The organism is Nitrospirota bacterium, assembly GCA_013388455.1.
Classification (GTDB): Bacteria; Nitrospirota; Thermodesulfovibrionia; order Thermodesulfovibrionales; family SM23-35; genus JACAFF01.
Window position 1 is genome coordinate 1 of sequence record JACAFF010000031.1, and the last position, 52,511, is coordinate 52,511.

Sequence of the window (52,511 nt, forward strand, 5' to 3'; positions counted from 1 at the left end):
AACTGCTGGGGATATCTTCTGAGATTATTCCTCCCAGGAAAACCTGGGCTTCCAAAAACAGAAAATAGTGACTAAAATTAGACCTAACTTATTGATATTATTAATTTCTTGTCACTAAACTGCGGAAGTTGGGCTAACCTGTTTCGGCGGAGGCTGAATCTCCCCTGGAGCACAGGAGAATAGAGGGAAAAGAAAAAACAGCAGGACTACTGATAAAGTTACAAATGTATTCATGTTCAGTTTCATAAATATAAAAAAGATTTTGGACCGCCTTCCGGATATTCTATTTCATGATAAAATTAACTTCATGGACATCGTTACAGCGAAAGGATTGACAAAGTATTATAACTCTCTGAGAGCAGTTGATAATATAGACTTTGAAATAGTAAAGGGCGAATGTTTCGGGTTTCTCGGGCCGAACGGAGCCGAAAAGACAACTGTCATGCGCATCATTTACTGTTTTATGCCTCCCACATCCGGAGAAGTAAAGGTTTTCGGAACAGATGTAACAGAAGATCCTGCTAGGATAAAGTCGCGCATCGGGGTCATGCCGCAGGAAGACAATCTCGACCCCGACCTCTCGGTTCTTGAAAACCTTATTGTCTATGCACGGTATTTTAATATCAAGAAAAAGGAATCATCGCCGCTTGCATCGGAACTCCTCGAATTTGCTGACATAAAAGATAAGGCCAATGTGAAGATTGGAAACCTCTCGGGAGGGATGAAGCGCAGGCTTATACTCGCACGGTCATTGATCAATAACCCGGAACTTTTGATACTGGATGAACCAACGACCGGACTTGACCCTCACAGCAGACATTCTGTATGGGATAAGCTGAATTATCTAAAATCAAAAGATACTACACTCATTCTTACAACCCATTACATGGAAGAGGCTGAGATATTGTGCGACAGGGTTGCTATCATGGATTCCGGAAAAATTATCACGGTCGATACCCCGTCAAGCCTGATGAACCGGCACGGAGGAAATCTTGAGGACGTTTATTTGAAACTCACTGGAAAGGCACTGAAGGATTAACAGATGAAAATCAAACGTGCATTCAGGGTGTGGCAAAGGAATTTCACGGTTTATACAAAGCTGTATAAGTCGAGCATAGCCCTTAATTTTGTCGAACCCATATTGTATCTTGCCGCATTAGGGCTCGGACTTGGTGCATTTGTCCAGCAGATAAACGGAGTGCCGTATATAAAATTTATCGCACCCGGTATCATTGCATCTTCTTCGATGTTTGCTGCTATATATGAATGCACTTATGGCACATATGTCAGGATGACTTACCAGAAGACTTTTGATGCGATACTTGCAACACCGGTCAACCTTGATGACCTTATTGCAGGAGAACTCATGTGGGGTGCTACAAAAAGTCTGCTCTATGGAACGATAATAATCATCGTTATCTCTCTGTTTGGACTTGTTGATTCACCATTGATAATACTTTCAATCCCTGTCCTTTTCATAACAGGATTGATCTTTGCGGAGATATCAGTTATATTTACAGCCATCATACCGGGCATAGATTCATATAATTATTTTTATACGCTCTTAATGACGCCGATGTTTCTCTTTTCAGGCATTTTCTTCCCCCTGAATAATCTCCCGCCGGTTGTTTCAAAGATCGCCTTTTTCACTCCCCTGTACCATCTCGTAAATATCTGCCGGGGATTGGCATCAGGGCAATTGGCTGTCTGTACGTGGGATACGGTATGGATCATTGCTGTTGTAGTTCTTCTCGCTCCATATCCTTTCAGGCTCATGCGGAGGAGGATAGTAAAATAAAGATGCACATTGCTATCAAAATATTTAACTATATGGCTGGATGCTGAATAAACACAATGACGACACCTTATAAAATTAATCCACGTAATATCTTCCATCTATGGATATATGAGCGTTATCCATAATACCTTTATGAACAAAAAGAGGTCTGCCATATTAAATATCCTGTCGATTCATTGTGTTTATGATGCATACAGCCATAGCTCCATTGCTCTGCACATCATGTGCGCAGACAGTTGGGGATAAACCACAGTCTGCAGAAGATGTTTTCTTCCCGACGGAGAAAGAGTGAAAGTCGAAGTTTTTGCGGAAAATCTGCGGATAGCCTGGTCGTTGCTTTTTCTTCCTGACGGCAGTGCACTGGTAAGCGAGCGGCCCGGACGGGGCAGGTATTCTCCGAAACTTTCCGGAAGGGACACCGACTAATGTGGGTGGGTTATTTACGGCAAAGCCAAAATCTGCGGAGTTTGTCCGCCAGATCGTGGCAAAGCATTTCTGGCGGTAAACGGAAGTAACAGGCGAACAACCGCATCAACTCGGGCTGGCAATTCCGCTACGCTCCATTGCCAGCCGGTTTATGCGGGGCGTTAGCCACATAGGAATTTATGAGCAATTTGTCAAAAGATGAATTTGGACTTATCAAATCCGCCTTTTAACAACACTGGATGCATGCACGCCACGTTGAAAACGAGCGCCTCTGTTTAACAAACATTTTTCCCATTGTTTTCGCGGGTTCGTTAGCAGTGATAAGAGGCGAAAAAAGGGACAGCGACTATTTATGAGCTAGGCGAATGATCTTGATATAACTGGCGCTGACACTATTTCTTTTCTTTAAGTCGATAACGGAAGAGACAGGTAAGGATTTGGGAGAACTAATAAGCCGTAAAGGCGATCTACGGCAAATAGCTATGGAGCTGCTTTACCGATTAGGTGGTTTGAGAGGGCCTAAGATAGGAGAGATATTCAGGATAGGTTATACATCTGTAAGCCAGGAGAGAATAAGGCTAAGAGAGAGGATTCTGAGTGAAAGAAGAATTCGAGAAGTGATTAATCTAATAGAAAGAAAATTGTGAATATTGAAGAGTTGACCCCTTTACCCCCTTGTTATGCCTTTTTATAAGCTATTTTCATTGACAAATAACTTCAAATTCTCATATGCTTCATGAAGTAATAAAATATAATAAAAAATAATGTTATACGTAATTATGAAACAAAAAATGAAGGAAAATAAAGTATGTCTGATAACCGTTTGATAGAAATATTTGAAGATGAAAATCTTGTTAGTAGAATCAAAAGACGCTTACCATATTTATTTCAGCTTGCCGAATTAGAGAGCTCACGAGCAGGCAAAACTGGCATGGAAGTTGGCTCGGTTCGTGAAAGGATAATTGTTGCCTTGCTTATTTATAATTTTGGTGAGGACAATGTGGAAACAGAGGTCCCAATTACAGAGCCAGAAGTAGATACAAAATTGTTTGGAGAACCAGTATCTATTAAAACAATTACTGGTAAAAGTTTGAGCGGAGTAAAACTTATTTGGACAGTTGACGCGAAGAAAGCAAAAGAATTTCGTGAAAACTACTATCCTTACTGTGATATTCTGCTTGTTCAAATAAATTGGAATGATGTTGGAGGATTTTATTATATTCCGTTAGATGTCCAGAAAAGGCTTTTTGATAGGATAGGCAGAAACAATTATATTAAACTTCCAAAACCCGGGACAAACCCAAGAGGTGTTGAAATTACAAAAGAAGCTTTATTAAATTTGGTTAGAGACAGTAAGTCAAGGAGTATCTCAATAAATTGGCAAAGGACAAAAATAGAGTTCAATTCCTATAAAAGATGGGTTGATCTATGGAGGGAAGAATAAAATGGGATTTAATCCAAGAAAAATAGGGACCAAGACAAGTGCCTTCGGTTCTCCTGGACGGATTAACCACGACTCCACACCTTTTTATGCAAGCAAATTATATGAGGGATTACCAAAGGAGGAAATAGTCAAGTATGTTGAAAATCCAGTTCCTTCTGAATTTCTTGATAAAATTTTTTGCAAAACCAGCGAAAAAATGGAAGAGCTTCCAGATAATAGTGTTCACATAATGGTGACCTCACCACCTTATAATGTTGGAAAGGAGTATGATGAGAACCTTACTTTAAATGAGTACAGGGAATTTTTGAAAAGGGTATGGGGCGAGGTCAAAAGAGTACTCGTCCCCGGTGGGAGGGCATGTATCAATATTGCTAATCTCGGAAGAAAACCGTATATCCCGCTTCATGTCTTTATCGTGGAGGATATGTTAGATTTAGGATTCTTGATGAGGGGTGAGATCATCTGGAATAAAGCCTCCAGTGGTAGCCCTTCAACTGCGTGGGGTAGCTGGCTTTCGGCTAAAAATCCTACACTCAGGGATATTCATGAGTATATTTTGGTTTTCTCGAAAGGCATGTTTAGTAGAGGCAATTTAAGAAGAAAGAGCACCATTTCTAAGCAGGAATTTCTTGAGTTTACTAAAAGTGTATGGACATTTGCTCCGGAACCAGCAACGAAAATTGGACACCCGGCACCTTTCCCCGTTGAATTGCCTTACAGATTGATTCAGCTTTACACCTTTGAAGGAGAGGTTGTTCTAGATCCATTTATAGGGAGTGGACAGGCGGCTATTGCAGCAATAAGGACTCATCGTCATTATGTAGGATATGACATAAATGATGAATATGTAGGCCTAGCGAAGAGGCGGATTAAAGAATTTTCTTTGGATTTTAATGCCCCCAAGTTGTTTGAACTTGAAGTAAAAAGAGGATGATAAAGAAAGTGAAGCGGTGTATAATAAAACGCTCCTCCTAACCGCTATTCTACCGCGATTCATGACCGCAGGTTAGCTTGCCGTTAGAGATTAAAAAATTAATTATGGATTTTGAGAATTGACTGAAACGAGAGCTTAGTCAGGTTTTTGCCAGATTTTTGTATTCTTGATCAAAGCTTGAAGCATAAATTTATTGTTGAGGTGAAATACCGCTGGGATTGGGATGGTAAAATATTCGGACAAAAGAGGGACAGCGACGAATGACACTGATTTAAACTTTACATAACATCGTGTCCTTTTTTCATCAAGATTTTTGATGAGGCAATTCCTTTCCTTGACAAGGGAGGTTATTTTTCATATACTTAGCAATAATTTATACATTAACATAAAAATAGGTTAGAGACTATAAAAGTAAGAAGTTATTAAATAAATGCTAGAAAATACCATTCTCGTCAAAACTACCAAATGGTTAGTTAGCAAAGGGTATGTTCTGAAGAAAATATCTGTGCCAAGAGGGAAAGGCTATAATCGGGATATCAAATCTGTTATTGAAATAGAACTTAAAGATGCAGGATATACAGAGAGGATTTATTTTAGTTCTGACAGTGCTGACATAATTGCTGAGAACAAAGATGAGATATGGAAAGTGGAATGCAAGGGAATAGGTTTTGGCAAAACTCAAACGAATAGAAACAATTTTGATCGTGCACTTGCAAGCGTTGTTACTTACTTCAACGAGGAAGCTAAACAGCAAGTTTTGGCATTAGCAATTCCTAACGTATTACCGTATTTACAGCAGCTTTTGCATTAACAAGCCCTTGAGGAAAACACTTAATTTGCATATATTGTTAATAGATGAACATAATCATACTGTTAATGAATATAAGCCTGAAGATGATATCGAGGGAGTAATGAGGAAAGAGGATAAATTTAGTATATAGGACCTGATCCAAGCATTGAAGAATAATCCAGAACTAAGAGAATATGCCAAATCACTGCGCAAAAAAGAACAAACAGGTCTAACAAATCACTTGTGCGGATGGCTGACAGTCACCGCACAGTTCAAGCGTTAGGGTAGAAATAAAAAAAATCAAATGACTTCTCCTGATATCTTTTTTAAATGTGATGACGGTTGCCTACTTAGAGGCAATCCTCCCAAATTTATGGGACCAGCCCTTGTTGCATATGTTGACATTCTTGGCATGTCGAAGGCTATCGTCAAAAACTGGGGACCAGAGTCAGATTCCGCACTTCACCGACTTCTTCGTATCAAGAATTCTATCCCCCGCGATGACGAAAAGACCCAGATCACGCTTTCTATTTACGATCCGATGACCAACAAAGAATTTGAGAGGTATCTATCAATCACGCGAACTCTGTCAGATTCAATAGTAACAATGTTGGCCTTGCCATCGTCGCCATCAGAGTGTAGCGCGCAAGAATTCAGCACACGAGTTTTCAATGTTTTATTGTGTTTGCGACTTATTTGGCAGCAGTCCCTGCGGGAGGGCTTTACGATTCGGGGAGGCATTGAGCTTGGTGAAATGTTCTGGAATGAAACAGAATTTACTGGTCCCGGTTTTATTTACGCTTATAAGCTTGAGGATAAGTTCGCAAAGACGTCGCGCGTCCTTGTGGGCCCTTTGCTGGCAACAAACATTGTAAAATTCGCTAAAATTAATCCTAATACTGAAAGTCCGATGAACGTATTTTCAATTGGCAAGGACGACAAAATTATTGTAGATCCACACTTTGTTATCGGACCGGAAATGGTAAATATATTAGAAAGCTTACAACAAAATGCAGGTCAAGCAAAAGATAGATATGACGAAGTGATTGAAATACTAAAAACTCCTAAAGAGAAAGTGCGAAGGCCGACCCTAGAAGAAATGACTTTATATATAAAGGATATCACGGCAGAATTAAATAAAGGAGATCCCTAATAATTGTTAGACATAAATAAAAAAAGTAAAACGGACTAAAATAAACTTCAAATCAATTCCTTGGAATATGCATGCACCTGGTGTCAGATTCAAAGCGTTTAAGCAAGACAGAAGACAGCTTCGCCTTGTGGAATTTACAAAGGAGTTTATCGAATCTGATTGGTGCACAAAAGGCCATATTGGGTTCATTCTCTAAGGAGAGATGGAAATAAACTTCAACGGGGAATTCATAATCTTTAAACAAGGTGATGGTTTATTTATTCCGGCAGGTGAAAAAAATAAACATATGGCCAGAGTCCTTACAGAATACGTAAGATTAATTCTGATGGAGGATGTCTAACGAATCAATCAAGGCGATGGGGAATAAGCCTCTACAGTTTTTTGCAAGGGCTGGTTGCCCTGTGCCTTATTTCAGGCGTTAGGCTTAAAAAATGAATAACTACCAATACAAAGTTTTAGACATTCTCCATAATGCGGAAAAATACCACGACGCATATTATAAGGCCGAAACATTTCGTGGTCCGAGTCTCTATTTCCATAGACGAACACTTGAAATGGCTAATTCTGACAATTTCGAACTATATCTGGAATTTATATATGCAACTTTAGCCTCATGGGGAATGCACAGGATGGGAAAGGGTGGCTCTAAAATGCAGAGTTTTGATGTTTTTAAAAGAAGCGTTTTGGGAATAAAAGATAAAATTGAAGAGGCAAAAAAGATTAATTATCAAAACGTGACCAATTCAGATTGGGGACTTTTAGAAAAGATATTTCGTGGTATAAAAGTCATGGCGAGCGGCACAAGTATAGTCGGTAACTCCAAAGTCATGGCTCATATGATTCCTAACATAGTCCCACCAATCGACCGTGAGTACACTTTGAAATATTTGAAAGGCAATACAAACATAAGGAATGGATTAGATTACGAATGGAAACTTATGAAAGAAATTATATCAGAATTTTTTATCCCAGTTGCAAAGGATACTGAGTTTGTCAAAAAAGCTAATACCTGGATAGCAAATCAACCAGAATATCCATGGGATACATCTATCTTCAAAGTTATAGATAACCTTGTTATAGGTGCAAGCAAGAAAGTGAAAAAGCCTAATAAATCACTCCAGCGGATGGCTTACAGCCACCACCCAGCTTAGACGTTGGACGGATAGAAGGAGATTAATCCATGCGTATACTTGACTGGTTACGTGAAATGGTAAGTGGCAATCCAGAAAGATTGCCCGCTAAATCATTTATCCCGCTTCTCACAGACGGCGGAGAGGAGCGAGGCGCAATTTTAGTCCACAGTGACGAAACCCGTGATATTCTTGTGAATGAATTTACGTTTCAACCTACAGCGGATGTTGCACCTCACGGTGGGAATATTTCTTCCTATTTCGCCGATCAACTTGGAGCTACTGCGGGACTTGTTAATACCGCAATACAATCCAGACAGCTACTTCAGGTGGTAGGTTCACCTCAAGTATTGGCAGGTTTAAAGGACGGTTCCTTAACCGTGATGCGCTCGGCAGGGCAAATGACTGGAACAGTAGTAAGCAATGCTACTCAGAAAATCGCGGGTCAACTCCGATTCACACCAGCAAATATAGGTGGTATTATTGTTCCGCTTGCAATTTGGCAAATCCTTAATGCTATTGCAGGGGTTACACATCTCCAGAGAATCAATGCAAAACTTGAAACCCTTCAAATGGGAATAGAGCGTTTGGCAATAAGGCTTCAGGCAAAAACCTATGGAAAACTGATATCGGCGGTTGCGATACTCGAAGAACTTTTGAAGCAATGTGCGATTACAGGGACTTTTTCGCCAGATATGACGGTTAAACTCGCATTAGCAGAGAGAGATATACGATCTGCCTTAGCAGAGCAACAGCTACTTGTGCAAAGGTTTGACGATATCAGCAAGCAGATACTTAAAGAGGCTAGAGGAAAACAGGGAGCATTTCGGTGCAACCAGCTTCTGAAGGAAGAATCATCAGAATTTCTTATGAATGCCAAACTTCTGACAGCAGCTTCAAGGGCCTATTTATTGGCAGCTGAGGTTTGGATTCGACACGACTTAGAACATAACCCTAGGTACGTCTCTATGCGTTTACGTGACTTGGAGCGGAAGATGGACACAATAAACAATACGGTCTCACCCTTGGGGATTCTGGAAGAGTTACAAGAACGTGCCATTGATTGCTTAGAGGAAATGAATTGGTTTAGTAGGAATATATTCAACAGAGGGCTTAAGAATGATATTAAATCCCGGACTTTTCAGCAAAATGGAGACCGAGAAGAAACTCATCAAAATACCGGAGTGCCAAGCGTGGTTATCTGGAAAGACCAGAACAACCAGACAAAGAGTGTTGTTATTGACGTTGCACTAGAGGAATAAGACTCGTCCAACGACCGGTTCCAACGGACGGTGTTCCGCCACCGCTGAACTGGAGCATTATCTGTAAGCACATGGTTCATAGTCGCCCTCAGTATAGTATATGTCATTATTTTTGGTATCGTCTTGTATGAGGCATATGACACTCTCAAATTGTGTTGTAATGTTGAATATACGCTTTACAAAAATTTATTATGTGAAAAAATAATTCAACACAAAATGAGAAAAATTGCTAACAAATTCATCCAGTCTGACCGGGATTAACGTTTTTTGATTTTAATCTCAGGCTCGTTGCCTCAGGCTTGGCAGGCTGACAATAGCAGATGGTCACCTGGGGGTATGGTCGGCACTCGGAGAACTGCATGCCGAAGGGAAAGAGCTGAGGTGCTGGAACCATAAGATCAGGAATCTCCTTGACTGCTTACCCAAGAGAAAAGGACTATCCAAAAACGACAGAGAAGCTCCTTTCTGATTTCGAGTCAACCATTGGATTCATGAACACTTTTCTCTTAACATCCAGAGGCAATAAAGAAACAACGGAAGCACTACCTAGATCCAGGGGAGGCGCTCCATGAACCACTTGATATTAAGTAATCATTACAATAAGCGTCATATTTGTTGATAGAGTAAGTGCCTACACTTTCAGTTTGAGAATGGAATTCGCCTTGAATCGAAATCCCGGAGCTATCCAAGTTAAATTCTCCATTCACTATATCAAAATCGTATGAAAAACCAACATAATAGTCAAAAGGTTCGCAAATGCCAACATTTGTAAAATATATAGGGCCAAGGATAAGGGATAAGGGCTCACCACCTGAAAAGCTCAGAGGGCTCCCACTTGTTGTTAAAGAAGTTCCATCTGTTGACACATAAAATTCAATAATATCGTCGGACCATATACCGGACGAGATAGATGTGTCCCCTGATGTGCCAACTGTAAATGTGCCATAAGTCTCTCCAATTTTATTCTGGAGAATAAGGTAATAAGTCCCAGACGAAAGCTTTTTCGGCACCTGAAAAGTGAGGTAGCTATAGCCAGTATTTGAGTCCATTGCATAGCTTAAAACTTTACATTTTGTTCTTGTGAATGTTGTTATGTTTTCGAGATAAACCTTTGGTTTTTTATTAGTAAAAAAACTGCCCTGAACGGTAACGATATCACCTTCTGTGCCTGAAGCTGGTGAAATTGTATCAATACTCGGATTCATAATTGTAAATGTGCCCATAGACATTGCAGATAATCCTTTTGGTTGAACATATAAATTGTAAGTACCCGGCGGTAATATTTTTGTCCACAGGCTTGTAACATAAGAATCACTGTAGCTTTCAACTTTAGCCTTTGTAGCCACAGTCGTATCATTTGCGAGATAAACTGTGGGCTTGGATATCCCTAACCCTGAACCATAGACTGTAAACCTTGTTCCTATGGTTCCCTGTATATTCTGTTGAGTTATTTGCGGTAAACTCAATCTGCCAAATCCGTAAATATTATCCTGGCCAGAAACTCCCATATCTATTGCAGAGCCTGTTAATGCATTCCAGAGTTGTGATACTGAATAACCTGGATTTGCTGACAATATCAATGCTGCTGCACCTGCTACATGAGGAGAGGATGCACTTGTACCAGGAAAGTTATTCATTCCATAAGAATATGTTGAAACATAATCAGGAGCAGAAATCTCAGGCTTATATCTACCGTCATTTGTAGGGCCTTGTGAGCTATACTCTGCAATTGGCCCTGTCACCCAGTTCACATAATTAATAGCACCAATTGCAAATGCACCAATTGCATCTCCAGGACTTGTAATACTACTTGAAGCAATAGAATAATCTAAAATTTCATGTCCTAAACTGAAAATATCGAGTTTATTATTTGAAGTCGCAGAATATTTTTTAATAGCAAAATAATAATAATCTGTTGAAGGTGCTACATAAGAAAAAGACTCGATAGGTAGTTGAGAACCATTCTGAATATTCTCACTCAATGCAACAATACTCTGTGAACTATCAATAACTTGAAAAAGGTATATGTCATAATCTTGGTCAGAAGCAGGCCAATCATCCCATGTCATATAGATATCTATAGTTTCACCTTGCTCTGCATATATAGGTATCAATTCAACGGTATTTGCTACATTATGCCAGCTATCTGCATCAAGATCATTGAAGAAAGCCTCATAATGTTGTTTTGCATAGTTTCCCATTGAATTAGACCAGAAGATATTATTTCTATAGGCATCATCTACTGTGCAAACGGGATTGCTGTAATAACAACTTCCATCATAGAAATTTGTATTTATCCATGATACTGAATGAGTTACAACTTTAATGCTGTTCGTTTTGCAGTAATTCTTTGCATCAACCAGATCCAATAAATCGCCTATCTTGATGAGATACAATTGTGCTCCAGGCGCTATATCATAAACAATCTCTGCACAGGCAGTTCCATGAGGGTCGGTTTCAGAAACGAATGTTGTTGTTGAACATCCTGAACCTGTGCAATCTAATTGGATAACACTTGACGGCAACTCGCCCGCAGCAACTGCTGAAGATACTCCGGCAAACCCCAAATCAATTATTGCAACTTTTACCCCTGTTCCATTGTATCCAGATGAAATATATGATGAAACGTTTATTAAATTTACTCCTTCACTCTTAATATCCTGGGGAATTGGCTTATCCGGTAATTTAATAAATGTAATGACTTCAATATTTTCAGCTATTTTCGATAACATACCTATAGGAACTTTAGCTTTTACCACATTATCAGAGATTTTTATAATCTCTGCGCCATATGTCTCAAGCCCATTAATATCAACAGATTTTGTATCTATAAAAAGAATAAAAACGATTATATTATCGCTGTCTTCAATTTTAAGCTTTTTTTCTGCAGCAAATTTTTTAGAATAAGAAGCTCCCTTTCTATACTCATTTTCTAATTGCGAAAGAACACTTTCTAACTTATGGTATAAATTAGGATCTTTCTGGACAACTGGAAGATTCTCTGCTTTGACTGGGCTGATAAACAATAAGATAAGTGAAATGATAGAAACAAAAAAGAAAAATTTGCTCACAAGCAGTTTTTTACAAAACATAACCACACCTCCATTTAGGAATATCACTTTAGCGTATAATCTATTATTGTAGAAATAAAATTTTTATTCTACTATTTTTTATTTTATAAATAATATTGATAGTGATTTTTCAACTGAGAATTAATTAAAATTAAAAATGAGTAAAATATAATTTAATGAGTTGACCGAAAATAAATTTTTTAATATCTAAAGGAAACCAGCAAATATGAAAAAATATCTAATCACATTTCCAGTGGTAGAAAAACAGAAATGTAAAAATTGTAAAATAATGTTTGACATAAACAAACTTAAAAATAATGTAGTTGGCATGAATGAAGACGCATATGGCCTTCCGGCAATAATGGTTAGATGTCCAATATGTAAGACACTATTCGAATGGGAGACAAAATGTAATTGAAAGTGCCTATATAAAGGTGAAATGTTTTTATTTAGCCCTGATTATTCATAAGCTATGGTTAATAACCCTTGCTAAGGGGGGACTAAGGATAATGAAATTTTTGAATTAATTTGGTTAGGGAAAGGTTATAAAAAATGGATATCGCGATACTTGGTGCACCAGGATGTGTTGGAAGGCATATTATTCAAAAACTTCTTAAGAACTCAAACTATAAAATTACTGCATCTTACAGAACAGAAGAAGAAATACCTAAAGATTTAGGGCATAAAAACCTCGTATGGAAACAGGTTAATTTATTCGACAGAAAAAGTGCTGAGAATTTTTTATATAAATCTGACATATTGATTTATTTAATACACTCTCTTGGCGTAAAAAATTTTGAACAGCTTGATGTAAAATTAGCTCAGGAAACAGGGCAGGCAGCACTGAATGCTGGAATCAAGAAGATCATCTATCTTGGTGGAATAGTGCCCGAAAATAAAAAAGCTTCTCCACACCTCATAAGCAGGATGAAGACAGGTAAAGCACTTGCATCATTTGGGATACCAGTTGCAGAAGTCCGTGCAAGTATATTACTTGCTAAATGCAGCATTTCTTTCCTGATTGTCTACAAACTCGCAAAACGTCTGCCTGTTATGATAACCCCTCGCTGGTTAAACTCCCTTTGTTCACCGATTGCACTTGAAGATGCAGCATTTTTTATTGAATCATTGATCCCAAAAGAGATTCATGGACATGAAATTTTTGAAATAGGGGCTGAAACTATAAGATACAGAGATCTTATATCAAGATGTGGTGAAGCGATCAGGGCTACTAAAAATATAATTATTCCGGTTCCATTTTTTGCAATAAAGATGTCCGCTTTATGGATAGGCTTAATAACTGGTGTGCCAAATAGTATCGGTATAGCACTTGCAGAAGGGCTCAGAAGTAATACTATACCTTCAAGAAATCGTTTTAGAGAAATTACTGGAAAAGATCCTACTCCAATCAATTCTGTCCTTAAGCAACTTGCTGAGCAAATGTAAAAATAAAGCCTACGGAAAAATTGAAAAAAATATATAAAAATTAGTAATATTAAACTCTACAAAATTAAATTAATTTCATAATCCAGACTTTAAGGTAAATTTTTATGGGAGAACTTGAGAGATTAAGAAAAGAAATTGATGAGATTGACAGTAAAATACTCGATCTCTTGAATAAAAGGGCGAATATTGTTATTGAAATTGCAGAGATAAAAAGGAATGAAAATGCAAAATTCTATTCTCCTGAACGTGAAAATCAGATATTAGAACGTTTAACTAAACTCAACAAAGGACCTTTTCCAAATGATACCCTTAAAGTTATTTACAAAGAGATACTGTCTGCTTCACTTTCTCTTGAGGAGCCATTGAAAGTTGCATGTCTTGGGCCTTTAGCCACATTTACGCATCTTGCTGCTTTGAGACACTTTGGATCATCTGCTCTGTTTGTGCCTGTTGAAAGCATTAAGGGAGTGTTTGATGCAGTGGTTTCTGGTGAAGCAGAATATGGAGTTGTCCCAATCGAGAATTCAAATGAAGGGGTAATTACACATACACTTGATCTTTTCATGGATTATGAATTAAAAGTGTCAGCCGAAATTATGCTTGAGATAGTTCATAACCTAATTTCAAAAAGTGGGGATAGGTTAAAAATAAAGAGAGTTTATTCAAATCCTCATGCAGCAGCACAATGTAGACGATGGCTTGGGACAAATCTTCCGGGTATCCCTATCCTTGAATCTACCAGCACTGCAAAAGCTGCTGAGCTTGTATCCAGAGATGAGGAGGCAGCAGCAATAGCGAGTGAGCTTGCAGCAAAAGTATATGATCTTAAATTTATTGAAAAAAATATTGGAGACAGTAAATACAATATAACCCGTTTTCTTGTTATCTCTAAAGATTTTCCACCCAGGACAGGGAGAGACAAGACGTCTATTGTATTTTCAATAAAAGATAGACCAGGTGCTCTCTATGATATTCTTTACCCTTTTAAGAAAGCAAAAATTAATCTAACTAAAATCGAGTCAAGACCTTCCAAGAGGAAAGCTTGGGAATATATATTTTTTGTTGATATGGAAGGACACATAGAAGATAAGAAATTGCGTAAGGCAATTGAGACCGTAAAAGACAACTGCCTTTATCTGAAGATTTTAGGTTCCTATCCACATGGCGGAGTTTGATGATAAAACCCTCTGAGTTTATTACAGATTTAAAGCCTTATGTTCCTGGGAAGCCCTTAGAAGAACTTGAGCGGGAATTCGGTATTAAGGATTCCATTAAACTGGCATCAAATGAAAATCCCCTCGGGCCTTCGCCTTTAGCATTTAAAGCTGTTTTAAAACATTTACAGAATTCACAGGGAATTACTGCATTCAGCAGATACCCAGATGGCAGTGGATATTATTTAAAGAAAGCCCTTTGTAAAAAGCTATCAGTGAATGAAGATGAAATTATTCTTGGTAACGGCTCAAATGAATTGATTGATATAGTTGCAAGAGCATTTCTGCAGCCAGGTGATGAAGCAGTAATGGCAAATCCTTCTTTTATTGTTTATCCAATGTCTGTTAAGTCTGTAGGCGCGGTCCCGATACAAATACCTTTAAAGAATTATACCCATGACCTTAATGCTATGTTTGAAGCTGTTAATCCACTGACGAAGATGTTTTTTATTGCAAATCCAAATAACCCAACAGGAACTATAAACAGAAAGCATGAACTTGATTATTTAATGGAACGCCTTCCTGAGGATATTCTTGTTGTTATAGATGAAGCTTACTACGAATATGTTACAGACCCTGAATATGCTGATAGCATGAAACATTTCAGAGACGGAAGGGATATACTCATATTAAGAACATTTTCTAAAATTTATGGACTTGCAGGCCTCAGGATAGGATATGGAGTTGCAAGAAGTCATATTATTTCTGAAATGAATAAGATCAGGCCACCATTCAATACAGGAACAATTTCACAACAAGCAGCTTTATGGGCTCTCAAGGACGATACACATATAAAATCTTCTCGTAAAGTAAATGAAAATGGGAAAAGGTATCTTTACAGACAACTCGAAATCCTTAGGGTAAACTACGTTCCAACTGAGGCAAATTTCATATATATTATTCTAAACTGTGATGCTAATGATATTTTTAATAAATTATTAAAAAAAGGGGTAATTGTCAGACCTGTTGGTCCTCAGGAAATACGGGTAACTATAGGTCTGCCGGATGAAAATAAAAGATTTGTAAAAGCACTAAAAGAAGTCATTGGTTAATAGTCCTTATAAAAATTCTCACAATACTGTGACTGGTGCTTACGACTAAAATCTGGAGGGATAAATGGATATCATTGTTTTAAAACCAAGCGCAACTGATGAAGATTTGAAGCGTATTGTAAAAAAGCTCGAACATCGCGGACTAAAAACAAATATTTCGAAAGGTACTGAAAGAACAATTATTGGTGTCATTGGTGATACTTCAAAAATAACAGAGGAAGAAGAAAATGCGATAAGGGTTATGCATGGTGTTGAAGATGTAATGAGAATATTGAAACCTTACAAACTTGCAAGTAGGGATTTCAAGGCTGAAAATACCACAGTTACTATAAAAGGGAATGTCATCGGTGGGAAAAAGATACAAGTAATCGCAGGTCCATGTGCTGTGGAAAACAAGACTATGCTTACCAGTATTGCAGAAAAGGTGAAAGATGCTGGAGCGACCTTCATCAGAGGAGGTGCATATAAGCCAAGAACTTCTCCATATTCATTTCAGGGACTTGGTGAAGAAGGACTTAAATATCTTGCATATGCCAGCAAAAAGACAGGACTCCCTGTTGTGACTGAAGTAATGGATCCGAGGGATATAGATATTATTTTAAAATATGCTGATGTAATTCAGATTGGAGCAAGAAATATGCAGAATTTCAGACTGCTTCTCGAGATAGGCAAATGCAAAAAGCCAGTTTTACTAAAAAGGGGTCTCTCAGCCACGATTAAAGAATGGTTAATGGCAGCTGAATATATCATGTCAAAAGGGAATCAGATGGTAATCTTATGCGAAAGAGGTATAAGGACTTTTGAGAGTGCAACAAGAAACACACTTGATCTCAGTGCAGTCCCAGTTCTTAAACAGTTGACCCATCTTCCTGTTATTGTTGATCCCAGTCATGGTGTTGGGAAGTGGTCTCTCGTTGCCCCTATGGCAAAGGCTGCAATTGCTGTTGGAGCAGACGGACTTATGATAGAGGTTCATATAAATCCAGAAGAAGCAATGTCAGATGGAGAGCAATCTCTCAAGCCATCTGATTTCAAGAAACTAATGGACGAGTTAAAACCAATTGCGAAAGCAGTAAACAGAGAGATATAGATAAAATTAAGATGCAAAATGGAATAAATAGTTGGAGATTTTTAATCCATGCATTTTAACAAAGTAACGATATTGGGCGTAGGACTTATAGGAGCTTCTTTTGCTCAGGCAATGAGAGCTTATAACCTTTGTAGTTATATTGTAGGAAGTGGACGGAGTCTGGAAAATTTACAGAGAGCAAAAAATAAAAAGATCATAGATTTTCTTGAAGTTGATCCTCTTAGGGCTTGCAAGGATTCAGATTTAATAGTTCTGGCTACGCCTGTAGGAGTTTTTATTGATATAACGAAGAGAATTCGGGGTTCTCTTAAGAAAGGTGTGATAGTAACAGATGTCGGTAGTGTAAAAGGGAAGCTTGTGCGGGATCTGGAAACACTTATGCCTGAAGGTGTATTTTTTGTAGGAACACATCCAATTGCAGGAAGTGACCGGTCAGGCATTGACTCCGCTTCACAAGATATATTTAAGGGTGCTAAGTGTATTGTGACACCTACAGAAAATACTAAAAAAGACATCCTTGATAAGGTTATCAAGATATGGGAAACCTTTGGCTCTTATGTAAAAATAATCAATCCAGAAGAGCATGACAGGATATATGCAGCGGTGAGTCATCTTCCACATCTTATTGCATATGAGATTGTGAATTCCGTAGCTGATATTAATAGTTCATATCTAAAATTTTCAGGACAGGGTTTTTTGGATACAACAAGAATTGCTTCCAGTTCTCCTGAACTATGGCGTGACATCTGTATTTTCAACAGAGATAACCTCCTTGAATCTATCGAGAAGTTTCAAAAGAATCTCGATAGAGTTATTCAGTATCTCAGGGTCAAAGATTCCAAATCCCTCGAGATAGATTTTCAAAAGGCCCGAGCGCTGAGGGAAGGTATTGGAAAGAATTGAATTGCATAAGGCAAGGTGGTTAAAAGGAGAATTTGCTCCACCCCCTGATAAATCAATATCCCATAGAGCAATAATCTTTTCTTCATTAGCAAGAGGTAAGAGCATTATCAAAAACATTCTAAGGGCGCATGACCCTGAAAGCACCATGAATGCTGTCAGAGCATTAGGAGTAGAAATAACAGAAATTAACCTTCAAAACCACTCTTCCTTTTTTTTAGCAATTAATGGTAGAGGACTATATGGTCTTAAAGAACCACTTGATGTGATTGACTGTGGAAATTCAGGAACAACAATAAGAATGATTTCAGGAATTCTTTCAGGGAATCCATTTTTTTCCGTACTTTCAGGAGATGAATCTCTGAGGAAAAGGCCTATGGGCAGGATAATTATCCCTTTGAAAAAAATGGGTGCAAATATAACTGCTCGTGATGATAATAGATTTCCACCTATAGCGATTAAAGGAGGAAAGTTGAACCCTATTATATATCATACTCCAGTTGCCAGTGCTCAGATAAAATCAGCTTTACTCCTTGCGGGTCTTTATACAGATGGTGAAACGAAGATTATAGAACCTGCACGCTCAAGAGATCATACAGAGAGGATGCTACCTGCCTTTGGTGCTCAAATAAAGATTGATGGACTAAGTGTATGTATCAAAGGAGGCACTGAATTAAAGAGCTTAGAAATGGAGGTTCCTGGAGATTTTTCTTCTGCTGCTTTTTTCATAGTAGGTGCACTACTCATTAAAGACTCTGATATAACCATTCAGAATGTTGGCATCAATCCTACAAGAACAGGACTTCTGAATGTTTTGAAGGATATGGGAGCAGATATAAAAGTTCAGAATGTGAGAGATTTATGTGGTGAACCGGTTGCTGACATCCAGTGCAAAGGTGGAGTTGAGTTGAAAGCAATAGAAATAAAAGGAGAACAAATCCCATCTTTGATTGACGAGTTCCCGATAATCTGTGTTGCAGCAGCAAAAGCCTCTGGGACAACAACCATTCGTGGTGCAGAAGAACTCAGGGTTAAAGAATCAGACCGTATTAAGAGTATGACAACAGAACTGAGAAAGATGGGGGTTGATATTGAAGAATTTAAGGATGGTTTGAGCATTAATGGGAAAGAAGTTCTTAAAGGAAACTCTCTCGAGAGTTACGGAGACCACAGGATTGCAATGGCTTTGTCAATAGCAGCTCTTGTTGCTGATGGGACAACAACTATAAATGGTGTTTCATCTATAAATATATCATTCCCGGGTTTTTTTGAGCTACTGAGGAGATTGACAAGTTAAAAAATTCAAAATTTAAAAATAAAAATTATTGTTTAATGATTTATGGAGGAAGTTATTTTTAATGCATAAAGTTATCGCAATAGATGGCCCTTCTGGTGCAGGCAAGACTACCATAGCGAAACTTATTGCAGAGAAGCTTAGATTTGAATATCTCGATACTGGTGCTTTGTATAGAGCGGTAGCAGTAGCACTGAGAAATAATGGTATTGTTCAATCAGATTCTGACGATAAAATTAAAGATGTACTTTCCACTATTTCAATAAACTTTAAAGACGGAAAGGTATACGTGAATAATAAAGATATTACAGGAGATATAAGGTCTACAGAAGTTGACCATTATTCTTCTGTATTCTCAGCGAGGAAGATTGTTCGAGAATATTTACTTGATGTACAAAGAAATGCAGCCTTAAAGAATGCTCTTGTAGTTGAGGGGAGAGATACAACAACGGTTGTATTCCCGGATGCAAAAAAAAAGATTTTTCTGGATGCATCTGTAGAGGAGAGGGCTAAAAGGCGTTGCAAACAATATAGAGAAAAAGGCATTGATATTAACATTGAAGAGTCTCTAAAAAGTATAATAGATAGAGACATGAGGGATGCAAACAGGGATATAGCACCTCTTAAGATTGCAGCAGATGCTCTCGTGATAGATTCTTCGGATTTATCGGTAGAGCAGGTTTTAGAAAAAATTTTTGAATATATAAAAATTGACCTTTGATTTCTTTTTTATATAATTTTTTTAAGATAATCTTATATATATTTTTTAGGGTAATTTACAGACTTAAGGTTATTGGTTCTGAAAAAATTCCGATAAAAGGGGGGGTGATTATTGCAGCGAATCACGTGAGTTATCTTGATCCGCCTGTTATTGGGGTAGCTTTAAAAAGACAGGCAGTTTTTATGGCAAGGGAAGGGCTTTTTAAGATTCCATTGCTTGGTTTATTCATAAGAGCTTTCTCTATCCCGATAAAAAGAGAGAAACCACAACCTTCGACTATTAAAGAGGTGATTAAAAGGCTTAAAAATGGAGAAGTTATTGTTATATTTCCTGAGGGAGGGCGGCGCAGCGATGGTAACATAGCAGATATAAAGAGAGGTATAGGCGTTATTACTCAATTAGCGAAAGTCCCTATTGTCCCAACATATTTGAACGGGACAGATAAAGCTCTTCCTGTTGGCGCGAAATTTTTGAGACTGGCAAAGATAACAGTGACATTCGGGCATCCTATAAAGATTGATAAAAAGGATGAAGAAAATGACAGGCAATTTCAGGAGCGAACAGGAATAACCATAACAAAAGCTATAAAGCAGCTAAAGGATAATGTAAAGCCAATATAAATTTAATGAAAATTTATAATACATGATGAAAAAATCAAAGATGAAAATATTTATTGCAAAAACAGCAGGATTCTGTTTTGGTGTTAAAAGAGCGATTGATATAGCTTTCCATATAGCAAGAGAGAAGAGAAAAGGAATATATACGCTCGGGCCGATAATTCATAATCCTCAGGTTGTGGATATGCTCAAAGAGAAAGGCATTTTCCCACTTTGTGACATAAAAGAATTGAAGTCTTGTAAAGATATTAAAGCTTTAATCATAAGAACGCATGGAATCCCACTTTCCCATTCTCAGGAGATATCCTCAATGGGATATGAAATAATAGATGCAACCTGCCCATTTGTAAAAAAGGCTCAATATTATGCTAAACTCCTCAGGGATGAAGGATACCAGGTTGTAATTCTTGGAGAGAAAAATCATCCAGAGGTTCAAAGTCTTTTGAGTTATGCTTATGATAATGCTATTGTAGTTGATGGGAAATCAGCCATCCCAAAGTTAAAAAGAAAAATAGGTATTATTGTACAGACCACACAACCAATTGATGGGTTGAAAAAAATTTTAAATGATGCTATTGAACACACAAAAGAGATAAAAGTATATAATACTATATGTAACTCTACAGCTCTTCGGTTGAAAGAGACTGAAAGAATGGCTGGTAGAGTTAATGTCATGATTGTTGTAGGAGGGAAAAATAGCGCTAATACTACCCAGCTTGCAAAACTCTGTAATTCTCTCTCTGTCCCAACTTACCATGTAGAAACAGCTTCTGAAATAAAGGAAGAATGGTTAAAGGGAGCATCAAAGTTAGGAATAACAGCCGGGGCATCAACCCCGAATTGGATTATACAAGAAGTAGAAAAAAGAATTAGAGATATAGGAGGTTAAAGTTGTAGTGGAATCCAAAAACAAAGAACTTGAAAAACTTTATGCTGAGACCTTTCACAGCATACAAGAAGGAATGATACTTAAAGGGAAAATACTGGCATTGAAGCAGGAGGGAGTAATTATTGACATTGGATATAAATCAGAGGGCATTGTCCCGATTCACGAGTTTTCTGATGAAGAAGTTGCAAAGCTTAAGCCTGGTAATAATATTGAAGTATTCGTGGAAGAATTAAGAGATTCAGATGGGACCATAACTCTTTCGAAGGAGCGCGCTGCGAAAATTAAGGTATGGGAGACACTTGAGGCTGCGCTTCGTGATGGTAGAACTGTGGAAGGAAAGATTACCGGAAAGACAAAAGGGGGGTTTTCCGTAGATATATGTGGTGTTAGTGCATTTCTACCTGGATCTCAGGCAGACATAAAGCCGATTAAAGACGCTGAAAGCCTTATTGGGAAAAAGGCAAACTTTAAGGTTTTGAGGCTTAACAATAAGCTTTCCAACGTTATTGTATCAAGAAGGGTAATTCTCGAAAAGGAACTTGAGCAGAAGAAGGTTGAAACTATAGGAAAGCTAAAAGAAGGGAATCTCATAGAAGGAATTGTTAAGAATATTACTGACTATGGGGTTTTTGTTGACCTCGGAGGTATAGACGGACTGCTTCATATTTCAGATATTTCTTGGGGCAGAATAAATCATCCGGCTGAATTTTTTAATATTGGAGATAAAATCGAAGTGATGGTTTTAAAATATGATTCAGAAAATGAGAAGGTTACTTTAGGCTATAAGCAGAAAAAACCAGATCCCTGGACAGTTGTGGATGAGAAATACTCAATTGGAAAGATTATTAAAGGAAAAGTAGTAAGCATAACTGATTATGGAGCCTTTATTGAAATAGAGGAGGGGCTGGAGGGACTTGTGCATATATCAGAGATGGATTGGGGTTCAAGGCCGAAACATCCATCTAAATATTTATATGTTGGAGAAAAAGTAGAAGCAATTGTATTGAAAGTGGATAAAGAAGAAAGAAGACTTTCTCTGAGTATAAAGCAGGCGAGGCCAAGCCCTTGGGAACTTATATTACAGCGTTATAAAGTTGGCCAGCGGGTTTCTGGTAAGGTCAAGACAATTACCGAGTTTGGTGTATTTGTTGGATTACCTGAGGGAATTGATGCTTTGATTCATATATCAGATCTTTCCTGGACTAAACATATAAAACATCCTTCAGAGATTCTTAAAAAAGGACAAAAAGTTGATGCAATCGTTCTTAGCATAGAACCTGAATCAGAGAGAATGGCACTCGGCTTAAAACAAATTATGCCTGATCCATGGCTTAGTGAAATCCCAGAAAAATTCAAGCTTGGTAATGAATGTGAAGGCAAGGTATTAATGATTACTGATTTTGGCATATTTGTTGAACTTGAGGGTGGAGTGGAAGGTCTCATATATTCCTCTGAGATAGTTAAAACCTCAGGTAAGACAGAAGAATCTTTGAAACCAGGAGATAAAGTAGATGTACGAATCATAAAGGTTGACTGTCAGGAGAGAAAAATTGGTTTGAGCATGAAAAACTTGAAAAGGAACAGGGAATGAAGAAATTTCTGATTGCTTTTCTTGTACTTTTTGTTTTGCTGATTATTATTAGTCTTGCCATCGTTGCAATTCAAAACAATCTTCCAATAGGTGAACGGATAGCTCTAATAAGAATTGAGGGCCCTATTTTTGATTCAAAGGAGGCAATAGAGGAAATAAAAAAATATTCAAAGGACCAAACTATTAAGGCAATAGTTTTACGTATTGACAGTCCTGGTGGAGCAGTAGCACCAGCGCAAGAGATATATGAAGAAGTAAGAAAAGCAGTTGCAAAAAAGAAGGTTGTAGTATCAATGGGATCAGTAGCTGCATCAGGTGGTTATTATATAGCATCTCCTGCTTCACGAATAATTGCAAATCCGGGAACTTTGACAGGTTCTATAGGAGTAATCATGGAAATCCCTAATCTTGAGGGACTCATGAACAAACTCGGGATACGGACAGAGGTAGTTAAAAGTGGACGACATAAGGATATAGCATCGATATTCAGAGGAATAAAAAAAGAGGAAAGGGAAATTCTTCAGAGTGTGCTCGATAATGTTCACGAACAATTTATTTCTGCTGTTGCAGAAGGTAGAAAAATGCTACATGAAGATGTGAAAAAAATCGCTGATGGGAGGATCTTCACAGGGGAACAGGCTCTCAAAATAGGATTAATAGATGAACTTGGTAACATTGAAGATGCTGTTAAGATTGCTGCCACGCTTTCAGGTATTAAAGGGGAGCCAGTTGTTGTTACAAAGGAAGAGAAATTCTCTATTATCAATTTTTTGAGAGGATCGATACCAAAAGAATTTACAGATGTATTTCCGACTTTGAGGATAAAATATTTATTTATACCATAATAAATATTAATGACCAATAACCAAATTGCTTTAATTAAACTTAATATTAAATAGGGTTTTTAATCGTAATATTTAACATAAGGAGGTTTTATGACTAAGTCAGTTCTGATAGAAAAAGTTGCTGAGAAAGTTGGAAGCCTTACCAGAAAACAGACTGAAATTGTTGTAGAGACAGTGTTTGATAGTATAAAAGAAGCACTAATTAAAGGAGAAAAAATAGAAATAAGAGGGTTTGGAAATTTTAAACCAAAGAACAGAAGACCCAGAAGGGCAAGAAATCCAAAAACAGGTGAGAAGGTTGAGGTGCCTGGCAAGAGAGTCCTACATTTTAAGGTAGGTAAGGCTCTTCGTGAAGCAATGAATCAGAAATAACCAGTGTTATATTGATAAGTTAAGTAATTAATTCCTTATGTTAAGCATAAAAATATACAGGAAATAAAAATTTTCTGATTTGACACCGTCCTGAAAGCCTTCGAGATCAGGATTACCCGTGATTTTGCTATTTAAATTGAGTCACCTTTCATGCTTTCCAGCTTGCCAAATTATTTATTTTGAACAGGTATGAATAAATTGCATTTTTAAGTTAATATATTCAAGTTTTTGCAAAGAGAATAATAAAATTATGAATGGTAAAGTCTATTTAGTTGGTGCCGGGCCTGGAGATATTGGGCTTTTGACTATTAAAGGGTTAAAATGTCTTCAAAAGGCAGGAGTGGTGATTTATGACTTTCACCTTAATGCACAGGTGCTCAATTATATAAATCATGATGCCGAGTTTATTTACGCAGGAAAACGTGGTGGACATCATACTTTAACGCAGCAAGAAATTAATAGTATTCTTGTGCATAAGGCTAAGGAAGGAAAAACAATATGCAGGCTGAAAGGTGGTGACCCATTTGTATTCGGACGTGGAGGGGAAGAAGCAGAAGTGCTTTCAAAGGAAGGAATTGAATTCGAAGTAGTTCCGGGAGTGAGTTCTGCAATTGCAGCTCCTGCCTACGCAGGTATTCCATTAACTCACCGGTTATATTCTTCGTCATTTGCTGTTCTGCCCGGATATGAAGATATTACAAAAAAGGAAAGCAGTATAGATTGGCCGAATATCGCTACTGGTATAGGCACACTTGTATTCCTTATGGCAGTCAGAAAAATTGATGATATCTGTAATAAATTGATAGAAAATGGTCGTTCACCCGAAACACCTGTAGCTGTTATCAGATGGGGAACAAGACCAGATCAGACTACTGTAATAAGCACACTTAGAGAAATTTCAAGCGTGATAGAAGCAAATGAGATAAAGCCTCCTGCAGTAATGGTTGTTGGCGAAGTTGTAAAACTTAGAGATTCTCTACAATGGTATGAAAAAAAACAGATGTTCGGTTGGCGAATACTTGTTACCAGGGAGCATTCAGAGGGGTTTGAGTTACTTGAAGAACTTGGCGCAGAGATTATAGAATTCCCGACTATCAAGATAGTGCCTCCAATGAATTATAATGATCTTGATAAATCGATAGATCAAATAGAAACATATCATTGGCTTATATTCACGAGTCGAAATGGAGTTAAATATTTTTTTCAGAGGTTCTTTGAAAAGGAAAGAGACATTAGAGATCTGAAAGGGATTAAGATTTGTGCTATAGGCACAAAGACTGCTGATGAAATAAGAAAATACGGGTTAAGGATTGATTTAATCCCGGAAGAATTTAAAGCTGAAGGACTAATAAAGTCGTTTGTGAAAGAAGCTGAGAACACAAGCGGCTCAGGAGCTTTAAAGGGAAAGAAATTTTTACTACCAAGAGCAGAGCTTGCAAGAGAAGTATTCCCTGATAAGGTAAGAGAACTCGGTGGGGAAATAGAAGTGCCTGTAACATACAGGACAGTAAAACCAGAGTCTCATGGTAAAAGATTGAAGAGGTTTTTAAAAGAAGGAAAAGTTTCTATTGCTACTTTTACAAGTGCTTCAACATTCAATAACTTTCTGGAAATTATGGGTAAGGATGCAGATGAACTCCTTAAGGGAATTACGATTGCTGCTATAGGACCTGTTACAGCAAAAGCAATAGAAAAGGCAGGCCTTAATGTTCATATCATGCCTGAAAAATCAACTATTGAAGCAATGGTTCAGGAAATAATAAAATGGGTTGCTAAACATCAGAAAAGAGCAAATATACAATGTGAGTAAAAAAACTGAATGAATCTTCCTGACGTTGATACTTTTATCTTTTTTTATGTCAACCACAATCTACAAAATAGCTTATTTGATATCATTATGCCAGTTATTACTAAAAGGGCATATCTTTTTTTTCTTCCATTTGTTCTGTGGTTTTTCGGGAAATATAAAAAGACAGCCTTCATAACATTTTTTATTGCAATAACTTCTCTTTTAATTGCTGATTGGGCTGCGCAAATATTTAAAGATTATTTTGAACGTGTGAGACCATGTAATGCTTTTGAAAACGTAAGAACACTGGTTGGATGCGGGAAGTCATTTTCAATGCCTTCGAATCATGCAACCAATGCATTTGCATTTGCAATGCCTTTCATCCTTCTTTTCAGAGATAAATTACGATATGCTTTTCTTATAATTGCTATATTGGTAGGTTTTTCAAGAGTTTATGTAGGTGCCCATTATATGTCAGATGTGATTGCCGGAACATTTTTAGGGACAATAACATCATTCAGTCTCTTAAAGTTATATCAGTGGTCAGCTGAAAAGTTTCAGAAAAAACCATACTCTACTGTATTGATTCTATTTCTTACTGCTTTAAGCTTATTTCGTATCTACTATATTCTCAACGGGCCTCTTGATTTAAGTCCTGATGAAGCACATTACTGGGAATGGTCTCGCAGACTTGATTTAAGTTATTACTCAAAAGGACCCATGATAGCATACCTGATCTATCTGGGGACTTTTTTATTTGGAGATACTGTATTCGGTATCAGAATCATGGCAGTTATTTTTTCAGCACTCAGCAGTATAATTCTTTATAAACTCGGGAAAAAACTTTTTGATGCAGAAGTGGGACTTTCTTCAGCCATTATGCTTCAGATAATACCGCTCTTTTCAACTTTTGGAATAATATTTACGATAGACTCACCTTTTATTTTTTTCTGGGTGCTATCAATGTATCTTTTTTGCAAAGCAATTGATTATCCCTCTCTACCCCACCCCTTACAAAACGAAGAACAGAGGTGGGCTGGCGTTTTTTGGCGAGCACTTGGGCTTTCAATCGGACTCGGTCTTTTAACTAAATATACTATGGCTTTCTTTTATCCATGTGCATTTCTTTTTCTCCTGATTAAAAAAGATAAAAGAAAATTATTGCTAACTAAAGGCCCTTATCTGTCTTTCATAATCAGTCTTATTGTCTTCAGCCCTGTGCTTTTGTGGAATCATGAAAATAACTGGATAACTTTTAAGCATACAGCAGGACAGGCTCATGTGGAAGAAGGTTTCAGGCTGTCGCTGATGAGTTTCATTGAATTTTTAGGTTCCCAGATAGGAGTGATAACACCACTTTTATTTATTCTTATGGCAATATCTATCTGGAAATTGAAAAAGAAAGATGCCGGGAAATTTTTATTCTGGTTTTCTGTTCCAGTAATTTTCTTTTTTCTTTTAAAGAGTCTTCAAGCGAAAGTGCAGGCAAACTGGGCATTACCAGGTTACATAACAGGAGTTATTGCATTTTCTGCATTCTATTTAAGAAGTTTAGTCACTGTAGAGTCAACTTTAAAGATGTGCTTTAAAGATGGCAAAACAATTCTCACAGCATCAGCAATTATATTAACTTTAATCATAACATCGTTAGCACATTATCCATCCATCCTGAATCTTCCTGATAATTTAGACCCAGCAGCAAGGCTTCGTGGGTGGAAAGAGCTTGGTGAAGAAATTACAAAAATATACGAAGAAATGCGAACAAACCGACAGGTATTCATATTTTCTGATAGCTATCAGGTATCAAGTGAACTGGCATTTTATGTTAAAGGTCATCCTATTACGTATTGTGCAAATCTTGGTCGCAGGATGAACCAGTATGACCTGTGGCCAGGGTTTAATCAGCTTATTCATTATGATGCAATCTTTGTGAGGATAGGAGACAGAAATATGCCCGTTAAATTAGCATCAGCATTTCATAAGGTTGAGAAAAGGGTTTTTAAAGCTTATACTAAGAGACAACCTGATCAAAAGAAATACACAATATTCCTGTGTTATGATTTTAAGGGTATGAAAGAAGAAAAGCCGGAGACTTATTAATGACACTCTCAATAATAATACCGCTTTATAATGAAGAAGAAAATATAAGTTTGCTTCATCAGAAGTTGAAAGAGACACTTAATACTCTCAATATGGAGTATGAAATATTATTTATTGATGATGGAAGTAATGACAGAACCCTTTCAATCCTCGAGGAGATTCAAAAAAAAGACAGTCAGGTTCTTGTATTAAGCATGAGACGAAACTTTGGCCAGACTGCTGCTTTTGCTGCAGGATTCGATTTTGCGCGTGGGGATATTATTGTTACAATGGATGGGGATTTGCAGAATGATCCTGCAGATATACCCAAGTTGCTTGAACTTATAAAGGATCATGACCTCGTTAGTGGTTGGCGGAAGAAGCGTAAAGACCCGTTTTTTACCAGGAGGATACCTTCAATAATAGCTAACTGGCTTATCAGTAAAGTAACCGGTGTTAAACTTCATGATTACGGTTGCTCTCTGAAGGCTTACAGAAGGGATGTAATAAAAAACCTGAAACTTTACGGAGAGATGCATAGGTTCATCCCGGCTGTTGCAAGCTGGTACGGGGTAAGGGTTGCAGAAGTTGAGACAATTCATCACCCGAGGCTCAGGGGAAAATCGAAATATGGAATTTCAAGAACAATAAAAGTGGTTTTAGACCTTATAACAGTAAAATTTCTACAGAGCTTTTCTACAAAGCCGATTCAGTTCTTCGGGCCCCTCGGAGTTATCAGCGGTAGCATAGGCTTTCTTGTGTCCCTTTATCTTACCATTGATAAGTTTATTTATGGACGGGATATTGGAGGCAGACCTCTTCTCCTTTTCGGAGCCCTTATGATTATAGTAGGAATCCAGCTTATTGGTATGGGGCTCTTGGGAGAGATGCTTGTGAGAGTTTATCATGAAAGCCAGAAAAAACCAATATACGTAATAAAGAAAATCATTGGCCCTGAAAGCAAATAAAATACTTTTTTTTATATTCAAATTTACAGTAAGCTCAATACTCCTTTATGTTGTTTTATCGAAGACAGGACCAGAAAAGGTTTTTAGCATCTTGAAGGATGTCAATATATTTGCATTCATATTTGCAATTATTCTCTATATAGTTGCACAATTTTTATCTGCTGTAAGGTGGAAACTTCTTCTACCAAAGATATTTAAATTAAAGAAGCTTTTTTCATTATATATGATAGGCGCTTTTTTTAATACACTTCTACCCGGAATTATCGGAGGTGATGCAGTAAAGGCTTTTTATCTGTATCAGGCAACTGGAAAGAGTAACCTTACTTTATCTTCTATTTTTATGGATAGATATATCGGATTCGCAGTGCTGATAGCTATGGGTGCGTTCGCATATCCGTTTGGTTATAGATATATTCAGAATTCGCAAATAACTTTTATCCTTCCTGTTATTGTGGTAATCTTTATTATTGGTAGTTACATAATCTTCGGTCTGCGTTTAGGTGAAAAAATAAGTGTATTATCTGGTTTTTATGATTACTTCCATTCTTACCTGAACCAAAAAAAGGTTATATTGAAAGCTGCAATATTGTCAATATTAATACAGTTCGCAGGAATACTCGCTGTTTATTCCCTCACGATCGGCATCGGGCTTCATATCCCATTTGTTATTTATATGGTATTTCTTCCACTTATAATTCTTTTTACTACACTACCCATCTCTATTTCAGGCATTGGAATAAGAGAAGGTGCCTTTGTGCTTTTTTTTGGGCTTTTAGGAATCAAACCAGAGATTGCAACCGCTATTTCACTCTCCTGGTTTATAACCATTACTGCAGGAAGTCTGATAGGTATTGTTGAATATATAAGATATAAAAGGGAAAAAATAGATATTGTTGCAGAATGATAATTTAGATTAAGGAGGTTTGATATGTTTCTCTATCTTGTTCAACACGCAGAGGCAAAAAAAGAAGAGATAGACCCGACACGGCCTCTTTCTGAAAAAGGCATTCAGGATATCCACAAGGTAGCTTCTTATCTGTCAAATCTGAATTTTGCATTGCATAAGATATTCCACAGCAAAAAATTAAGGGCGAGACAAACTGCTGAAATCCTTGCAAAAAATCTCAAACCATCGAAAGGAATATCAGAGGTAGATGGATTATCTCCACTTGATGACCCTTATATTTGGGGAAACCGGCTGAAAGATATTCCTGAGGATGTAATGCTTGTTGGTCATCTCCCACACCTCGGAAGACTGACTTCATTCTTACTCAGTGGTGATGTGAATAAAAATGTAGTTTCCTTCAGAATGGCAGGAGTTGTATGCTTGAAAAGAGATGATAATGGCGAGTGGTTATTGCAATGGATGCTAACACCAGAGACAGTGATAGATACAGGAATTAAACAGGTGTGTGATGGATTATAGGTGAGAGAATGAAACTTAAATTTCTTGGTGGGGCGAAGACTGTTACAGGTTCATGCTTCTATATGGAATGCAACAAACTGAAGATTCTTGTAGAATGTGGATTGTATCAGGGAGAAGGGGCTGATGAGATAAATAGAGCCGCTTTTGATTTCCGCCCGGAGGAGATTAATTATATTTTTATTACTCATGCTCATCTTGACCATTCAGGGATGCTTCCAAAGATCGTAAGAGAAGGCTTCAAGAGTAAGATCTTTACAACGTCTGCCACCAGAGACATTCTTGAATTAATGCTCTATGATTCAGCTAACATTCAGGAAAGTGACGCAGAATGGCTTACCAGAAAAGCACAAAGAGCAGGAAGACCTCCTTCTCAACCTTTATATACATCAGATAATGTAAGGGAAGTTGTTCCGCTTATTGAAGTAAAACAGTATGATCATATATATAATTTGGGAAACGGCATAAAATATAGATTCCTGGATGCAGGGCATATCCTTGGCTCAAGTACGCTCGAACTTTGGGCACAGGATGGCCAAGAGGCGAAGAAGATAGTATTTTCAGGAGATATAGGGAAAAAGGGGAATCCCATAGTAAAAGATCCATTTGCACCTGCAGAGGCTGATTATATAGTGATGGAATCCACATATGGAAATAGATTACATAAACCTTTGAAAGAAAGCATTGATGAGCTTGTTGATGCAATTAAAATTACATTCAAGAGAGGCGGCAATGTTTTTATCCCATCGTTTGCAGTGGGAAGAACCCAGGACTTACTTTATATTTTCAATAATCTTGTGCGTGAAAAGCGACTCTATAATATAAATGTCTATCTCGACAGTCCCCTTGCAGAAGAGGTTACGAAGATATATATCGCTCACCCTGAATGTTATGACGAAGAAGCAATAAGACTCTTCTCCCAGAAAAGTATAGATAGTTCTCTAAGATTGCATTTTGTTAAAAATACCCAGGAATCTATGTCTCTGAACAAAATAAAATCAGGTATCATTGTCATTGCTGGAAGCGGGATGTGCGATGGAGGAAGAATTAAGCATCATCTTAAACATAATCTCTGGAGACCTGAATGCAGTATTATCTTTGTTGGATTTCAGGGCAAAGGAACACTCGGAAGGAAAATTGTTGATGGTGAAAAGTCTGTTAATATACTCGGTGAAGAGATAGCTGTAAATGCTTCGATATACACGATAAACGGTTTTTCAGCTCATGCAGACCGAGCAGAACTTATTGAATGGCTCTCCTACTTTAAAAACACTCCAGAGGTATTTATAGTCCATGGGGAAGAAGAAGTGGCTATGTCTTTCAGGGATTTGGTAAAAGAAAAGTTTGGTTTCACAACCCATGTGCCTGACAAGGGTGAGACATTCGAAATTTAATTAACCTGAAAAATTCATGTCTGAATAATTGCGTTATGGTTTTTGACATTTGATTTAATGTTTTCAATCTCTTTATGGCTGTATCCAGAGAACAGATAAGAAAAGACAGTATTATTCGTAAGTAAAGGATCCAGTTTTTCAGTGATAACACATTTCCTGACAAGCTCATCCCAGCATTGAGTTCCGGGTATTGGTGAAAATTCGGTGAGATTTATTCTGACATCAAGGCTTTTTATAAAATCAATTCCAGCCTTTACCTCATCGATATCCTGACCTGGTAGTCCATACATAAGATAAACGCCGATGTGTTCTTTTGTGAATCCATTTTTTTTCAGGTGAGAAATCGCATTTCTTAATTCCATTGAATTTACTTTTCCCCCTGTGTTTTTTTGTCTTTCGGTATTCACAGTCTCAAGACTTAGACGAAGCGTAACGAATCCAGCCTTTTTCATAAGATACGCAAGCTCATCATCAATTGCCCTTGCATGAAGACCATTCGGGCAATGAAACCGAATATTTAGTTTTCTTGATATTATCTCTTTTAAAAGTGGTTTTATATGAGAGTTGCTATTTACAAGCAGTGCATCATCATAAAAAGCAAAGTCACGAATACCTTTTGAAGCAAAATTCAGAATTTCAATAAGAACTTTATCCACAGGAAGCTGAATAAATTCATTGGATAAAAGGCTTGAAGCACAATAAGTACACCGGAAAGGGCATCCCATGCTTGTAAGAACTGGAGCAAAAGCATATTTAAATTTATCTGTAATGGCTTGTCGTTCAAGAACCTTTGAGTTCTTTAAGACTAAGCCGAATTTATTGAATGCAGTGGAAATAGCTTCGCTGATAGAACCCCTGTAAACAAAGTCTGCACCTGATTTTTCTTCTGCATGTTTATGCCATAGAGTTGCATAGATGCCACCAAGGATTATAGGTATGTTTCTGTAAAAATCTCTCAGGATCTCTACGACCTTCTGCACACCTGGATACCAGTATGACATTATAGATGTGACAAGTACAATATCTGGAAAAACACAATTAGATAGTCTTTTTTTGAATTCATCGATGCTAATTCCATATCTGCCATATTTACGGGGAATTGATTTAAGGCATTCAGGTTTTTCTACTATCTCTTTTCGATATTTACCTGTGCCGAATTTCTTCTGGTAATAAGTGTCCATGCAATCTATGGACTCTATTGATAGAACGTATCTACACAGATATTTTGTTACCTCATACATTCCGAGTGGTAATGACCATAAGTTTATTGCTGCAAAGTCATATATCCACGGATTGATAAAGAGAAGCTTTAGCCTCATAAATGACATTTTAAAAATTAAAAATAAGTCATTTCAATAAGAACCTATCTCAAAATAGGGTTCGCTTATAAGCTATCATTATTTATAGTCTACATAAGTTATTTATAATCTCCATACGTTATAATTAGTACATAATGCCAAAGTTTGTAGTTCATGAACATCATGCAACCCATCTGCATTTTGATTTCAGGCTTGAGATGGATGGAGTTTTGAAATCGTGGGCTGTTCCTAAAGGTCCTTCGATGAATCCAAAGGACAAAAGGCTTGCAATAATGGTGGAAGACCATGTGCTCGAATATGTCTCTTATGAAGGTATTATTCCGGATGGTCAGTATGGTTCAGGAGTTGTAGTAATCTGGGACAGCGGTGAGTATACTTTACTTAAAGGTGGTATCAGGGAGGGAAGATTAGAAATTCATCTTAAGGGCAGGAAGCTAAAGGGCGCATTCACATTAATAAAAATGTCAGGGAAGCAGAAAGAATGGCTCATTATAAAGATGAAAGATCAATTTGCGCAGTCTGATTTTGTAATGAAAACAGTGCTGAATCCAGAATTAAAGAAAAAATTAAATATGTATCCTGATGGGAGAGGATGATTACTCCTGTATCCTTTGAATAGATATTATTCTGTTAAGGCTTAATTGCAAGGAGAGCATAAACCGAAGAAAAGCCTGCAACTCCTTAAAAAATGGTACCCCCTGCAGGAATTGAACCTGCGACACCAGGTTTAGGAAACCTGTGCTCTATCCTACTGAGCTAAGGGGGCACAAGAGTTTGCAGTTAATTATAACATCCATTATCATTATAGTTAAATAGGAGTTAAATAGGGACACATCCCACATTTTATTTTTGTTCTTTTTTTCTTGGTCTTCTTGGCAACTTTAAGCTAAATCTCCTATCAAGTTTCTTTTCCAGCTCTCTTATAAATGTTTCACTACCAAGAGGTCTGCCTGTTCTTGTGGAGTACCTTAATTTATTCTTTTCTTCTTCTGGAATACCTACTCTGATAAATTCTATATAGTCTTTTTTCTGTCCTTTTTCAAAAAGGTCTTCACCTAATACTTTATCTCTTGCAACCCTTTACTTGAGCCCTTGCACTTGAATATGGAAAATCTTCCTCCTTTTTTACTATCCTTGCTTGTATGGGTTTTTGTTCAATCTACCTTACCACTGCCCACAAATACTTTTCTTTATTTACTATGCAGGAATGGTATCTGTTTTCCCATAACCGAACTGTTCTTCTGTATTTCCTGTTTATATACTGTGTGTAACACTCTGTATCATCTTATATAATGATTCTTGTTCTTTCGGTCTTGTTAGCAAGTGAACATGATTTCTGATGAGACAATATGCAAGGATTGGCGATTTCCATTTATCTGTATATTTTTTAAGTAATGATAAATATTGCTCCCTGTCTTTTTTATCAAAAAAGACCTTCTCTTTTTATTGTTCTCTCTGGATAACATGATGTGAAAAACCTGTTGCAACTGCTATTGCGAATAACTACTCTATTGCCAAGAAATATGGGATGTGTCCCTAATAAGACCCTAATAGCTCAAAGGCTTTGTTTACAGCATCAACTGCATTTTCAGCGTGAATGACACCATTTATATCCCATGTCTTTATGCCTACTACTGGTTTGCCCATTTGAAGTGCAAATGCAATCTCTGAAAGTGTTCCGTATTCACCACCTACAGCAATAAGGGCATCTGCTGAACGAGCTATAATAACATTTCTTCCTATGCCTAATCCGGTTGCTATAGGAATATCTATATAAGGATTCACTTCTTTTGTATCATTCTGAGGAAGGATGCCCACTGTTATCCCACCCTGAGATTTTGCACCTTTTGAAGCAGACTCCATGACACCGATTAGTCCACCGCATATTAAGATTGCTCCTCTCAAAGCAATCAATTTTCCAACTTCTTCTGCTTCTTTAAGAAGACTTTTCCCAACTTTTCTTCCCCCTATAACAGCAATAATTTTTTTCATAAAATAATCCTTCCTTACTTACGCTTTATTCAACCTGGTCGAGAGTGATGTTAACCTGCATTTCTTACCTTGATAGGTATCTTTGGTCTCGAGATTTCTTACGATAGCGTTTAAAATCTCCTGTTTGCTTTTATACCATTGCGGAGCTATAAGAATATTATCAGACGCTGTGGAAAAAAGCCTCTCTAATACTATATGGGGGGAAAGTCTTTCTATAAAATCAATGAGAAAATCTAGGTACTCTTCATATTCAAATAAATGGAAAGGGCTATCTCTGTATATGAACTCAAGCGGTGTATCCTTAATCACTTGAAGATGGTGTATCTTTAAGAAATCTATCGGTAGCTGGGAAATCTCATCTGCCATTAAAAGCATTTCTTCTCTGGTCTCAGTGGGTAAACCGACGATGAGGTGAGCACCGATGAATATATTCCTGCCTTTTGTAAGTTCTATAGCCTTTAAGAAAGTTCTGTAATCATGTCCACGATTTATAAATTTAAGAGATTTGTCATACATTGATTGCATGCCGTATTCAATAAGTATAAAGTAATCTTTCGATAGTGATTCAAGAAGTGATATCTTTTCCTCATCTATACAGTCTGGCCTTGTGCCTATCGTGAGCCCGATTACAGAATCTCTGGATAGGGCTTCTCTGTATAGATGCTCTAATTTTTTCACCGGCGCATATGTGTTCGTAAAAGGTTGGAAGTAAACAAGAAATAGTGACGCATTATATCGTTTCCGCATATATGAAATGCCATCTTCTATTTGTTTGCTGATTGATATTGTTGGTCTGCAATAATCAGGCTTAAAACTGTTATTATTGCAATAAATACAACCAGAATTACTTAATCTACCATCTCTGTTGGGACAATTAAATCCTGCATCTACGATCACTTTATAAACGTTTGCGTTGAAACGTTTTTTCATATATGAGCCAAAAGAATTATATCGCATTGACATAGTTAATTATTGATTTTTAATTGTGAATCTGTCAAATTAGCTATATTTTGAAATATTATTTCAATTTTCTATAAATTTCATCCCAGTTTTTAACAGTTTCTGCACCTTCGATTTCTCTGAAACTGAATGATTTAGGTTTGAATTTTTCTGCTGATTCTATGACTTGTTCACTACCGATAACCGCCCAGATCTTCAGCCCCTTTTCTCTTATCTCGTTAAACACTGAGCCCTGATTCCATTGAATTACAGGTAAATCTGGGAACCCATTGTCTTTAAGCCAGGTCTTGGATAGATTTATATTCATAAGCCCTGTTTGAAGAAATATAATGTGAAACTTTTTTGATAATAGGCTGATAGCCTTCTGACTTCCATCTCGCGGTTTTTTTGAAAAAAGTCCTTCGAATAAACCGTGCTCTAAATCGATGAATATAATACGCGCTCCTTTTTTCACAGAAAGAAGTGACCCTCTGTTTTCTTCTTTACCCGATTTTACAGTTATTCGATATAGCCCTGTTTTTAAAGGAATAAATTGCTTGTATGCATATCCGTCTCCGCCTGAAAGGCTTTTCCCGATGGAGTTACCATTTACAATGAACTCAACAATCTCTCCGCCGCGTCTGAGAATCTTCCCTTTTGTCTCAGCGCTGATCATTGTTACTTCGCCTTTGAGAGCGATTGTGTCATGAACGGTTATTTCTGAAAAAGTCGTTCCAGGAAAGATGAACAATAAAAAGACAAAACTAATCGATGCTAATATCAGCATTCCTCTCACTCAGAGACAGTATAACCCTTCAACCTCTCGGCATACTCTTTCAAACGTTTGTCTACAAAATAGTTTACTGTTCCCTCCGGGTATGTGTCGTCAGCAAGCCTCTCACCTGCATGAACTCCTGTGAGGATCTCTATGCCTTCGTCAATACTTTTTACTGCATATATATGAAAGGCCCTTTTATTAATTGCCTGTATGACATCCTCACGAAGCATCAGATGTCGAATATTGAAGTGTGGAATCATGACACCTTGTTTGCCTGTGAGTCCTTTTTCCTTACAAACATCAAAGAACCCTTCAATTTTGTGGTTTACTCCCCCAATAGGTTGAACCTCCCCCTTTTGGTTTACAGAACCAGTGACAGCGATATACTGTTTAATGGGTAGTCCTGAGAGACTTGAAAGGATTGCATAAAGTTCAGTTGAAGAGGCACTATCTCCTTCTACTCCTGAATATGACTGTTCAAAACAGATACTTGCTGAAAGAGATAATGGTTTGTCTTGCGCATATTTCCATCCGAGATAGCCTGAGAGGATGAGCACACCTTTGTCATGGATTCGACCACTGAGCTGGGATTCCCTTTCTATATTGATTACTCCACGCTTTCCTAAAAATGTTTTTGCTGTTATGCGGTTAGGACGGCCAAAACTGAATATCCCAAAGTCATAAACAGAAAGTCCGTTCACCTGACCGACTACTTCACCATCAACATCTACCATTATAGTCCCTTCCAAAATCATCTTACGAATATGCTCGGCTATAAGGTCAAGTCTGTGAATTTTTTCTCTAATCGCCTTTTCAACATGCTCTCCTTTGATTATCTGGCTTTGAGAAACTCTTGCCCAGTGATCTGATTCAATAATCAAATCCTTGATCGGACCGAATCTTGCAGATAATTTTTCCTGATCACCTGCTGTCCTTACTGCATGTTCTATTATCTTTGCAACACCACAACGGTCAAATGGCAACAGTTTCTCATCTTTGCAGCATGAACTTATAAAACACGCATATGCCTTTATATTGTAAGCTGTTTTTTCCATCTGGGAATCGAAATCAGCCTTCACCTTGAACATCTCCCAGAAATCTTCATCATACATTGTCAGGAGTTGATATATCGAATCATCCCCCATAACAATAATTTTGAACTCTACAGGCATTGGTTGAGTTCTCATTCCCTGCGGTGTTATGAAACCCATTTGTTCCCATGGGTCTTCAACACGTATCTCCTTTGTCTTTATAACCCTCTTCAGTCCCTCCCAGACACCTGCATTCATAAGAACATCCCGTATATTTAATAATAAATAGCCTCCGTTTGCGAGATGGACAGCACCTGACTTAATCATGGTATGGTCGCTCATATATGTCCCCATAATTGCTTTTCTTTCTATCCTCCCAAACATATTAAACCAGTTTGGATTAGGCTCAAAAATGATTGGAGGCCCTACTGTCGAACTATTGTCAACAAATACATTAACCTTATAGGCTATAAAAGGATCACCATGTCCAATCGGAAAGCTGGACGGCTGAAAATCAGGAGAAACCTGTTGGAATAAGTCTAATCTTGAAAGAGTGTATTTTTTTACTTCTTCAAGAAAATGCAATATTTCAGGGTATTCTCTGTATTTTGCAATAATCTCTTCAAAAGGATTTGCAATTGCAAACTCACCAGCTTTCTGGTCTAACTCCCTCATTTTTTCACTTATTTCCTTTTCAATTTCACGCAACCTTGTATAAGTCTCTTCGACCTTTCTCATCATTTCCAGACGTTTTGCCTCTATCGCATCTTTTTCGTCTTTTTGCAGAGACAGAAAATCTTCTCGTGATAATGGCTTTCCATCTACCAATGGAATTACAATAGCACCACTTGGAGAAAGTTGAACCATAAGGTTTTTTGTTTTTGCTATATTTTCCAGTTCATCCATAGCATTCTGGTACAGGCGCTGATGCTCTTCCATAATGTCCTGTTTTCTCTTGTTATGCTGTTCGCTTCCAAAAGTCTTGGGTATCTCTTCCTTTAACCTCTTGAGCAATCTTTCCATATGGTTTTGGAAATCTTTCCCACCGCCCTGCAACAATTTCAGGATTTTTGGCTGGTCAGGATCAGAAAAATTATATACATAACACCAGTCGTAAGAATGATACTTGGTTCCCTTTTCTTTCTTTTCAATAAGAAATCTTTTAAGCATCTCCTTTACAGTTGTTGCCTTCCCTGTGCCAGTAAGGCCTGTTAAAAAAAGATTATATCCAGCCCTTTCAAGAGAAAGCCCAAATTTAATAGCATCTATTGCTCTATCCTGTCCAATAAAATCCCTTAGTGGCTGAATATCTTCTGTACAGGCAAACTGCAACATATTTTCCGGACATATCCAGCGAAGTTTTTCTGCAGGGACAGAGTATTTTTCAGTATTAATAAATTCCCCCATGTTTAGCTCCTTTTTTATTTAATCAAAGATTGAACTTATTATATCATGTCACTGTTTTCTAAAATAATTCTTTGAAGGCAAGTTTATTCAATATCCGCAGCAAAATAAACTACCCATTGATATCCACCTTTGCCAAAGGGAAGTAGAATGGAAAAAATATCCCTTCATATGATATACATAAAATTAAAACCAGAAAGGAAAAGATTGAAAGAAAAAAGAAAAAATATTACTCAAAGGGATAGTTATAAAATACTCACTTCGTTATTTGACACTACCACAGATTTTTTATATTTACTCGATGAACGGGGGACTATTTTAAAAGTCAATAGAGCTGTATTAAACCGAACGGGATATACAGAAGAAGAGATACTCGGTTTGAGCATCGAAAAAATTTTTAGCCCTGCATCACAGGAAATTTTTGCACAAAAATTTCCTGTGCTTCTAAAAAATAAAGTTAATAGTGAAGAAGTAGATATAGTTTGTAAAAATGGTGAGATTGTTAATGTTCTTTGCACAGGGTCAATTGTCTGTGATGATTATGGTGATATTATATACATCATTGTTTATCAGAAAGATATAACTAACCTGAAGCGCTCTGAGGAAAAACTTCGACAGATGGATAAGATAAAGCTGCTCGGACAGCTTGCTGCTGGTGTTGCCCATGAGGTCCGAAATCCATTGAACTCAATACTGGCAATTACAGAAGCCTTATTCCAGGATATCGGGGATAATCCAGAATATAAAATTTTCCTTGAGCATATAAAAAAACAGGTCGATCGTTTATCAAAATTAATGAATGATTTATTAGATCTTGCAAGACCGATATACCCATCAAATTTTCATAAAGAGTCTCTGTATACAATTTGCAAGGCTGCAATAAATTTATTTAAAGAGGAGGGTGTTTCACAGAAACATAAAATAAATTTATTTCTGTCTCCTGAAAAGACCTTTCCAGAGGTAATGGCAGACAGTTCTCGATTACAGCAGGCTTTTCTCAATCTGTTGAAGAATTCTTGTCAGAATAGTCCTGAAGATGAAGAAATCGAATTTATTTTGTCATTACATGATAGAAAATTTGTTAAAATATTTATTGTTGATCATGGGATCGGAATTCCAATTGAAAATCTTCAAAATGTATTCGATCCATTTTTTACAACTCAGAAGGGCTCTTATGGTCTGGGGCTCAGTCTAACTAAACATATCATTGAATCTCATGGAGGTGAAATTTTGATATATAATAACAATCCACCTCCGGGGTGTACTGTTGAAATTATGTTACCTATTGCTAATGAGGAGATAAAATGAATCCGAAGATTCTTATTATTGATGACGAAGAAAGCACGAGGTTCGGATTATCAAGGTATCTTTCAAAGGTTGGCTATATAGTTCAGGATGCTGATACCCTATCAAAATCAAAGGAAGCAGTTTCATCTCAACGGTTTGATGCTATTATTTTAGATCTTAATCTACCGGACGGCAATGGCCTTGACTGGATACCAGAATTAAGGGAAATCCATCCAGATGTAGCACTTGTCATTATAACAGGATATGGTGATATCCCTGTTGCAGTTGAAGCGATGAGACGTGGTGCTGATAATTTTCTTACCAAGCCAGTAAATATGGCAGACCTTGATGTTTTTCTCAGAAAAAGTCTTGAGATAGGTAATCTAAGACGAAAACACCTAACCACTCAGCGTTTGATGAGAAAAGATCAGCCGTATTTTGGAGAAAGTTCAGTCATGAAAAAAGTTATGAATATGATATCCCTCGCATCTGAAAATGAGTCTCCAGTTGTGTTGCTTGGTGAGACAGGCTCCGGGAAAGGGTTTTTAGCAAAATGGTTACACGATCATAGTCCACGATATTCTGGCCCTTTTGTTGAATTAAATTGCTCAAACCTCAGAGGAGACTTACTTGCGAGTGAACTTTTCGGTCACGCTAAGGGATCGTTTACTTCTGCTGTTCATGACAAACAGGGATTGATCGAGGTAGCAGACGGTGGAACACTTTTTCTCGATGAGATTAGTGATATGGATTTAGGAGTTCAGGCACAATTTCTTAAAGTTGTTGAGGAAAAACAATACCGTCGTCTTGGTGAAGTTAAAATGAGGACGAGCGATTTCAGGCTTATATGTGCTACAAATCATGATCTTGTTGAAGAGATAAAAAATGGCAGATTTAGGAAAGACTTATATTTTCGGATTAATGTCCTGCCAATAACAATACCTCCTCTAAGGGAAAGGCCAGAAGATATTCCGGGATTTGTCCGCAAGATTTTGACAAATTTAGGGCATAATGATACTGAAGTCCCAGATGAAATTATTCAGATGCTAAAAAACTATCCATGGCCCGGCAATATCCGAGAATTAAGAAATGTTCTGGAAAGAGCAATTCTTCTTTCACAGGGTAAAACTCTTTCAACAGAACATTTTCCTGGTTTAGAACCATGCTATTTCATATCAGAAAAAAATAAAAGACTCAGTAATCTTGATAATATTGAGGAAAATCATATAAGAGCTATAGTCAAACAATTTAATGGTGATACTCGCAAGGCATCTGAAGCATTGGGAATCTCAAGGGCAACATTATACAGGAAATTAAAAAAATTTCAGAAAAAATAATTTATATCCTTTATAGAATTGTAACTTTTAATGATATTCTAATCTCCTAATATAAAAAACGTTCCATCTCATAATTCTCATTTTTAATAATCATTTTCAACAAAAGTGAAATTTTATTTATCAAAATTTAACGATAGCTAAAAAACCTTTTATTATTCTTTATTTCTGGAGACAGATATTTTCTGGCATTTATTTTGCTCTATTTGTATTATTTAAGAACTGACAATTAATTATGGCTAAAACAAGGCAGAAAAAGAGTCACATACTTCTTGTGGATGATGAAAAAGCACTTCTGTTGGCTTTTAAAAAATTTCTTCAGAGTCCAAAGATTAATGTTGACACAGCGGAAACATTTAATGAAGTTAAATCTATGTTAGAAAAAAAAGTATATGATGTCATCATCACAGATCTCAGACTTACAGGAACTTCTAAAGAAGAAGGTCTAAATATTATTAATATGACAAAGGAAAAAAATCCTGAAACGCAGGTTATTCTACTTACAGCATATGGGAATCAGGAAATAATGGAGAAGGCATATCAATTAGGAGCTGCATATTATTTTGAAAAACCAGTTTCAGTGAACGTTTTAAAAGAAGCTCTCATGAATTTGGGGGTTATGTAAAAGCATTTAAGAAAATAAGCTTAACCCAAATAATGCATACATTACTCGAAAATTTCTTTGTATTGACGAATTTATTAAATTATTCAGATTCTAATTGCATTTTCGGGTTAAACTGTAATTAACAGCGAGATTGCTTCGTTGCACTTTCAATGACATTTCTTTATTTCTTTTTGTTATACTTTCTAACAAAAATTTCTCTGCTTGTTATAAATGAAATATGTGTAAATTTTGTTTTGACCATGAAGAATGCTTTTAAAAAAGAACTTTTCAAAATTGCAAAGGACATCAAAATTCTTATCCTTGATGTAGACGGAGTGCTTACTGATGGAAGTATTATTCTTGACAATAAAGATAATGAATTAAAGTGTTTCCATGTGCGTGATGGACATGGAATAAAAATGCTATTGAGGCATGACATAGTTGTTGCGCTTATTACAGGTAGGTATTCAGAGGTAGTGAAAAGAAGAGCAAAGGAGCTTGGGATCAAAGACGTTTTTCAGAAATGCTATGACAAAACAAAAGCTTATAATAGGATAGTAAAAAAATATGCTATAGGCGACCATCAGATTGCATATGTTGGAGATGATATTGTAGACATACCATTATTAAAAAAATGTGGTTTTCCTATTACTGTTTCAGATGCAGATAAACATGTTAAATCTTTTGTAAAAATGGTCACAAAGAACAGAGGTGGCAGAGGTGCTGTTAGAGAGGTATGTGATTTAATTTTGAAAGCAAAAAATCTATGGGAAAATATTATCAGTGAGTACTCTAAAATTTAATCTTCCGACTTTACTCACACTTAGCAGAATAATTTTGATTCCAGTTTTTTTATTCACCGTTTACCAGCATCCTGTCTTTGGTGCATTTATATTCATTATAGCTTCAATAACAGACTTTCTTGACGGCTACCTTGCAAGACGTTCTGGTGAAGTAACAAAATTCGGCATAATTCTCGATCCGATTGCTGATAAATTCCTTGTTATATCTGCACTGATCGTCCTTGTAGAAATGGAACGACTTCAGGCATGGATAGCTATTATAATCATTGTAAGAGAATTTCTTGTTACCGGTTTGAGAGTCGTTGCACTTTCAAAGGATATAATTATCCCGGCTGAAACTGGAGGAAAGATAAAAACCACTCTTCAAATAACTGCGATCATCTGTCTGATTCTTATGAAAAGCATTGTGAATATACATCTCTATGATATTGGTATAATTCTTATATGGATCGCAATGGTTCTATCCATAGTATCAGGAGTTAAATATACTATATCTTTCTGGAAAAAGATCTAAAAAATGGATATGATTAGAATTATCATATTGTTGTTTGTATCTTTTATTATTGGTTCAATTCCTTTTGGTATAATAATAGCAAAGGCCAAAGGTGTTGATTTAAAGAAGGTTGGAAGTGGAAATATAGGTGCAACAAATGTTTTACGGTCTTTAGGAAAATGGCCAGCAATATTAACACTTATAGGAGACATCCTTAAGGGTACTTTGGTAATCGCGATAGGCAGATATCTGGAGGTTGGAGCATTTTACGAAGGTCTAATGGGAATTTCTGCGATTCTTGGACATAATTTTTCTCTCTTCTTGAGTTTTACAGGAGGCAAAGGGGTTGCAACAAGCATTGGTGTTCTTATTTTTTATATCCCCGAGGTAGCTATCATCACAATTCTTCTCTGGTTATTCGTTGTTTTTATTTCAAGGTATTCATCTCTTGGAGCACTTTTGTCTTTTGGGCTTCTGCCAATCAATATTCTTATTTTCGATGATAAAAAGAAATTGATTATCGGTATTATGATTGCTATCCTTATATTTATAAGGCATCGAGATAATATACAGAGGCTTTTGAAAGGCACAGAAAGGAGAATTGGGCAGAGGGGATGAAAAAAATTATCTTCTTTTTTTTCATCTGCATTATTATTTTTCCCCATTTATGTTCAGGTGAAATTTCACATGAAGAACAACTCAATAAAGGGATAAAAAATTCTGAACCATATTCATACCTCCTGATAGAAAAATCAAGGACGAATTCTACAGAAGCGAAGTCTCTCCTTGAAAAGTCATTACATTATTCTCCTGATCTTCCGGCTGTTTATTTTGAATTATCAAAAGCAAGTTTTCACTTAAATACTGATGGAATTTTCGAATCTATTGATTATATTATACAGGGCATATCTGCCTATAAGAGAAACTTCTGGTGGATGTTCTCATTGGTTACGTCTCTGTATGTTAGTCTTATTTTTTCATTTTTAATTTCAATCCTCGTAATTATTATTATAAGACTTCCAAAAGATATATCGTTGGTATCCCATGATATAAAAGAAGAAAAATCTAAAATTTTACTACTGTTTATTCTGATATTTGCCATTTTCGGTCCTCTTTACGTATTAGGTGGTTTACTTATATTGATCAGCTTTTATATGAAAAAATGGGATCGGCTGGTTGCTTATTTTTATCTTCTTTTTCTTTTAGCAGCAATCTGGATTTTCGATATTTTTTCAATCGGATTTATTGCGCCTGCCTCAGGTGATGTTAAGGCTGTTATCCAGGTCAACGAATCAAAAGGAAATAGTTATGCAATTTCGGTTCTGCAAAATAAGAATAATCCAATTGAACTCTTTTCATATGCTCTTGCATTGAAACGAGAAGGACATTATAGTGAGGCAATAAATATATATAATAAAGTTCTTAATCAGAAAACTGATCCCAAAACTTATAATAATCTTGCAAATTGTTATACTATTATTGGCGATTTCGAAAAGGCAAAGGAATTATATCAAAAATCAATTGAGTTGGTCCCCTTAGCAAGCACCTTATATAATCTCAGTCAGGTTTACAGAGAGACATTAAATTTTGAAAAAGGCGACAAATATTTCGTCGAGGCACAAAAACTTGACCGTGAAGCAGTTTCACGTTTCAGAGAAATATTTAGCAGAAATCCTAATAGATTTGTTATTGATGAAGTAATTCCTATGCAGACTCTCATGGAATATACTTTGGGCAAAGCAACTGGTTCTTTTACTATGGGTTTATCCATTGCGCCTGCTTCATTTATGCCAGTGATAGCAATCGTAATGGCAGTTATTTTTTATATTATAACAGGCCGTTTCAGAAACAGGGCTTACAGGTGTAACAGATGTGGAAAAATTCTCTGCATAAAATGTGAAAAACATATACACTGGGGGAATATGTGTTCTCAATGTTACAGATCAATTATAAAGCTTGATGAACTTGAATCTAAAGAAAGAATCGCAAGGCTACTTAAAGTCTATGAGTTCAGAAAGAAAAAAAGAGAGATTATTAAAATATTAACACTAATTATTCCTGGTTCAGGTCAAATTTATGCAGGGGATTTGCTGAATGGGATTTTATTCCTATGGCCATTTTTGTTCTTTCTGTTTATACCTATAACAGGTAAAATATTCAATATAGAAATGTTCAATTTTTCACACTTCTGGTTAAATATTATTTCTATCTTTCTCTTAATTTTAGTCTATTTCTTATCAAATATTATAACAAGACGGAGGCTTTCAAAAGGTTGGCTTTAGAAGGATCATTAAAAGATTTTGGTCTTGCTGATATTCTTCAGCTGATATTTTTTCAGCGAAAGACGGGCGTCCTGATTATTGAAGGCAGAATGGATAGAATAAGGCTTCTATTTATTGATGGTAATATTGTAGGGGCTGAGTCCAAGAGAAGGATTGAAGCAAATCGTCTTGGAAAAGTACTCGTCAAAAAAGGGCTTCTTGATGAAAAAGATTTACAGGAAGTGCTTAACGAACAAAAAAACACGAATGTCAAGCTTGGTAATTTACTTATAAGAAAAGGTCTTGCCAACAAAGAGACTATAGAGGATATAATCACACAGCAAATTAAAGAGACAGTAATTCAGATATTCAGTTGGAAAGAAGGCACCTATGAATTCAATCCACAAGCAGTTCCCCTTGATAAAGACTTACCTATAAAACTTGATACACAGCATCTTCTTATGGAGGGACTAAGAATTGTTGATGAATGGACTCTAATTGAGGGCAAGATAACACTTGAAAGTGTTTTTATTAGAAAGTCATTACCGGTTGAGGATTTGTCAGAAGAAGAAAGAGAAATTCTTGATCTGGTTGATGGAGAAAATGATGTGAGCACAATTATAGATATCACTGCTAAAGACGACTTTTCTGTTTCAAAGACACTCGTTTCCCTGATGGAAAAAGGCATTATAGAATTAAAAGAAGCCTTGCCTTTTGTTGCTGAAGAGCTCCCTTTAAAATCTGAAAAAATAAATTTCCTTTACCGTTTTCTTCCTGCATCTGCTATCGTAATATCAATAATTCTTGCAATAAGTTCAATTTTATTTACAACAGGAGATGTATTCAAGACATTTTCTGCATCTAAAACTATAAGCGATATCAGGTTCCGCGTTGAAGCATATAAGTTTGAATACAATTCATACCCTGATACAATTGATGTGATAAATAAAAAACCAGACCCTTGGGGAAATTCCTTTCTGTACGAGCAGAGTGGCTATTCATTTATCGTTATGAGTTTAGGTGCTGATGGTATAAAAGGAACAGCGGACGATATTTATTAACCCAAAAGTGCAATTGAATAATGCAGATGTTGTGAAAAAAATATTTTTATCCATAAAACGAATAAAATAAATCCGATAATTCATCGAGTTAAAGAAATTTTTGAGCAATGTCTGCATTATTCGGGTTAATATTAATATAAATAAAAGTGAAAGACAAAAAGGCTGTAATTCTCCTTAGTGGTGGTATTGATTCCGCAACAACCCTTTTATTGGCTAAATCTGAAGGATATGAGTTATTTACACTGAGTTTTGACTACAATCAGAGACACAAGAGGGAACTCGAGTCTGCACAAATGATTGCATCTACTATCGGGGTCAAAAAACATCTTATTATCCATTTCGATTTGAGAGAAATAGGCGGTTCTGCATTGACTTCTGAGGTAGAAGTTCCAAGCTTCAAATTTCATCCTTCATCCTTTATTCCTGTTACCTACGTTCCTGCCAGGAATACCATATTTCTCTCTTTTGCACTTGCATGGGCTGAGGTATTGGAAGTAGAAAGCATATTTATTGGCGCTAATGCAGTAGATTATAGTGGATATCCTGACTGCAGGCCAGAATATATAAAAGCTTTCGAAGATATGGCAAATCTTGCAACAAAAGCATCTGTTTTAGGAAAATTAAAATTTTCAATTATTGCACCTCTTATCAATTTGAAAAAATCTGAAATTATAAAGACCGGGATAAAACTCGGATTAAATTATGCCTTAACCTGGAGTTGTTATGACCCTCAACCTGCTATCGCAGGAGTTCAAGGTTCAAGGTTCAAAGTTCAGATTAATAAAGAAAATAAGACAAAACTCAAAACGCAGAAATTAAAACTTATCCCTTGCGGCAGATGTGACAGTTGCGTTTTAAGAGCAAGAGGATTTAAAGAGGCTGGCATAGAAGATCCACTGATAATAGAATGATCAAACTAAGGGGCCATCATCTCATCTGCCTCCATTTTTTCCATGGTGAAGGATACAATTCTAAGTTTGTTGAAAATTTGCGACTAATAATAAAGAGTGCTGAAACTGGAGAAAAGATAGAAATATGCACAGAGGCTGATGATGTGTGCAGAATATGCCCATATATGAAAGACAATATGTGTTTTTATAATAAAGATGCTGAACCTGAGATAATAGAGATGGATAGAAAGGCGGTCAAATTATTAGGGTTTAGAATTAAAGAGCAGGTTAAGTGGATAGATATAAAGGAAAAGATTCCAGAGATATTTAAGGAATGGTGGAAGGAATATTGTAAAAAGTGCGACTGGAGATGGGCATGTGAGTATGAAGAAAATTTTATTAGATTGATAAATGAAAAAACTGAAAATAAATTTTGATGAACTCCAGAAGGCGATGGAGGATATTTCCAGAGATTCTTTTGATTATTACTTGGATACAGAAACAGGAGAGATAATCGCTCTTTCTGAAGAACTTATCAATGAAGCTAAAATTAGGCTATATGATGATGAATCTGATGAGATAGATGAAGATATTGAATATATAGAATATGATGTAGTGCCTGATGTGCCAGATTGGATAATTGATGAAGTTGAACTTGCACTTGAAGTTTTACTTGATGAAAGTGGACGATATATCCGCATCTCTGAGAGAACCTCAGACAGAGCATATCAGTGCATGTCAGAATTTATCAGTACAATCAAAGATTCTGTGCTTAAAGAAAACCTTTTGCAGGCTTTGAATGGGAAAGGTGCATTCAGAAAGTTCAAGGATATTCTCCTAGATTTTCCAAAGGAGAGAAAAAGATGGCATGGCTTTAATGCAAAGTGTATGAAGAAAGAGATAATAGAATGGCTTATGTCAATAGGGATAGAGCCTATATCTTAGCCTTTTTGTGCCTGTTTCTTTATTCAAGACCCATTTTTTTCAGTGCCTCAGTTGCTGTATCACTTTGTTTAGGAGCTTCATCAGGCAGATAAAGCATCACCCCACCTCTTACAGGTCTGATAATAATCTTTCCTTCCTGTGCAAGCCTATTAGTTACTTCGACTGGATTTTCTCCATCAAAATATTTTTTGAAAGCACTATTGAACCCTGAATATACAGAATGAATACCTTTATAACCTTCTCTCCTCAAACTTATAATTGCTTTTTTAACAAATTCCTCGTGACTTAATCTCTCCGACATATTTTTCTCCTTTCCTTTTGAGATTATTTATTATTTCTGACAGACTCTGATTCAAGCATATTTAAATTTCTCGGGGTTTGATCAATCTGTTCAACCACTGATATTTCTGAAGCACTTGTAATTCCGAGCTCACGGAATCTTCTGACCGAAGGCAGTACCCTTGTTTCTAATGATGCAACAGCTTTGTTGTATGCACCTATGGCCTTTTCAAGATTTACCCCTATATTTTCAAAATGCTGAATAAGAATATTCATTCTTTCATATAACTGCCTTCCTAAATCACTTATCACCTGAGCATTCTTTGTGAGTTGTTCCTGTCTCCATCCATATGCTATAGCTCTCAAGAGGGCAATAAAAGTAGTAGGTGTAGCAATAATAACTCGTTTTTTTATACCATCTTCTATCAGATTATTGTCAACTTCAAGTGCAGAACTGAGAAAAGATTCTCCTGGAATAAAAAGAACAACGAATTCAGGTGATTTCTGAAACTGGCTCCAGTATTCCTTCGATGAAAGTTTGTTCATATGGGTCCTAACCTGTTGCGCATGTTTTTCCATCTTTATCTTTCTTTCATCTTCTGTTTGAGCAGAAACAGCATCGAGATATGCTTCAAGAGATACCTTTGAATCAACAACTATCTCCCTCTCCATTGGTAAATGTACAATCATGTCAGGCCTTATTCTCCCCTTCTCTGTATCAATTGAATACTGTTCTGTAAAATCACAGTGTATTGACATACCTGAAAGTTCTGCAACCCGTTTAAGCTGCATCTCCCCCCATCTTCCTCTAACCTGAGGTTTTCGCAAGGCTGAAACAAGATTGCTCGTCTCCTTTTGTAGGTTTTCATGGGTTGAAGCGAGCGATCTTAATTGTTGTTCAAGACTGCCGTAAGCCTTATGCCTGTTTTCTTCAATCTGCCTGAACTGTTCTTCATACCTCTTGAGCATATCATGTAGAGGTTTTATCATGCCATCCATTGCTGCTTGATGCTCACCTAGTTTGCCTTTTGTATCAGTCACAACCTTCCCGAGATGTTCAGAGGCAAGTCTTAAGAAATCTTCACTGCTACTCTTTAAGGCGGCAGATGAGAGTGCATTAAATGTATCAGCCATTTCTGTCTTCATTAATTCGATGAGTGCTTTTTGTTCTTCAAAGCTCTTTTTCGCTTCATCAAGTCTGGTGAGGGATTCAACTTTTACCTTCCGTTCTGCATCAAGTTCATTTCTTATTTGCATGATTTCAGATTCTCTCTGCTGAATCTGTTGCCTTAATTCTTCGGTCCTAGCTTCTGCACTACTTGCACGTTTCTCTATCACGCTAATTTTTTCTGCATAGTCTCTCTGTAAACGGGAAGATGCTATAAACCATGCGATAATCCCACCAATTATTGCACCGACAATAAAATATAAAAATATTTCCATGTCTATCTCCTCTTAACCTTATATTATTTATATCATTTCATATACCCAAATTCTTCCGCCATTCCTTATCACATCAGTCCTTTTTACAAGACGTTTTTTATGAAGATTTAAAAGCCTTGTCCCGCTTGTGTTCATCTCAATTCCGAGTGCCTCGGATAGCTCCTTTGCTGTTATCGACCTTTTTTTAAAGATAAAATCAAGTGTAAGCCTGAGATAGTTATTAAGTTCACCGATAAGGAGTTTTTTACCATTAACTTCTGCCATAACTGCAAGCCCTTTCCTCTCAAGTGCAACCTCTATATTTTCCTTCTGGTTTTCATTAAGACCTGTAAGAATTATATATTTATTGCCATATTCACCGCTCAATAAACGCGAAATTAGCTTCGCTACTATCTCATCAGCACATGAGTAATCAATTATTCCTACATTTGAAAAATCAAGAGCTATTATCGCACCATTCTTTTCTTTTTTAATATTTATCTCTATTTGATCCCTGATAATCTTGCCTGTCTGTCTTATCACAAGGTCATGTGAGCCATTTTGAAGTTTTTTCTTAAGTAGTTTATAGAGGTCGTATTTAGTCATGGTATAACTTGTTTGAATTAAAAATCCTCCTCAAGAAGCTGCCACTCTGCATAATCTTTTTTTCTTTCAGCAAGCTTTTTCCCTTTTAATGTAACTTTCTTTATTACAGGATGTGTCTTAACTGTGATATAAGCCCTTACAAGATTAGCAACCGTGGCTTCCTGAAAAACAAACTCTGTTCTGTCTTGAAGGACTATTGTAGTCCTTAAATGTTTATGTCCCTTAGGAATCTCAACAGTTAATTCTTTTATGTCTTCGTTATGTATGATCATTTCCTTATATCGCTCGAGTTACATAATTTTTTGAGATGTCGCTTATGTTGATTAATCATCACACATATATTCAATTGATTCAATTGAAACATATAATAGCTTTTTTGTCAACCAAAAAATGCAATTAAAATATGCCCAAATCCAGCGATAAAGAGGTGTCATTCCGAGCGGAGCGAGAAATCTCGTTGTTTAAGAAAAGATTGCCACTCATCTTTCAGGTGCTCGCAATGACACATATAGCAAGGGATTACGTTGCTTATTGCTGGATTTGAGATACTGATAATTTAACAATTACATCGACTTAAAGAAATTTTCGAGCAATGTCTGTATCATTTAGGTTAAAAGCTTGATTTCTTCGCTTATAGGAAAATATCTTTAATCCACGATGAGGTTTTCTGCTCTTAAATCCCCGATAACCACTGTAACTTTATTACCATGTTTGATAAATTTGCCTGGGTTTGCAAAAAAAATGAAATATGTTCTGTTAGCCTGTATCTGGTTTGTTGTTCGTAAGGCGCCAACTTTTGGTGGACTTGGAACGATAAATTTTGCACCACTTTTCTGATCAACGAGGTAAGGCTTTATTTTGCGGTCAAACAGATATTTCGCCTTCTCAGAGTTGATTACACGATAGCGAAAGTCGAGCATATAACCTGCAGCCGATAATCTTATGCCTTCAATTATTATCCCCCATCTTTCTTCTATGCTTTCTTCTGGTTTGGTTATGTTTTTACCTTTTGTTTCATTGAAGGTAGCACAACCGTTTGATATTAACATTGTAAGCCAAATGGACATAAACAGAATAACGTGGCATCTTCGAGGAATAGGAATAGTTTTATGCTGATATGTCTGCATTTTTCGAGTTAAATTTTTTTGCTATAGTTACCGGTTTTTTCAAATATTGTTTCAAAACGTTTAAGATAAACTCATGCTTCATAACATAATCGAAGCATGAGATATCTTTACGTCTATGTCTAACCTATTGCACAATCATAAACGGATTACTTATGTTGGTAATCGTTGGATTGCTGGTACTGGTGACCCTTATTGTGTAATTTCCGGGTAACTGATTAAAAGGGATACGCCAGAGATAAGAACC

General features: G+C 36.7%; 50 protein-coding genes, 1 tRNA gene and 1 pseudogene. 39 read left to right on the top strand and 13 right to left on the bottom strand.

The annotated features are described in order from the left end of the window. Positions 1-307 precede the first annotated feature (307 nt). From HXY53_07525 to HXY53_07565, 9 genes are all read left to right on the top strand, one after another. Positions 308-1,039, top strand: a complete 732-nt coding sequence (locus HXY53_07525; protein NWF76399.1) for an ABC transporter ATP-binding protein — start codon at positions 308-310, stop codon at positions 1,037-1,039. A gap of 3 nt (positions 1,040-1,042) precedes the next feature. After that, positions 1,043-1,798 carry an ABC transporter permease gene (locus HXY53_07530; GenBank protein ID NWF76400.1) on the top strand — a complete coding sequence of 252 codons (756 nt, stop codon included), beginning with the start codon at positions 1,043-1,045 and terminating at the stop codon, positions 1,796-1,798. 863 nt (positions 1,799-2,661) lie between these two features. Continuing rightward, complete coding sequence (locus tag HXY53_07535; GenBank protein ID NWF76401.1) at positions 2,662-2,871, top strand: hypothetical protein; 210 nt, start codon at positions 2,662-2,664, stop codon at positions 2,869-2,871. A gap of 161 nt (positions 2,872-3,032) precedes the next feature. Continuing rightward, entirely contained in the window at positions 3,033-3,668 is a 636-nt protein-coding gene (locus HXY53_07540; protein ID NWF76402.1) for a ThaI family type II restriction endonuclease, read from the top strand. 1 nt (position 3,669) lies between these two features. Then, positions 3,670-4,602 (top strand): site-specific DNA-methyltransferase, encoded by a 933-nt coding sequence (locus HXY53_07545; GenBank protein ID NWF76403.1) that lies wholly within the window; start codon positions 3,670-3,672, stop codon positions 4,600-4,602. 430 nt (positions 4,603-5,032) lie between these two features. After that, a complete protein-coding gene (locus HXY53_07550) occupies positions 5,033-5,413 on the top strand; it encodes a hypothetical protein (GenBank protein ID NWF76404.1) in 381 nt (126 codons plus the stop codon). Between the two features lie 283 nt (positions 5,414-5,696). Further along, positions 5,697-6,545, top strand: coding sequence for a hypothetical protein (locus HXY53_07555; GenBank protein ID NWF76405.1), 849 nt, complete (start codon positions 5,697-5,699; stop codon positions 6,543-6,545). Between the two features lie 431 nt (positions 6,546-6,976). Next, positions 6,977-7,696 carry a hypothetical protein gene (locus HXY53_07560; protein ID NWF76406.1) on the top strand — a complete coding sequence of 240 codons (720 nt, stop codon included), beginning with the start codon at positions 6,977-6,979 and terminating at the stop codon, positions 7,694-7,696. 29 nt (positions 7,697-7,725) lie between these two features. Continuing rightward, positions 7,726-8,937 (top strand): hypothetical protein, encoded by a 1,212-nt coding sequence (locus tag HXY53_07565; protein NWF76407.1) that lies wholly within the window; start codon positions 7,726-7,728, stop codon positions 8,935-8,937. Between the two features lie 542 nt (positions 8,938-9,479). Here the strand turns inward: HXY53_07565 and HXY53_07570 are convergent. Continuing rightward, a complete protein-coding gene (locus HXY53_07570) occupies positions 9,480-12,029 on the bottom strand; it encodes a S8 family serine peptidase (GenBank protein ID NWF76408.1) in 2,550 nt (849 codons plus the stop codon). A gap of 531 nt (positions 12,030-12,560) precedes the next feature. Between HXY53_07570 and HXY53_07575 the strand changes: the two genes are divergently transcribed. From HXY53_07575 to HXY53_07660, 18 genes are all read left to right on the top strand, one after another. Then, complete coding sequence (locus HXY53_07575; protein NWF76409.1) at positions 12,561-13,454, top strand: NAD(P)H-binding protein; 894 nt, start codon at positions 12,561-12,563, stop codon at positions 13,452-13,454. Positions 13,455-13,558: 104 nt separating this feature from the next. After that, positions 13,559-14,629: a prephenate dehydratase gene (pheA, locus tag HXY53_07580; GenBank protein ID NWF76410.1), complete on the top strand. Its 1,071-nt coding sequence runs from the start codon at positions 13,559-13,561 to the stop codon at positions 14,627-14,629. Continuing rightward, positions 14,629-15,720, top strand: a complete 1,092-nt coding sequence (locus HXY53_07585) for a histidinol-phosphate transaminase (GenBank protein ID NWF76411.1) — start codon at positions 14,629-14,631, stop codon at positions 15,718-15,720. The genes pheA and HXY53_07585 overlap by 1 nt, the downstream gene beginning before the upstream one ends. 64 nt (positions 15,721-15,784) lie before the next feature. Next, positions 15,785-16,810, top strand: coding sequence for a 3-deoxy-7-phosphoheptulonate synthase (gene aroF / locus HXY53_07590; protein ID NWF76412.1), 1,026 nt, complete (start codon positions 15,785-15,787; stop codon positions 16,808-16,810). Between the two features lie 48 nt (positions 16,811-16,858). Beyond that, on the top strand, positions 16,859-17,713 hold the full coding sequence (locus tag HXY53_07595) for a prephenate dehydrogenase/arogenate dehydrogenase family protein (protein ID NWF76413.1): 855 nt from the start codon (positions 16,859-16,861) through the stop codon (positions 17,711-17,713). Further along, the gene (gene aroA, locus HXY53_07600) at positions 17,700-19,007 is read left to right on the top strand and encodes a 3-phosphoshikimate 1-carboxyvinyltransferase (protein ID NWF76414.1); all 1,308 of its coding nucleotides are present in this window, start codon (positions 17,700-17,702) and stop codon (positions 19,005-19,007) included. The genes HXY53_07595 and aroA overlap by 14 nt, the downstream gene beginning before the upstream one ends. A gap of 61 nt (positions 19,008-19,068) precedes the next feature. Next, on the top strand, positions 19,069-19,725 hold the full coding sequence (locus HXY53_07605; GenBank protein NWF76415.1) for a (d)CMP kinase: 657 nt from the start codon (positions 19,069-19,071) through the stop codon (positions 19,723-19,725). Continuing rightward, the gene (locus HXY53_07610; protein NWF76416.1) at positions 19,722-20,345 is read left to right on the top strand and encodes a 1-acyl-sn-glycerol-3-phosphate acyltransferase; all 624 of its coding nucleotides are present in this window, start codon (positions 19,722-19,724) and stop codon (positions 20,343-20,345) included. The genes HXY53_07605 and HXY53_07610 overlap by 4 nt, the downstream gene beginning before the upstream one ends. 40 nt (positions 20,346-20,385) lie before the next feature. Next, on the top strand, positions 20,386-21,231 hold the full coding sequence (gene ispH / locus HXY53_07615; protein NWF76417.1) for a 4-hydroxy-3-methylbut-2-enyl diphosphate reductase: 846 nt from the start codon (positions 20,386-20,388) through the stop codon (positions 21,229-21,231). Positions 21,232-21,238: 7 nt separating this feature from the next. Continuing rightward, positions 21,239-22,822 carry a 30S ribosomal protein S1 gene (locus HXY53_07620; protein NWF76418.1) on the top strand — a complete coding sequence of 528 codons (1,584 nt, stop codon included), beginning with the start codon at positions 21,239-21,241 and terminating at the stop codon, positions 22,820-22,822. Continuing rightward, a complete protein-coding gene (gene sppA / locus HXY53_07625; protein NWF76419.1) occupies positions 22,819-23,667 on the top strand; it encodes a signal peptide peptidase SppA in 849 nt (282 codons plus the stop codon). The genes HXY53_07620 and sppA overlap by 4 nt, the downstream gene beginning before the upstream one ends. A 90-nt stretch (positions 23,668-23,757) precedes the next feature. Next, entirely contained in the window at positions 23,758-24,039 is a 282-nt protein-coding gene (locus tag HXY53_07630) for an integration host factor subunit beta (protein ID NWF76420.1), read from the top strand. A 250-nt stretch (positions 24,040-24,289) separates the two neighbouring features. After that, entirely contained in the window at positions 24,290-25,849 is a 1,560-nt protein-coding gene (cobA, locus tag HXY53_07635) for a uroporphyrinogen-III C-methyltransferase (protein NWF76421.1), read from the top strand. 9 nt (positions 25,850-25,858) lie between these two features. Then, positions 25,859-27,928, top strand: a complete 2,070-nt coding sequence (locus HXY53_07640; GenBank protein ID NWF76422.1) for a glycosyltransferase family 39 protein — start codon at positions 25,859-25,861, stop codon at positions 27,926-27,928. After that, a complete protein-coding gene (locus HXY53_07645; protein NWF76423.1) occupies positions 27,928-28,875 on the top strand; it encodes a glycosyltransferase family 2 protein in 948 nt (315 codons plus the stop codon). Before HXY53_07640 ends, HXY53_07645 begins: the two co-directional genes overlap by 1 nt. After that, positions 28,856-29,779, top strand: coding sequence for a flippase-like domain-containing protein (locus HXY53_07650; GenBank protein ID NWF76424.1), 924 nt, complete (start codon positions 28,856-28,858; stop codon positions 29,777-29,779). Before HXY53_07645 ends, HXY53_07650 begins: the two co-directional genes overlap by 20 nt. Positions 29,780-29,803: 24 nt before the next feature. Further along, positions 29,804-30,301 carry a phosphohistidine phosphatase SixA gene (sixA, locus tag HXY53_07655; GenBank protein NWF76425.1) on the top strand — a complete coding sequence of 166 codons (498 nt, stop codon included), beginning with the start codon at positions 29,804-29,806 and terminating at the stop codon, positions 30,299-30,301. Between the two features lie 8 nt (positions 30,302-30,309). After that, positions 30,310-31,692: an MBL fold metallo-hydrolase gene (locus tag HXY53_07660; GenBank protein NWF76426.1), complete on the top strand. Its 1,383-nt coding sequence runs from the start codon at positions 30,310-30,312 to the stop codon at positions 31,690-31,692. A 14-nt stretch (positions 31,693-31,706) separates the two neighbouring features. Here the strand turns inward: HXY53_07660 and HXY53_07665 are convergent, their stop codons facing one another. Continuing rightward, positions 31,707-33,011: a radical SAM protein gene (locus tag HXY53_07665; GenBank protein NWF76427.1), complete on the bottom strand. Its 1,305-nt coding sequence runs from the start codon at positions 33,009-33,011 to the stop codon at positions 31,707-31,709. Positions 33,012-33,145: 134 nt separating this feature from the next. Here HXY53_07665 and HXY53_07670 point away from each other — a divergent pair, with 134 nt between their 5' ends. Further along, positions 33,146-33,607 carry a 3'-phosphoesterase gene (locus HXY53_07670; GenBank protein ID NWF76428.1) on the top strand — a complete coding sequence of 154 codons (462 nt, stop codon included), beginning with the start codon at positions 33,146-33,148 and terminating at the stop codon, positions 33,605-33,607. Between the two features lie 93 nt (positions 33,608-33,700). Here the strand turns inward: HXY53_07670 and HXY53_07675 are convergent. From HXY53_07675 to HXY53_07700, 6 genes and pseudogenes are all read right to left on the bottom strand, one after another. Then, positions 33,701-33,777 (bottom strand) — tRNA-Arg (locus tag HXY53_07675). A gap of 488 nt (positions 33,778-34,265) precedes the next feature. Beyond that, positions 34,266-34,448 (bottom strand): annotated as a pseudogene (locus tag HXY53_07680) (transposase). Between the two features lie 99 nt (positions 34,449-34,547). Beyond that, positions 34,548-35,003, bottom strand: coding sequence for a TIGR00725 family protein (locus HXY53_07685; GenBank protein ID NWF76429.1), 456 nt, complete (start codon positions 35,001-35,003; stop codon positions 34,548-34,550). 18 nt (positions 35,004-35,021) lie between these two features. Further along, a complete protein-coding gene (locus HXY53_07690) occupies positions 35,022-35,933 on the bottom strand; it encodes a TIGR01212 family radical SAM protein (GenBank protein NWF76430.1) in 912 nt (303 codons plus the stop codon). An 88-nt stretch (positions 35,934-36,021) separates the two neighbouring features. After that, positions 36,022-36,729, bottom strand: coding sequence for a hypothetical protein (locus tag HXY53_07695; GenBank protein ID NWF76431.1), 708 nt, complete (start codon positions 36,727-36,729; stop codon positions 36,022-36,024). Positions 36,730-36,734: 5 nt separating this feature from the next. Continuing rightward, positions 36,735-39,158, bottom strand: a complete 2,424-nt coding sequence (locus tag HXY53_07700) for an AAA family ATPase (protein ID NWF76432.1) — start codon at positions 39,156-39,158, stop codon at positions 36,735-36,737. Positions 39,159-39,305: 147 nt separating this feature from the next. On the opposite strand from HXY53_07700, the gene HXY53_07705 reads away from it, so the two are divergent. The 11 genes from HXY53_07705 to HXY53_07755 all read left to right on the top strand — a co-directional run bounded on the left by HXY53_07705 (position 39,306) and on the right by HXY53_07755 (position 48,833). Next, positions 39,306-40,463: a PAS domain S-box protein gene (locus tag HXY53_07705; GenBank protein ID NWF76433.1), complete on the top strand. Its 1,158-nt coding sequence runs from the start codon at positions 39,306-39,308 to the stop codon at positions 40,461-40,463. Continuing rightward, the gene (locus tag HXY53_07710; GenBank protein ID NWF76434.1) at positions 40,460-41,779 is read left to right on the top strand and encodes a sigma-54-dependent Fis family transcriptional regulator; all 1,320 of its coding nucleotides are present in this window, start codon (positions 40,460-40,462) and stop codon (positions 41,777-41,779) included. Before HXY53_07705 ends, HXY53_07710 begins: the two co-directional genes overlap by 4 nt. A 232-nt stretch (positions 41,780-42,011) precedes the next feature. Next, positions 42,012-42,401, top strand: coding sequence for a response regulator (locus HXY53_07715; protein ID NWF76435.1), 390 nt, complete (start codon positions 42,012-42,014; stop codon positions 42,399-42,401). 239 nt (positions 42,402-42,640) lie between these two features. Next, on the top strand, positions 42,641-43,183 hold the full coding sequence (locus tag HXY53_07720; GenBank protein ID NWF76436.1) for an HAD-IIIA family hydrolase: 543 nt from the start codon (positions 42,641-42,643) through the stop codon (positions 43,181-43,183). Next, positions 43,155-43,697 (top strand): CDP-diacylglycerol--glycerol-3-phosphate 3-phosphatidyltransferase, encoded by a 543-nt coding sequence (pgsA, locus tag HXY53_07725; protein NWF76437.1) that lies wholly within the window; start codon positions 43,155-43,157, stop codon positions 43,695-43,697. Before HXY53_07720 ends, pgsA begins: the two co-directional genes overlap by 29 nt. A 9-nt stretch (positions 43,698-43,706) precedes the next feature. Continuing rightward, a complete protein-coding gene (gene plsY, locus HXY53_07730) occupies positions 43,707-44,294 on the top strand; it encodes a glycerol-3-phosphate 1-O-acyltransferase PlsY (protein ID NWF76438.1) in 588 nt (195 codons plus the stop codon). Further along, on the top strand, positions 44,291-45,958 hold the full coding sequence (locus HXY53_07735) for a tetratricopeptide repeat protein (protein NWF76439.1): 1,668 nt from the start codon (positions 44,291-44,293) through the stop codon (positions 45,956-45,958). Before plsY ends, HXY53_07735 begins: the two co-directional genes overlap by 4 nt. Further along, positions 45,949-46,998, top strand: a complete 1,050-nt coding sequence (locus HXY53_07740) for a DUF4388 domain-containing protein (GenBank protein NWF76440.1) — start codon at positions 45,949-45,951, stop codon at positions 46,996-46,998. Before HXY53_07735 ends, HXY53_07740 begins: the two co-directional genes overlap by 10 nt. Before the next feature lie 146 nt (positions 46,999-47,144). Next, positions 47,145-47,909, top strand: a complete 765-nt coding sequence (gene queC / locus HXY53_07745; protein ID NWF76441.1) for a 7-cyano-7-deazaguanine synthase QueC — start codon at positions 47,145-47,147, stop codon at positions 47,907-47,909. After that, positions 47,906-48,325, top strand: a complete 420-nt coding sequence (locus tag HXY53_07750) for a DUF1284 domain-containing protein (protein ID NWF76442.1) — start codon at positions 47,906-47,908, stop codon at positions 48,323-48,325. The genes queC and HXY53_07750 overlap by 4 nt, the downstream gene beginning before the upstream one ends. Further along, complete coding sequence (locus HXY53_07755) at positions 48,300-48,833, top strand: hypothetical protein (protein ID NWF76443.1); 534 nt, start codon at positions 48,300-48,302, stop codon at positions 48,831-48,833. Before HXY53_07750 ends, HXY53_07755 begins: the two co-directional genes overlap by 26 nt. A gap of 19 nt (positions 48,834-48,852) precedes the next feature. On the opposite strand, the gene HXY53_07760 is transcribed toward HXY53_07755, so the two are convergent. The 5 genes from HXY53_07760 to HXY53_07780 form a co-directional block, all read right to left on the bottom strand. After that, positions 48,853-49,134, bottom strand: a complete 282-nt coding sequence (locus tag HXY53_07760; GenBank protein NWF76444.1) for a hypothetical protein — start codon at positions 49,132-49,134, stop codon at positions 48,853-48,855. A 23-nt stretch (positions 49,135-49,157) separates the two neighbouring features. Next, a complete protein-coding gene (gene rmuC, locus HXY53_07765; protein NWF76445.1) occupies positions 49,158-50,555 on the bottom strand; it encodes a DNA recombination protein RmuC in 1,398 nt (465 codons plus the stop codon). A gap of 27 nt (positions 50,556-50,582) precedes the next feature. Beyond that, complete coding sequence (locus tag HXY53_07770; GenBank protein NWF76446.1) at positions 50,583-51,140, bottom strand: STAS-like domain-containing protein; 558 nt, start codon at positions 51,138-51,140, stop codon at positions 50,583-50,585. Between the two features lie 17 nt (positions 51,141-51,157). Beyond that, positions 51,158-51,412 carry a hypothetical protein gene (locus tag HXY53_07775; GenBank protein ID NWF76447.1) on the bottom strand — a complete coding sequence of 85 codons (255 nt, stop codon included), beginning with the start codon at positions 51,410-51,412 and terminating at the stop codon, positions 51,158-51,160. A 375-nt stretch (positions 51,413-51,787) separates the two neighbouring features. Next, positions 51,788-52,189: a hypothetical protein gene (locus tag HXY53_07780; protein ID NWF76448.1), complete on the bottom strand. Its 402-nt coding sequence runs from the start codon at positions 52,187-52,189 to the stop codon at positions 51,788-51,790. Positions 52,190-52,511: the final 322 nt, after the last annotated feature.

Excerpts from the sequence above, each read along its gene's own strand:
- HXY53_07525 (NWF76399.1), top strand. The coding sequence starts at position 308 with ATGGACATCGTTACAGCGAAAGGATTGACAAAGTATTATAACTCTCTG.
- HXY53_07530 (NWF76400.1), top strand. The coding sequence starts at position 1,043 with ATGAAAATCAAACGTGCATTCAGGGTGTGGCAAAGGAATTTCACGGTT.
- HXY53_07540 (NWF76402.1), top strand. The coding sequence starts at position 3,033 with ATGTCTGATAACCGTTTGATAGAAATATTTGAAGATGAAAATCTTGTT.
- HXY53_07545 (NWF76403.1), top strand. The coding sequence starts at position 3,670 with ATGGGATTTAATCCAAGAAAAATAGGGACCAAGACAAGTGCCTTCGGT.
- HXY53_07550 (NWF76404.1), top strand. The coding sequence starts at position 5,033 with ATGCTAGAAAATACCATTCTCGTCAAAACTACCAAATGGTTAGTTAGC.
- HXY53_07555 (NWF76405.1), top strand. The coding sequence starts at position 5,697 with ATGACTTCTCCTGATATCTTTTTTAAATGTGATGACGGTTGCCTACTT.
- HXY53_07560 (NWF76406.1), top strand. The coding sequence starts at position 6,977 with ATGAATAACTACCAATACAAAGTTTTAGACATTCTCCATAATGCGGAA.
- HXY53_07565 (NWF76407.1), top strand. The coding sequence starts at position 7,726 with ATGCGTATACTTGACTGGTTACGTGAAATGGTAAGTGGCAATCCAGAA.
- HXY53_07570 (NWF76408.1), bottom strand. The coding sequence starts at position 12,029 with ATGTTTTGTAAAAAACTGCTTGTGAGCAAATTTTTCTTTTTTGTTTCT.
- HXY53_07575 (NWF76409.1), top strand. The coding sequence starts at position 12,561 with ATGGATATCGCGATACTTGGTGCACCAGGATGTGTTGGAAGGCATATT.
- pheA (NWF76410.1), top strand. The coding sequence starts at position 13,559 with ATGGGAGAACTTGAGAGATTAAGAAAAGAAATTGATGAGATTGACAGT.
- HXY53_07585 (NWF76411.1), top strand. The coding sequence starts at position 14,629 with ATGATAAAACCCTCTGAGTTTATTACAGATTTAAAGCCTTATGTTCCT.
- aroF (NWF76412.1), top strand. The coding sequence starts at position 15,785 with ATGGATATCATTGTTTTAAAACCAAGCGCAACTGATGAAGATTTGAAG.
- HXY53_07595 (NWF76413.1), top strand. The coding sequence starts at position 16,859 with ATGCATTTTAACAAAGTAACGATATTGGGCGTAGGACTTATAGGAGCT.
- HXY53_07605 (NWF76415.1), top strand. The coding sequence starts at position 19,069 with ATGCATAAAGTTATCGCAATAGATGGCCCTTCTGGTGCAGGCAAGACT.
- ispH (NWF76417.1), top strand. The coding sequence starts at position 20,386 with ATGAAAATATTTATTGCAAAAACAGCAGGATTCTGTTTTGGTGTTAAA.
- sppA (NWF76419.1), top strand. The coding sequence starts at position 22,819 with ATGAAGAAATTTCTGATTGCTTTTCTTGTACTTTTTGTTTTGCTGATT.
- HXY53_07630 (NWF76420.1), top strand. The coding sequence starts at position 23,758 with ATGACTAAGTCAGTTCTGATAGAAAAAGTTGCTGAGAAAGTTGGAAGC.
- cobA (NWF76421.1), top strand. The coding sequence starts at position 24,290 with ATGAATGGTAAAGTCTATTTAGTTGGTGCCGGGCCTGGAGATATTGGG.
- HXY53_07640 (NWF76422.1), top strand. The coding sequence starts at position 25,859 with ATGAATCTTCCTGACGTTGATACTTTTATCTTTTTTTATGTCAACCAC.
- HXY53_07645 (NWF76423.1), top strand. The coding sequence starts at position 27,928 with ATGACACTCTCAATAATAATACCGCTTTATAATGAAGAAGAAAATATA.
- sixA (NWF76425.1), top strand. The coding sequence starts at position 29,804 with ATGTTTCTCTATCTTGTTCAACACGCAGAGGCAAAAAAAGAAGAGATA.
- HXY53_07660 (NWF76426.1), top strand. The coding sequence starts at position 30,310 with ATGAAACTTAAATTTCTTGGTGGGGCGAAGACTGTTACAGGTTCATGC.
- HXY53_07665 (NWF76427.1), bottom strand. The coding sequence starts at position 33,011 with ATGAGGCTAAAGCTTCTCTTTATCAATCCGTGGATATATGACTTTGCA.
- HXY53_07670 (NWF76428.1), top strand. The coding sequence starts at position 33,146 with ATGCCAAAGTTTGTAGTTCATGAACATCATGCAACCCATCTGCATTTT.
- HXY53_07685 (NWF76429.1), bottom strand. The coding sequence starts at position 35,003 with ATGAAAAAAATTATTGCTGTTATAGGGGGAAGAAAAGTTGGGAAAAGT.
- HXY53_07690 (NWF76430.1), bottom strand. The coding sequence starts at position 35,933 with ATGAAAAAACGTTTCAACGCAAACGTTTATAAAGTGATCGTAGATGCA.
- HXY53_07695 (NWF76431.1), bottom strand. The coding sequence starts at position 36,729 with ATGCTGATATTAGCATCGATTAGTTTTGTCTTTTTATTGTTCATCTTT.
- HXY53_07700 (NWF76432.1), bottom strand. The coding sequence starts at position 39,158 with ATGGGGGAATTTATTAATACTGAAAAATACTCTGTCCCTGCAGAAAAA.
- HXY53_07705 (NWF76433.1), top strand. The coding sequence starts at position 39,306 with ATGGAAAAAATATCCCTTCATATGATATACATAAAATTAAAACCAGAA.
- HXY53_07710 (NWF76434.1), top strand. The coding sequence starts at position 40,460 with ATGAATCCGAAGATTCTTATTATTGATGACGAAGAAAGCACGAGGTTC.
- HXY53_07715 (NWF76435.1), top strand. The coding sequence starts at position 42,012 with ATGGCTAAAACAAGGCAGAAAAAGAGTCACATACTTCTTGTGGATGAT.
- HXY53_07720 (NWF76436.1), top strand. The coding sequence starts at position 42,641 with ATGAAGAATGCTTTTAAAAAAGAACTTTTCAAAATTGCAAAGGACATC.
- plsY (NWF76438.1), top strand. The coding sequence starts at position 43,707 with ATGATTAGAATTATCATATTGTTGTTTGTATCTTTTATTATTGGTTCA.
- HXY53_07735 (NWF76439.1), top strand. The coding sequence starts at position 44,291 with ATGAAAAAAATTATCTTCTTTTTTTTCATCTGCATTATTATTTTTCCC.
- HXY53_07750 (NWF76442.1), top strand. The coding sequence starts at position 47,906 with ATGATCAAACTAAGGGGCCATCATCTCATCTGCCTCCATTTTTTCCAT.
- HXY53_07755 (NWF76443.1), top strand. The coding sequence starts at position 48,300 with ATGAAAAAACTGAAAATAAATTTTGATGAACTCCAGAAGGCGATGGAG.
- HXY53_07760 (NWF76444.1), bottom strand. The coding sequence starts at position 49,134 with ATGTCGGAGAGATTAAGTCACGAGGAATTTGTTAAAAAAGCAATTATA.
- rmuC (NWF76445.1), bottom strand. The coding sequence starts at position 50,555 with ATGGAAATATTTTTATATTTTATTGTCGGTGCAATAATTGGTGGGATT.
- HXY53_07770 (NWF76446.1), bottom strand. The coding sequence starts at position 51,140 with ATGACTAAATACGACCTCTATAAACTACTTAAGAAAAAACTTCAAAAT.
- HXY53_07775 (NWF76447.1), bottom strand. The coding sequence starts at position 51,412 with ATGATCATACATAACGAAGACATAAAAGAATTAACTGTTGAGATTCCT.
- HXY53_07780 (NWF76448.1), bottom strand. The coding sequence starts at position 52,189 with ATGTTAATATCAAACGGTTGTGCTACCTTCAATGAAACAAAAGGTAAA.